Below are 56,515 nucleotides of genomic sequence, written 5' to 3' on the forward strand. Positions count from 1 at the left end.
CGTCGCGCCAGACGACCTCGCCGACCTCCGGGTGCTCGACGACCACCTCGCCGCCGGCGGTGGTGTCGAAGGCTTCGGTGCCGTCGGCGCGGACGAGTCGCGGCGGGCTGGCGTAGGCGGCACGGTCCTCGCCACCGAAGGGCAGCATGGAGGCTATGGAGACGGCGTTGTAGACGTCGGTGATCCGGTCGATGCGCGGCAGGCCGCCGGGGTCGAGCCGGCGCATCAGCGCCTCCACGCTGGGCCGGGTGCGCTGCGGCTTGGCGCCGAAGGCCCGGTAGGCATCCCGCCACGCGGCGAGGTGCGGCAGCTCCTCGGGCTTGCGCCCGTCGAGCCGCTCCCGCGCGGTCGCCTCGGCGGCAGCGAGGACCTGCTCGCTTCGTTCGTCGCTGGGGCCGCCCTGCAGGCCGTCGGCGGTCAGCAGCACCACCCGGTAGTCCGGCCGCAGCGCGAACACCGCGTCATCGACGGTGGCGGCGGCGAGCCACTGCTGGGGGTCGGTCACGAACGGCTCCCGGTGACGTGGGGCTGGAACACGGTGAGGGCGAAACGGGCGGGGCCGGCGGCGTCGGCGGGGGTGGCGTAGCCGTGGGCGACGTCGCCGGCGAAGGCCGCGGAGTCGCCCACGGTCAACCGCTCGGTGCGGTCGCCGACGCGCAGGTCGACAGCGCCCTCCAGGACGAGCAGCAGTTCCCGGGTGCCGGCGCTGTGCGCCTCGCTGGTGTTCGCATCGCCCGGCTGCAGCGTCCAGTCCCACAGCTCGACGACGTCGGGCGGCTGGGTGCCGGCGACCAGGACCGCCTGCCCGCCGTGGTCGCCGTGCCACAGCACCGGGGCCCGCCCGGCCGCGGTCACGGTGAGGGTGTGCGGGCGCTCGACGTCGACCAGGACGGGCAGCCCGACACCGAGGGCGTCGCTGATCCGCAGCAGGGTGGCGATGCTCGGGTTGCCTTCGCCGTGCTCGATGGTGATGACCATGCGGCGGCTGACCCCGGAGCGGTCGGCCAGCTCATCCAGGGTCCAGCCGCGGGCGGTCCGGTGCTGCCGAACCCGCTGTCCGATCACCTCGTTGACTGCGACCACTCCGGCCGTCATCTGTGCCGCCTCCTCTTGCGTCGTCCCCGCCGCACTCATCTACGCTGCCTCCAAGAGTGCAACATAATGCATCAGGAGGTGCGGTGATGGCTGTGCAGGGGCGCCGGTCGAGCGACGCGGGGCTGCGGGTGGAGACCCGGCTGGCGGTCCTCGGCCGCGGGGGCTCCGAGCCCGGGCGGCCGTTGAACGTCCCGATCATCCCAGCGTCGAACTTCCGCGCCGCACCGGACGGGGGCGCCGGCCGGGAGTACTCCCGCGACGACGGCACCCCCGGCTGGGAGGCGCTCGAGGAGCTGGTCGGCGACCTCGAGGGTGGCCCGGCAATCGCCTTCTCCTCCGGGATGGCCGCGATCGCCGCGGTGCTCGAGTCGCTGCCGGTCGGCGCCCGGGTGGTCACGCCCCGGGACAGCTACACCGGACTGCGCGCCCTGCTCGCCGATGGTGCTGCGGCCGGCGGTCGCTGGCAGGTGCGCACCGTCGACATGACCGACGCCGAGGCGCTCGCCGCGGCGGTCGCCGACTCCGACCTGGTGTGGCTGGAGACGCCGAGCAATCCGCTGCTCGACGTCGTCGACATCGCCGAGGTCGCCACGGCCGCGCGAGCGGCCGGTGCCCTCGTCGCGGTGGACAACACCTTCGCCACCCCGCTGCTGCAGAACCCGCTGTCCCTCGGCGCGGACTTCGTGGTGCACAGCGCGACGAAGTCCATCGGCGGGCACTCCGACCTGCTGCTCGGCGTCGTGGTCTGCGGGCGCGAGGACGACCACGAGCGGGTGGCCCGCCGCCGCGAGGTCGCCGGGGCCACCCCCGGCGCACTCGAGGCCTACCTGGCACTGCGCGGCGCCCGCACCCTGGCCGTGCGGCTGCGCCAGGAGCAGGACTCCGCCGGCGAGCTCGCCCGCCGGCTTTCCGCGCATCCCGCGGTCGGCCGGGTGCGCTACCCGGGCCTACCCGGGGACCCGCATCATGATCGTGCCGCCCACCAGATGCGCGGCTTCGGCACCGTGCTCAGCTTCGAGCTGGCCGACGCCGGCGCCGCCGACGCCGTCTGCGCCGCGCTGCGGGTCATCTCGCACGCCACCAGCCTCGGCGGCGTGGAGTCCACCATCGAACGGCGCGCGAAGCTCCCCGGCCAGGAACACGTCCCGGCCGGCCTGCTGCGCCTGAGCGTCGGCTGCGAGCACGTCGAGGACCTGTGGGACGACCTCACCGCCGCCCTCGACGCCACCGCAGCCCCTGCCACCCGTCCGAACGCCGACGCCCGGAACCACCCGTGATCGACACCGAACTCCCCACCACCCCGTCGGTCAGCCTCCTGGCCCGCGGATTGGCCGCCTGCCTGGCCTCGGTCACCGAGGTGCCGGTGGCCGAGGTGCCGCTGCCCGCCGGCGACCTGCAGCAGGCTCTGGGTGCGTGGCGGTCCTGGCTGGCCGGACATGGCTCGGGTCTGGTGCCCATCGCCGATCCCGCCAGCTTCCAGTGGGCCGGGTGGTGGCTGCCGATCGTGCAGGCCGCCGACACGGAGGTCGCCACGGTGGCTTTCGGTACACCGCCGGGCATCGTGCTCAGCCCGCAGGACCCCGCGCTGCTGGGCCGGGCCACCGCTGACCTGCCCATCACCGCGGCCTACGCCGTCGCCTCCCTCGACCCGGTGCTCCGCACAGCGACGGCGACGCCCGGTCTGCACGGCACCGTCGAGGGCCTGGCGGTCGCACCCGCGGCCGAGGCGGAAATGCGCCTGCTCCAGGTCGCCTCCGCCCTGACCGGTCGTGGACTGGACGGTGACCGGTACGCCGCCGGCGCAGGCACCTTCAGCCCCCTCGCCGGCCACCGCCCCGGCTACGACCTGACCCTCATGGCCGCCGAGGTCCTCGACGAGCTCATCGCCGCTGGGCACGCCGTCGACTTCGCCGCCACGCGCCGCAACGTCCTCACCCGCGGCATCGACGTCAACGCCCTCGTCGGCTCCACCTTCCGCATCGGCCACGTGCTGTGCGCGGGCCGACGGCTGTGCGAGCCCTGCGTCCACCTGGACCGGCTCAGCGGGCCCGGCCTGCTCCGGCCACTCATCCACAAGGGCGGACTGCGGGTGGACGTCCTCACCGACGGCGAGATCCGCCTCGGAGCACCGATCCGGCCCGCCTGACCCGACTGGAGCCGCCCGTGCCCAACAGCACCGCCTTCGCCATCGTCGACGCGTTCACCACCGAACGCCCGTTCTCGGGCAACCCGGCCGGTGTGCTGCTGCTCGACGAGTTCCCCGATCCCGGCTGGATGCAAGGCGTGGCGAACGAGCTGGCACAAGCAGAGACCGCGTTCCTCGCCCCCGGCGAGCACGGCGCGTTCCGGCTGCGCTGGTTCACCCCGGTGGCCGAGGTCGCGCTGTGCGGGCACGCCACGCTGGCCAGCGCCCACTGGCTCTGGGAGTCCGGCGCCCTGCAGCAGGAGGCGGTCACCTTCACGACCCGAGGCGGGCAGCTCACCGCCGCGCGTGCCGACGACCGGATCGTGCTCGACTTCCCCGCGGTCCCCGCCACGCAGGTGACGCCGTCCCCAGAGCTCCTGGCCGCCCTCGCAGGCCCGATCCCCGTGTGGGCGGGAGTCACCGACCATCCCGATGCCGGTGAGCGCAACATGCTCGCCGTCCTCGAGTCGGAAGACGCCGTACGCGGCCTCACTCCCGATCTGCAGGCGGTGATGCGCTTGCCGGTCGGCGGCCTGATCGTCACCGCCCGGCGTCGGGCCGGCGGAGTCGTGTCGCGCTACTTCGCCCCCGCCTACGGGATCCCGGAGGACCCGGTGACCGGGTCAGCCCACTGCACGACCGGCCCCTACTGGCGTGCCGCACTCGGGACCACGCTGTCCGCCGAGCAGGCGTCCCCGCGCGGAGGAGAACTGACCGTCACCACCACCGACACCGAACGGGCCGTTCTCACGGGAAGGGCGCGCACAGCAGCCACCGGATCCCTGCACTGACTGTGAGCATGGCGGGGCCAGTCCGCTTCTGACCGGGCTGGTGGCCGGCGACGGCGGGTGTGACCCATGCACTGACTGGCTTCGTGCCTTCTTCGCCTACGCGTCGTCCAAGGCGGGCATGCACGGCCTCGGGCGCACCGTCGCCGCCGCCTACGCCGGCAGGGGGATCCGGGTTAACACGGCGATCCCGCCTTACACGGAGACGGGATTCGTGTCAGCCATCGCCGAGGACCTGGCCGCCCGCGCCGCGATCGTCGGCCGGATCCCCATGCGTCGCGCCGGCACGCCCGCCGACCTGGAGGGCGTCTACGTGTTCCTCGCCGGCGACGAGTCCGCGTTCGTGACCGGCGGCGCGTTCGCCGTCGACAGCGGCATGACGACTTGTAGCGATGCGTCGGCGGACGAGCGTTCCGCTCAATGGCAGAGGCGTGTGTCTGGGTGACGCCGGTCACCGATGCTCGTCGGGTCACCGTCGACCTCAGCCGGGAGTAGCCATGAGCTTCGAGTACCTGATCGATCCGTCCACGGGCCCGCAGTGGAAGGGCCAGCTCCCCGGCAAGCCGGTGCCCTACGTCCTCCGCAAGGGCGAGGGCGAGACCGCCATGCTCTTCCGCGACCTGTTCACCGTGCTCCTGTCGGGCGACGAGACCGAGAACCAGTTCGGGATCATCACCGCCGACTCCCCCGCCGGCGACGTCATCCCGACGCACTCGCACGACGAGACCCACGAGACGTTCTACGTCATCGAGGGCAAGGTGAAGCTCTTCTACGAGGACGCCGAGGGCCACAAGCAGTCCTCCCTGCTCGCCCCCGGGGACTTCGGCTACGTGCCGGCCGGCTTCGCGCACGCATACCAGATCGTCGAGGACGCCCGGATGATGGGCACGCTCTCCGGCGGTTTCGAGCGGTTCTTCCAGCACATGGGCACGCCCACCGACCACGCCACCAAGGACCAGCCGCCCTTCATCCCGGACTTCCCGCGCATGCAGGCGGCGGCGCAGCAGCACAACATGCAGTTCATGCCGGACTACACCTGGCCCGAGGCCTGACGCGACGCCGGTCGCGCCGCCCCGAACCCGCTGACGCCCCACCGGGCGCGGTCCACGGGACCGCGCCCGGTCCCGTGAGGAGAGCCGTGCCCCCGCCCGCCCTGCCGCTCCCACCCGCGGCCCACGAGCTGCCCCTGCCCCCGCCCCGCCCGGGGCCCGGCGGCACCCGCGTCCTCCTCGGCGTCCCCTACGCGGCCCTGCCCGGGGCCCGCCCGCTGGAGCTGGACCTGTACCTGCCGGCCGGCACGACCCGCGCGCCGGTGGTCGTCTTCCTGCACGGTGGCGGCTGGCGGCTGGGCAGCCGGCACACCGCCGGCCCGATGTACCCGAACACCTCGCCGACGCCGTTCGAACGGGTCGCCCTGGCCGGGATCGCCGTCGCCAGCATCGACTACCGGCTCTCCGGCGAAGCCACGTTCCCCGCCCAGGTGCACGACGCGAAGGCCGCCGTCCGCTGGCTGCGCGCCCGGGCCGACGAGCTCGGGGTCGACGGCGGCCGGATCGCTGCCTGGGGCGAGTCGGCCGGCGGGCACCTCGCCGAGCTGCTCGGGCTGGTCACCGACGCGGGCCTCGAGGGAGACGTCGGCGTGACGGGCCCGTCCAGCGAGGTCACGGCCGTGGCCGCCTGGTACGCCCCCAGCGATGTCGCCGCGGTCGCCACGGACACCGGCGCCGACCCGCTGGACGGGGGCACGCGTGAGTCCCAGCTGCTGGGGGCCGCGGCACCGAACGTGCCGCAGCTGGCGGCCGCGGCGAGCCCGGTCAACCACGTCTCCCCCGCCGCGCCGCCGTTCCTGCTGCTGCACGGCAGCGCCGACCGCTTCGTCCCGCCCGTGCAGAGCGAGCGGATGGCCGCCGCCCTGCAGGGCGCGGGCGCCGACGTCGAGCTGCACCTGCTCGACGGCGCCGACCACATGTGGCTGGGCGCGCCGAACGCCGCCGCCCTCGCCCTGGACCTGACCACCGGCTGGCTGCAGGAGCACCTCGCCGCCGGCAACGACGAGGAGGACCGATGAGGATCGTGGGCATCCGCCGCCACGGCGGACCCGTGGAGGTGGCGTCGCTGTCCGGCGACGGCACGCAGGTGACCGTCGTCGCCGGCCTGGAGGAGTTCTGGGCCGACGCCCCCGGCCACCTCTCCCGGGTGGCCGGCGGGGACACGGTGCCGGTCGCCGACGTGCAGCTCGTACCGCCGGTGCTGCCCGGCGCGCGAGTGGTCTGCATCGGGCTGAACTACCTCAAGCACGTCGCCGAGGGCTCCTTCCGCGACCAGGAGATCCCGCCGTACCCGACGCTCTTCGCCCGGTGGACGCAGTCATTGACGGTCGGCGGCGCGGAGGTGCCGGTGCCGGCCGACGAGGACGGCCTGGACTGGGAGGGGGAGGTGATGGCGTACGTGGGCGCCCCCCTGGTCGACGCCACCCCGGACGAGGCGCTGGCCGCCGTCGTCGGCTACTCGACCTTCAACGACCTGACCTCGCGGCGGGCGCAGAAGCTCACCAGCCAGTGGATCCTCGGCAAGAACGGGGACAGCTCCGGCCCGCTCGGCCCGATGGTCCCCGCCGCGGAGGTCGGCGACCTGCGCGACGGGCTGCGGGTCCGCACGCGGGTCAACGGCGAGACCGTCCAGGACGGGCGCACCGACGAGATGGTCTACACCGTCGGGGACACCTTGGCGCACGTCTCCCGCACGTTCACCCTGCGCCCGGGCGACCTGCTGGCCACCGGCACGCCGTCGGGCGTCGGCTACGCCCGCACGCCTCCCTGGCTGCTGCAGCCCGGCGACGTCGTCGAGGTGGAGATCGATCGGCTCGGCGTCCTGCGCAACACGGTCGTCGGCAACGAGGCCCGGAGCGCCCGGTGAGCGGCGAGTTCCGGCAGTACCTCTTCCCCCACGACCACCCGCGGCTGGCCGAGGTCCGGGGCATGGACCCGTACGCCTACCGCGAGCACGCCCGGACGCCCGGCACCTTCACCGGGGGCCTGGTCGAGGGGTGGACGCCGCTCTACCGCACCGAGTTCCGCGGCGTCACCGAGGACGGCACGCTCCGCGAGGGGCTGTACCCCTTCGAGCCCGCCCGCCCGGGCGAGGAGGCACCGGTCGAGGCGATGGTCGCCGCCGCGCACGACCTGCTCGCGGTCCTGGACGACGAGGGCCGGGAGCGGCTCTGCTTCGACGCCGACGCCGTCGAGTGGCAGACCTGGGCCAACCCCGAGTTCATGCAGTTCGACACCGGGCTCCGGCTGGACCTGCAGCCCGACGTCGTGCGCGAGAGGGCGTTGGCCCTCATGCGCGCCTCCCTCTCCCCCGAGGGCTACGAGCTCGCGCACGCGATGATGCTGATCAACGGGTTCCTCGGCGAGGTCGTCGACCTCGAGACGGTCCTCAACGAGTTCAGCTACAACGTCGCCCTCTACGGGACGCCGGACCTGCGGGCGCCGTGGGGCTGGCAGCTGTTCGGCCACCACTGCGCGGTCAACTGCCTGGTGGTCGAGGGCCGCATGGTCGTCTCGCCGGTGTTCCTCGGCGCCGAGCCGGACGAGATCGACGAGGGCCCGCGCGCCGGGTTGGCCGACGTGTTCTCCGACCGGATAGCGCTCGGCACCGAGCTGATGGCGGCGCTGGATCCCGAGCAGCGCCGCGCGGCCACCGTCTACGAGCAGATGGTCGACCCGGCGATGCCACCCGGGCGGGTGCACCCCGGCGACGAACGGCACCTGGCGGGCGCCTTCCAGGACAACCGGGTCATCCCGTTCGAGGGCATCCGCGTCGCCGACCTGCCGGCCGCGGCGCAGGAGACCGCGCTGCGGATCGCCGAGTCGTTCGTGCGGCTGCTGCCCGAGGGCCCCCGTGCCGCTCGCCTGCGCGAGGTCGAGCAGCACCTCGGTGAGACGTGGTTCAGCTGGATCGGGGGCTGGCAGCCCGGTGACGTCTTCTACTACCGGCTCCAGTCGCCGGTGCTGATCGCGGAACTGGACCACCACTGCGGCGTCTTCCTGGACTACGACACCCCGAAGCCGTTCCACATCCACACCGTGCTGCGCACGCCGCACGGCAACGACTACGGCCGTGCGTGGGTCCGGCAGTGGCAGGAGCGGAACCCCCCGGCCTGAGACGCGGACGGGGAGGTTCCGCTCTGCCGGCCAATGGCAACGGACTACATCGGCGTGATCCCTGCCACCGATCCTGGACCCGGCGCGCGAAGGTCTCCGCCCGCAGGACCGCCGCCTCCCCGCCCCCTCGCTCGTCCACCCGCCCACGCGGGTGGTGCCCCCGACAGGAGTCCTCATGACCACCGTGCCCGCCCGCGTCCCGGTGCTGATCGTCGGCGGCGGCCCCAGCGGCCTCGCGGCGGCGATCGAGCTCGGTCGCCGCGGCGTCGAGGTGCTCGTCGTCGAGCCGCGCACCGAGCTGGACCCGCTGCGCCCCCGCGCGAAGACGACCAGCGTCCGGACCATGGAGCACCTGCGCCGCTGGGGCATCGCCGACCGGCTGCGGGCCGCCGCCCCGCTGCCGGTCTCCTACGCGCAGGACGTCGTCTTCGTCACCGGTCTGTTCGGCTCGGAGATCACCCGTTTCCCGAACGCCTTCGGCCTGTGGTGCCGGCCGCAGGAGGTCGCCGCCGAGGCCGGGCAGCAGGCGCCGCAGTCGCTGGTCGAGCAGGTCCTCCGCGAGGCGGCCGCCGAGCTGCCGAGCGTCACCCTCCTGGTGGGCTGGCGGGCGGCCGCGGTCCTCGACGGGCCCGTCGAGGCGCAGGCGGTGCTCGAGGACCCCACCGGCGTGCCGCACCGGGTCACCGCCGATTACCTGCTGGGCTGCGACGGCAGCGGCGGGATCACCCGCGCCGCGATCGGCGCCCGGTACGAGGGCTCCTCCGGCACGCTGCCCAACCTGAGCATCACCTTCCGCAGCCGGGCCCTCGAGGAGCGCGAGCTGTGCGCCCTGGGTGTGCACTACTGGGTCATCGGCGCCGAGCGCGGCGGTCTCATGGGCCGGCTGGACCTCGACGGCACCTGGTGGGCGATCGTGCAGGGCGTCGACACCCGCACCGAGGGCGTCGACCCGGTCGCGCTCGTGCGGACCCTCGTCGGCGCCGACGTGGACGTCGAGGTGCTGGCCACCGACCCGTGGTCGGCGCGGATGCTCCTGGTAGACCGGTACCGCGGCGAGCGGGTCTTCCTCGTCGGCGATGCCGCCCACCTCAACCCGCCGTGGGGCGGGCACGGCTTCAACACCTGCGTCGGCGACGCGGTCAACCTCGGCTGGAAGCTCGCCGCCGTCCTGCAGGGCTGGGCGCCCGCGTCGCTCCTGGACAGCTACGAGGTGGAGCGGCGGCCGGTGGCCCACCGGACGATCGGCGCGGCCGGCGCGCAGGAGTCGTTCCTGGCGCCCTCGTTCGCCGAGGCCGACCTCGACGACCCCGGGACCGCGGGGCAGCTGCTGCGCAGCGACCTCGCCCGCCGGCTGCAGGTGAAGGACGGCGAGTTCCACAGCCTGGGCCTCGTGCTCGGCTACGACTACGCCGGCTCCCCGGTCGTCGTCCCCGACGGCGCCCCCGTGCCGGGACCTGAACTCGGCACCTACAGCCCATCGGCCCACGCCGGGGCCCGGTTGCCGCACACCTGGCTGCCCGACGGCACATCGGTCTACGACCTGCTCGGCGACGGCTTCGCCCTCCTCCGGCTCGCCGGCGGCGGCGCCGCGGCGGACCTGACCGCGGCGGCGGAGCGGCTGCGGATCCCGCTGCGCACCGTCGACCTGACCCACCTGCCGGAGCTACGCCCGCGGTACTCCGCCGACCTGGTGCTCGTGCGGCCCGACCAGCACGTCGCCTGGCGCGGGGACCGGATCACGGACCCCGAGCACCTGCTGCACGTCGTCGTCGGGGACGACGGCCGCACCCCCCTTCCCGTCCCGTCCGCGCTCGAGGAGCTCGCCCGATGACCGGTCCCTTCCCTGATGGCTTCCTCTGGGGCGCCGCCACCGCCGCCCACCAGGTCGAGGGCGGCAACGTCAACAACGACCACTGGGAGCTCGAGCACGCCGAGCACTCCCCCTTCGCCGAGCCGAGCGGCGACGCCTGCGACTCCTGGCACCGGTGGCCCGAGGACCTCGACCTCGTGGCCGGCGCCGGCCTGAACACCTACCGGTTCAGCCTCGAGTGGAGCCGCATCGAGCCGGCCGAGGGCGAGTTCTCCCGGGCGAACCTGGACCACTACCGGCGGATCCTCGACGGCTGCCGCGACCGCGGGCTCACCCCGATCGTCACGCTCGTCCACTTCACGATGCCCCGGTGGCTGCTGCACGACGGCGGCTGGACCGGCGCCCGGACCGGCGACCGCATCGCGCGGTTCACCGAGTACGTGGCCCCGGCCCTGCGCGACGCCAGCTACGTCGCCACGCTCAACGAGCCCAACCTGATGGCGGCCCAGCCGGTGATGGGTGCGATGGCGCGCCGCGGCGAGCCGATCAAGGGCCTCCCCCGACCCGACCAGGGCGTCGCCGAGGCCCTGCTGGAGCTGCACCGCCGCAGCATGGAGGTCCTCCGCGGTGCCGGCTCCCCACCGGCCGGCATGACGCTGGTCGGCCGGGAGCACATCGCCGAGGACGGCGGCGAGGAGCGGATGCAGGAGGACCGCGCGGCCTTCGAGGACCAGTTCTTCGCCGCGGCCGCGGACGACGACTGGCTGGGCCTGCAGATCTACACCTGCGCGCGGTTCGGCCCGGACGGCCTGATCGCCCCCGCTCCGGAGCTGCAGACCCTCGCTCACGGCATGGAGCGCCGGCCGCAGGCGCTGGGGGCCGCCGTGCGGCGGGCCGCCGAGGTGCTGCCGGACACACCGCTGCTGGTCACCGAGAACGGCATCGCCACCGCGGACGACGACGACCGCATCGCCTTCACCGACGAGGCGCTGCGCAGCCTGGCCGCGGCGATCGCCGACGGCGCCGACGTGCGGGGCTACGTGCACTGGAGCCTGCTGGACAACTTCGAGTGGATGCTCGGCTACCGGCCCACCTTCGGCCTGGTCGCCGTCGACCGGGAGACATTCGCCCGCAGCCCCAAGCCGAGCCTCGCCTGGCTGGGCGGCGTCGCCGGCCGCAACGGCCTTCCTGCATCCTGACCTGGTGTTCAACTCGACGCACCGACGGCGCAACCCGCTCACCGGCGAGTGGGTCCTCGTCTCCCCGCACCGGACCGCGCGTCCCTGGCAGGGGCAGGTCGAGGACCCGGCGGTGCCCCGGCTGCCCGCCTACGACCCCGGCTGCTACCTCTGCCCGGGCAACGAGCGGGCCGGCGGGCAGCGCACCCCGCGGTACGACGGCACCTTCGTCTTCGACAACGACTTCGCGGCGCTGACCCCGGACGTGCCGGCCGCGGCCACGGACCGATCCGGCCTGCTGGTCGCCGAGAGCGAGCGCGGCGTCTGCCGGGTGGTCTGCTACTCGCCCCGGCACGACCTCGCGCTCGGGCAGCTGCCGGAGGACCAGATTCGCGGGGTGGTGGACACCTGGGCCGACCAGTACACCCAGCTCGGCGGGCTGGACTGGGTCAGCTGGGTGCAGGTGTTCGAGAACCGCGGCGCGGCCATGGGCGCCAGCAACCCCCACCCGCACGGCCAGATCTGGGCGCAGGAACGGCTGCCCACCGAGGCGGTGCGCGAGCTCGCCACCCAGCAGGCCGCCGCCGAGGCGGGGAGCTGCCTGCTCTGCGAGTACCTGGCCGTCGAGGAGGCCGACGGCGAACGCGTCGTCTTCCGCGACGAGCACGTCACCGTGCTGGTCCCCTTCTGGGCGGTCTGGCCGTTCGAGACCCTCGTGCTGCCGCGCGCCCACTGCGGCGCGGTGCCCGACCTCGATGGCGCCCGGCGGGACGCGCTGGCCGGCGCGCTGGGCCGGCTCGCCCGCTGCTACGACGGGCTCTTCGGGGTGCCCTTCCCGTACACGATGGGCCTGCACCAGCGCCCCACCGACGGGCGCGAGCACCCGGGCTGGCACCTGCACGGGCACTTCTACCCGCCGCTGCTGCGCTCGGCGACGGTGCGCAAGTTCATGGTCGGTTACGAGATGCTCGCGCAGCCGCAGCGCGATCTCACCCCCGAGAGCGCGGCCGCCCGGCTGCGGGAGGTGACCGCGTGACCGGCGTCGCGGCTCGCGAGACCTTCGCCCGGACCGTAGGTGGCGAGCCCGATCTCGTCGTCCGCTCCCCCGGGCGGGTCAACCTGATCGGCGAGCACACCGACTACAACGACGGCTTCGTGCTCCCGGCCGCCCTGGACCGGGGCACGGTCGTCGCGGCCCGCCGGCGGTCCGACGGCCGGCTGCGGACGACCGCCGTGCGCATGGGCGGGAACGACGACCGGGCGGTGGCCGACCTGCGGCCGCAGGAGGGCGCCGGCTGGTCCCGCTACGTGGCCGGGGCCGCGGCCGTGCTCCAGGACGAGGGGCACCAGCTGACGGGCGCGGACCTGGTGATCGACAGCGATCTGCCGATCGGGGCCGGCCTCTCCTCGTCCGCGTCGCTGGAGCTCGGCGTGATGGTCGCGCTGCTGGCGCTGACCGGGGACGCGCTCCCGCCGGAGACGCTGGCCCGCCTCGGCCAGCGGGTGGAGAACGAGGTCATCGGCGTGCGCACCGGCATCATGGACCAGCTCGCGATCGCCGGCGGCGTCGCCGGGCACGCGGTGCTCGTCGACTGCCGCAGCCTCGCCACCGAGGCGGTCCCCGTGCCGTCCGGGACGGCGATCCTCGTTCTCGACAGCGCCGTTCCGCGCACCCTGGCCGGCTCGGCGTACAACGACCGGCGGGCCGAGTGCGAGTCCGCCGTCGCCGCGCTCAGCACCGTCGATCCCGGCCTGCGGGCGCTGCGCGACGTCTCCCCCGACCTGCTCGCCGAGCACGCCCGGCTGCTCGACGGGGTGCAGCTGCGCCGGGCGCGGCACGTCGTCGGGGAGAACGCCCGGGTGCTGGCCGCCGCAGACGCGCTCCGGCGCGGGGACGCGCGCGCCTTCGGGGAGCTGATGGACCGGTCGCACGCCTCGCTGCGCGACGACTACGAGGTGAGCGTGCCGGAGCTGGACGCACTGGTTGGCATCGCCCGCGGCACGGCAGGCGTGCTCGGGGCGCGGCTGACCGGGGCCGGCTTCGGGGGGTGCGCGGTGGCGCTGGTGGAGCGCGACTCCGCTGCAGCGGCGGCCGCGGCGATCACCGCGGCCTACCGTTCGGCCACGGGCCGGCGGGGAGAGGCGACGATCTGCACGCCGTCGGACGGCACCGGGGTGGTGTGACCGCGCGGGCGCTCCGAGGGGGTCCGGGCGGTCGGCCCCGCGTCCGGGAGCCGACCGCCCGAACTGATCAGCCCGAGCCGGAAACCGGGCCGATCCGCCGGTCCGCCGCCGCCCACGCGGCCGCCGCACCGGACGAGGGGAGGTACGTGCGCGTCTCCTGGGTGGCCCGGAGGAGCGCTCGCAACTCGGCGAGCCCTCCCTCGAGCACCCCGGCGGCACGGGCCTGGACCAGGGCGTTGCCCAGGGCCGCGGCCTCGACCGGGCCGGCGACCACCGGCAGGCCGCACGCGTCCGCGGTGAGCTGGCACAGCAACTCGTTGCGGGCGCCCCCGCCGACCAGGTGCACCACCTCGACGTCCCGGCCGGAGAGCTCCGCCGCCCGGCGGACGGTGCGCCGGTAGGCCAGCGCCAGGCTGTCGAGGATGCAGCGCACCGTCTCGGCCTGGCTCTGCGGTGGGGTCTGGCCGGTCTCCCGGCAGACCGCGGCGATGCGCGCCGGCATGTCCCCCGGCGGCAGGAACCGGGAGTCGTCGGGATCGACGACCGCGGTGAAGGCCGGCACCCGGGCCGCCGCGGCGAGCAGGTCGGCCAGGTCCGCGGGCAGGCCGGCGGCCGCCCAGGTGCGCACCGACTCCTGCAGCAGCCACAGCCCCATCACGTTGCGCAGGTAGCGCACCGTGCCGTCGACCCCGAGCTCGTTGGTGAACCCGGCCCGGCGGCTGTCCTCGGTGAGGACCGGAGCGTCCAGCTCGAGGCCGACCAGCGACCACGTGCCGCACGAGACGTAGGCGAACCGGTCGGACTCCGCAGGCACCCCGACCACCGCCGACGCCGTGTCGTGCGACCCGACCGCGGTCACCGGGACCGGTCCGGCCAGACCCGTCTCGGCGAGCACCTCGGCGGTCAGCTCCCCCAACCGCTCCCCCGGCTGCCGCAGCGGTGGCAGCAGCCCCCGGTCCAGACCGAGCCGGTCGACGACGTCCCACGCCCACTCCCGGGTCGTCGCGTCGAGCAACCCGGTGGTGGAGGCGTTGGTGACCTCCGCGCCCACCGCGCCGGTGAGCCAGTACGCCAGCAGGTCGGGGACCAGCAACGCCGTCCGGGCGGCGGCGAACTGCGCGCTCCCCCGGGCCGCGGCAAGCTGGAACACCGTGTTGAACGGCAGGTGCTGCAGGCCGTTGACCCGGTACAGCTCGTCGGGCGGGACGACCGCGTGCACGTCCGGCACCGCGGTGGCGTGCCGGCCGTCGCGGTAGTGCAGCGGGTTGCCCAGCAGCGCGCCGTCGGCGTCCAGCAGCCCGACGTCGACCGCCCAGCTGTCGATGCCGACCCCGTCCAGCCGGCCGGCGTCCCGGCCGGCCGCCCGCAACCCGTCGAGCACGCCGGCGTAGAGCCCGAGCACGTCCCAGTGCAGGGTGCCCGCCGTGCGCACCGGCCGGTTCGGGAAGCGGTGCACCTCGTGCAGGTCGAGCCGATCCGGGCGCACCGTCGCGGCCATCACCCGGCCGCTGGAGGCGCCGAGGTCGACGGACGCGAAGGCGGGCATCAGCGGAGGAAGGCGCCGGCGACGCCGGAGTCGACCGGGACGTGCAGCCCGGTGGTGCGGGTGAGCTCGCCACCGGTGAGCGCGAAGACGGCGTCGGCCACGTGGTCGGGCAGCACCTCGCGCTTGAGCAGCGTGCGCTGGGCGTAGAACTCGCCGAGCTCCTCCTCCTTGACCCCGTAGACGGCCGCGCGCTGCGCACCCCACCCACCGGCGAAGATGCCCGAGCCCCGGACGACCCCGTCGGGGTTGATGCCGTTGACCCGGATCTGGTGCGGCCCGAGCTCCGCCGCCAGCAGCCGCACCTGGTGGGCCTGGTCGGCCTTGGTGGCGCCGTAGGCAAGGTTGTTCGGGCCGGCGAACAGCGAGTTCTTGCTGGAGATGTAGACGACGTCGCCGCCCATCCCCTGCTCGATCATGATGCGCGCCGCCTCGCGGGAGACGAGGAAGCTGCCCTTGGCCATGACGTCGTGCTGGAGGTCCCAGTCGGCCTCGGTGGTCTCCAGCAGCGGCTTCGAGATCGACAGCCCGGCGTTGTTGACCACCAGGTCGACGCCGCCGAACGCGAGGCAGGCCTCGCGGAAGGCGGCGGCCACGGCCTCGGCGTCGCTGACGTCGGCGGCCACGCCGAGCGCGACGTCGGACGAGCCGATCTCCTCCGCGGCGACCTGCGCCCTGGCGAGGTCCAGGTCGGCGACGACGACGCAGGCGCCCTCGCGGGCCAGCCGCTGGGCGATCGCCTTGCCGATGCCGCTGGCCGCGCCGGTGACCAGCGCCACCCGGGACGCCAGCGGCTTGGGCTTCGGCATGCGCTGGAGCTTGGCCTCCTCCAGCGACCAGTACTCGATGCGGAACTTCTCGCTCTCGTCGATCGGCGCGTAGCTGGAGACCGCCTCGGCGCCGCGCATCACGTTGATGGCGTTGACGTAGAACTCACCGGCCACCCGCGCGGTCTGCTTGTTGGCGCCGAAGCTGAACATGCCCACGCCCGGCACCAGCACGATCGCCGGGTCGGCGCCGCGCATGGCCGGGCTGTCCGGGGTGGCGTGCCGGGAGTAGTAGGCCGCGTACTCGGCGCGGTACTCCTCGTGCAGCTCCTTCAGCCGCGCGACGACGTCCTCCACCGGGGCGTCGGCCGGCAGGTCGACGACCATCGGGCGCACCTTGGTGCGCAGGAAGTGGTCCGGGCAGGAGGTGCCCAGCGCGGCGAGGGGGGCGAGCTTCTCGCGGGAGAGGAACTCCAGGACGACGTCGGAGTCGGTGAAGTGGCCGACCTGCGGCTTGTCGGTGGATGCCAGTCCGCGGATCACCGGCGCGAGCGCGGCGGCCTTGGCGCGGCGCTGCTCCTGCGGCAGCGGCTCGAAGCCGGGGACGACGGCGCCGAACGGCTCGGCCTTCCCCTTCTCGGCGAGGAACGCCTCCGCAGTGCGGATGATCTCGAGGCTGTTGGCCTCGCACTCCTCGCTGGTGGCGCCCCACGCGGTGATGCCGTGCCCACCGAGGATGCAGCCGATCGCCTGCGGGTTCTTCTCCTTGATCGCGGCGATGTCCAGGCCGAGCTGGAAACCGGGCCGGCGCCACGGCACCCAGACCACGCGGTCGCCGAAGCACTCGCGGGTGAGCGCCTCGCCGTCGGCCGCCGTCGCCAGGGCGATGCCGGAGTCCGGGTGGAGGTGGTCGACGTGCGCGGCGTCGACGAGGCCGTGCATCGCGGTGTCGATCGACGGTGCGGCGCCACCGCGGCCGTGCAGGCAGAAGTCGAAGGCGTGGACCATCTCGTCCTCGCGGTCGACACCCGGGTAGACGTCGACGAGCGAGCGGAGCCGGTCCAGCCGGAGGACGGCGAGGCCGGCCTCCTTCAGGGTGCCCAGGTCGCCGCCGGAGCCCTTGACCCAGAGCAGCTCGACCGGCTGCCCGGTGACCGGGTCGGTCTCGCTGCCCTTGGCGGAGGTGTTGCCGCCGGCGTAGTTGGTGTTGCGCGGATCGGCGCCCAGCCGGTTGCTGCGCTCGATGAGGTCACTGACCACGGGGTTGCTCACGTTCGGGAGTCCTCTCTTGATGGCGTTTCGTGCCCAGCCGTGGCCCCCTGCAGGGCCCCGCCGCGAGCGGAGCGAGTGGCGGGGGGCAGGGGGTCCTTTCTCAGGCGCCCCAGCCGGCCTGCTGGCCGCCGACGCGCTCGCGCTCGATGCGCTGCTGGTAGCCGCTGCGCGCATAGGCCGCGTAGGGGTCGGGGTCCAGGCCCTGGGACTCCCGCAGCTCGCCCAGCAGCGGGCGGACGTCGGTGCTGAACGCGTCCATGAGCACCGAGTGCGCGTCGAGCACCTCACCGGCCTGCTGCGCGGCCGCCAGGGCCTCGCGGTCGACCAGCAGCGCCTTCGCCGTCGCCTCCTGGACGTTCATCACCGAACGGATCTGCCCGGGGATCTTCTTCTCCAGGTTGTGGCACTGGTCGAGCATGAAGTTGACGCCGGACTCCGGGCGGAGCGCGTCGTTGCCGACGATCTCGTTCATGATCCGGAACAGCTGGAACGGGTCGGCCGAGCCGACGATGAGGTCGTCGTCGGCGTAGTTGCGGGAGTTGAAGTCGAAGGCGCCCAACCGCCCGGCCCGCAGCAGCTGCATGACGATGAACTCGATGTTGGTGCCCGGGGCGTGGTGCCCGGTGTCGAGGACGACCGTGGCCTGCTCCCCCAGCGCCAGGCAGTGCACCAGCGAGGTGCCCCAGTCGGGGATGTCCATCGCGTAGAAGTGCGGCTCGAAGAACTTGTACTCGAGCAGGATGCGGTGCTCCGGGTCGAGCATCGCGTAGATCTGCTGGAGGGAGTCGGCCAGCCGGTCCTGCCGGGAGCGGAGGTCGTCCTGGCCCGGGTAGTTGGTGCCGTCGGGCAGCCAGATCTTGAGGTCGGTGGAGCCGGTCTGGCGCATGACCTCGATGCACTGCGCGTGGTGCTCGACCGCGCGGCGGCGCACCGCCGGGTCGGCGTGGGTGAGCGAGCCGAGCTTGTACTCGTCGTCCTGGAACAGGTTCGAGTTGATCGCGCCGATCGTGACGCCGAGGTCGCGGGCGTGTGCGGCCAGCTTGCCGTAGTCGTCGACGAGGTCCCACGGGATGTGCAGGGATACCCGCGGCGCGGCACCGGTGTGGCGGTGCACCTGGGCGGCGTCCTCGAGCTTCTCGTAGGGGTCGCGGGCGACGCCCGGCTGGCCGAACACCTTGAACCGGGTGCCGGAGTTGCCGAACGCCCAGGACGGGAGCTCGATGGTCTGGTCGGCCAGCGCCGCGAGGGCGCCGGTGCGGAGGTCGGTCACGGGCGTGCTCCGTTCGAGTGCGGGGGTGGTACCTGCTCGAGCGCCGCGATCTGGGCGTCGAGGTCGAAGACGAGATCGAGCTGCTGCTTGGCGCGGCCGTCGCCGCCGGGGAGGTCGAAGAAGGGCGCCATCTCGGCCTCCCACCGGGCGCTCACGTCGGTGGCGTCCATGGCCGCTTGCGCGGCGGCGAGGTCGTCGGCGACGACGGTGCCGACGAGCAGGCCGTCGTCGCGCAGGAAGAGCTGGTAGTCGCGCCACCCGGCGTCCCGCAGCGCGTGCAGCATCTCCGGCCAGACGGCGGCGTGCCGCTCGCGGTACTCGGCCAGCCGGTCGGGCCGGACCTGCAGGGTGAAGCAGATGCGGGGCACGAGGAAGTTCCTCTCAGGTGTTCGGGCGCGGGCCGGGCCTGCCACCGCCGACCGGACGACGGCCGGCGGCGGCAGGCGAGGTGCGATCGGCTCAGAAGTCGAACTCGCCGATGTTCTCGGCGTCGAAGACCGTGGGTTCGCCGAGGACGACGACCCCGCCCTCCTCGACGGTGTACTCGCCCAGCTCGCCGGCCTCGAAGGTCTCGCCCTCCTGGCCGGTGATCTGCCCGGCGGCGAGGGCCGCCCCGGCGTAGGCGGCCAGGTAGCCCAGCTCCTCGGGGTTCCAGAGCGCGAACGCCTGGACGGTGCCGTCCTCCACGTACTCGCGCATCTGGTTCGGCGTGCCGAGACCGGTCAGCGCGACCTCGCCCTTGTACTCGGAGCCGGACAGGTACCGCGCCGCCGCTGCGATGCCGACAGTGGTCGGCGAGATGATGGCGTCGAGGTCGGGGTGGGTCGCCAGCAGACCCTGGGTCTCCTGGAAGGACTTCTGGTCCTCGTCGTCGCCGTAGACGGTGGCCACGATCTCGATGCCGGGGTACTCCTCGGCGGCGTACTCCTTCATCATCTCGATCCACGCGTTCTGGTTCGTGGCGTTGGCCGTCGCCGACAGGAAGGCCACCTGGCCCTCGCCGCCGATCTGCTCGGCCACCAGGTCGATCTGGGTCTGCGCGATGCCCTCGGCCGTCGCCTGGTTGATGAACAGGTCACGGCACTCGGGGTCGGTGTCGGAGTCGAAGGTGACGACGGCGGCGCCGGCCGAGCGTGCCTGGTCGAGCGCGCCGCAGATCGCGTTCGGGTCGTTGGCCGAGGTCAGGATGACGTCGGCGCCCTGCTGGGTGAGCGTGTTGATGTAGCTCACCTGCGAGGAGGCGCTCGCCTCCGACGGACCGGTGACCGTGAGCTCGCCGTCGAACTCTGAGACGGCTGCCTCCGCGCCGTCGGCGGCGGTGTCGAAGTACGGGTTGTTGACCTGCTTGGGCAGGAAGGCGACGGCGAGGTCGGCGGGGATCTCGGCGTCCGGGTTCGCCTCGGCGGCCGCGCCGCCTCCGCCGCCGGTGGTCTCCTCGTCGCCGCGGGTGGTGCCGCCACAGGCGGCCGTCGCGAGGACGAGGGCGGCGACGGCGACACCCGTCACGCCGCCGCGCAGCGGCCGGCGGCCGGTCAGGAAGCTGGTCATTGGTTCCCTCTCTGGAGTGCGCCGGCGTGAGAGCGGCCGGGGTCGGTGGGTCGGACGGGCACCCGTCGGTGGGTGCACGGCGGTGGTGTCACGGGATCCGGCTCCGGGCAGCGGCACGCCGCCGGACCCATCCGATGACCTGGGGGGCGACCACGGCGGCGATGAGCAGCACGCCGGTCACGATGTTGAGGACGTCGGCCGGCACGCTGGCCAGGCGCAGGGCGTTGCGCACGGCACCGAGGAGGAGCGCGCCGGCGAGGACGCCGACCATCCCTCCCCGGCCGCCGAAGATCGACACCCCGCCCAGCAGGATGGCGGCGACGACCTGCAGCTCGAGCCCGGTGGCGTTGTCGGCGCGGGCGCTGCCGTAGCGGAGGGTCCAGTAGACCCCGCCCAGCGCGGCGATCACCCCGGTGACGACGAACAGCCAGAACTTGGTGCGGGCGACGTCGATGCCGCTGAAGCGGGCGGCGTCCTCGCTGTTGCCGATCGCGTACAGCGACCGCCCGATCGGGGTGGCGTGCAGCACGACGCCGAAGACGAGGACCAGGACCGCGAGGGGGACGGCCGCCACGGGGATCCCCGAGTCGCCGATCGTGCTGATCGCCCACGTGGTCCACGCCCGGGGGAAGTCGGCCACCGCCTGGTCACCGAGCACGACGAAGGCCAGCCCCCGGTAGAGGGCGAGGCTGCCGATGGTGACCGCCAGCGACGGCAGGCCCAGCCGGGTCACCAGCGCGCCGTTGACCGCCCCGAGCACGGCGCCCAGGAGCAGGCACAGCGGGACGATGAGCTCCAGCGGGAGGCCGGCGATCCACAGCTGGCCCATCACGGCCCCGGTGAGGCCGACCGTGCTGGCGACCGACAGGTCGATCTCGCCGGTGATGATCACCATCGTCAGCGGGAGCGCGATGAGCACGATGACGATCACGTCGAGCAGCAGGAAGCCGGTGTTGCGCGCGGTGGCGAAGCCATCGACCGAGAGGGAGGCCAGCAGCACGAAGACGACGAGCACCAGGGTGATGACCCCGTCGCCGGTGCCCAGCAGCCGCATCCGGTCCGACAGCGTCCGCGGCGGCGCCTGGTCCTCGGCGGGCGGGGCGACGGTCTCAATGGCCACGGGAACTCCTCCTCCGCAGGCGCCCGGCCAGGCGCAGCGCGAGCACCCGGTCCAGCGCGATGGCGGCGATGATCAGGGCGCCGACGGCGGCGTTGCGCCAGAACGGGTCGATGCCGAGCTGCGGCAGGGCGGTGCCGATGGTGGTGAGGAGCAGGGCGCCGAGCGCCGCGCCGGCCACCGAGCCGCTCCCGCCGAAGATGGCCACGCCGCCGACGACGGCGGCGGCGACGACGGTCAGCTCGTACCCGGTGCCGGCGGTCGCGTCCAGCGTCTGGAAGCGGGCCGCGTACAGCACCCCGGCCAGCCCCGCGAGCGCCCCGTTGACCACGAACGCGGTGAGCACCCGCCCGCCGACCGGGATGCCGGACAACCGCGCGGCGTCCGGGTCCGAGCCGATGCCGTACATCTCCCGGCCGCTGCGGTAGCTCCGCAGGTAGTAGCCCACGACGAGCACCACCAGGACGGCGACGAGGAAGAGCACCGGGATGCCGAGCAGCCGGGCGGTCCCCAGGGACTTGAACCCGCCGGGCAGATCGGCGGCGTTGATCTGCAGCCGGCCGCTGGTGCTGGCCCACAGGGCGTCGATGCCGCGGAAGACGTAGAGGGTGCCCAGGGTGACCACGAGCGAGGGCACCTTCGCGACGGCGACGATCACCCCGTTGACGACGCCCGCGACGGCGCCGACCGCCATGCCGACGAGCACCGCCAGCAGTACCGGCGTGTCCGGCTGCGTCGCCAGCAGCGTCCCGGTCGCGTAGGCCGACAGGCCGAGCGTCGAGCCGACGGAGAGGTCGACGTTCCGGGTGATGATCACCATCGTCTGGCCGGCCGCCAGCACCGTCAGGATGGACGCCGACAGCAGCAGGTCGCGGATGTTCTGCTGGGAGAGGAACCGCGGCTGGACGACCACCGTCACGACGACGAGCAGCAGCAGCGCGGCGAGGATGCCGAACTCGCGGACGGCGAACAGCCGGTGCACCAGCGAGCTGCCGCCGGTGCCGCGGCCGGACGTCTCCTCCGGGGCGGCGGGAGGCCGGGTCACCGCCGTGCTCACGACGCCACCGCCGTGCGGGTCGCCTGACCGGTGGCCGCGAGCATCACGTTGCCCTCGTCGGCCCGGGAGCGCGGGATGTCGTCGACCAGCCGCCCCTCGTGCATGACGAGGACGCGGTCAGCCATGCCCAGCACCTCGGGGAGCTCGCTGGAGACCATGACGACCGCCATCCCCTCCGCGGCGAGCTGCGACATCAGCCGGTGCACCTCCGCCTTGGTGCCGACGTCGATGCCCCGGGTCGGCTCGTCGACGATCAGCACCTTCGGCCCGGTGGAGAGCCACTTGGCCAGCACGACCTTCTGCTGGTTGCCGCCGGACAGGGTGGAGACGGGATCGCTGAGCCTGCCTGCCTTCACCTGCATCCGCCGGGTCCACTCCGCCGCGGCGTCCCGCTCGCGCCGGGCGGACAGCCAGCCCCGCCGGGACAGGGCCCACCGGCGGGTGAGCGTGGTGTTGCGCTCGACGGAGAGCTCCATGACCAGGCCCTGCTGACGGCGGTCCTCGGGCACCAGCGCGACGCCGGCGGCCATGGCCGCTGCGGGGCTGCCGCGGCGGAGCTCCTGGCCGGCGATGCGCACGGTGCCGGCGTCGTAGGGGTCGACGCCGAACACCGCGCGCACGACCTCGCTGCGGCCCGCCCCGACCAGGCCGGCCAGCGCGACGATCTCACCGGCGTGCACGTCGAAGGAGACGTCGCTGAAGACCCCGGCGCGGGTGAGCCCGCGGACCTCGAGCAGCACCTCGCCGGGCTCGACGTCCTGCTTGGGGAAGAGGGTGGCGACCTCGCGGCCCACCATCGCGTGCACGACCCGGTCGACGGTCAGCTCCGAGGTGCGGTCGGTGGAGACCCACTCGCCGTCGCGCATGACGGTGATCCGGTCGCAGAGTTCGAACACCTCGTCGAACCGGTGGGAGATGAACAGCACCGCGGCGCCGGCCTCCCGCAGGGCGCGGGCGACGGCGAACAGCCGCTCGACCTCGACGCCGGACAGCGCGGCGGTCGGCTCGTCCATGACCAGCACCCGCGCGTCGAACGACAGCGCCTTGGCGATCTCCACCATCTGCTGGTCGGCGATCGACAGGCCACGCGCGGGTCGGTCGGGGTCCAGGTCCACGCCGAGGCGGTCGAACAGCTCGCGGCACCGCGCGGCCATCGCCTTGCGGTCGATGCGCCGACCGGCCGTCAGGGGCTGCCGGCCCATGAAGATGTTCTCCGCGACCGACAGGTCGGGGAAGAGCGTGGGCTCCTGGTAGATCACCGCGATGCCCGCGGCCCGTGCGGTCGCCGGGCTGTCCAGGCGCGCCGGTTCGCCGTCCAGGAGCACCCGTCCGCCGTCGGGGGCGTGCACCCCGGCGAGGATCTTCACCAGCGTCGACTTGCCCGCGCCGTTCTCACCGACCAGGGCGTGCGCCTCACCGGCGCGCAGCTCCAGCCGGGCGCCGCGGAGCGCGGCGACCGCCCCGAAGGACTTGCGCACGTCCTCCAGCGCGAGGACGACGTCGCCGGGCGGCGCCGGCTCCCTCGTGTGGTCCACAGTGACCGCCTCCGTGTCCGGTGTCATCGCTGTGAATCGTTTCAGGCGCGATGTGACGGCCACCATAGAAAGGTCCCGAATGTGTGTCAACCGCCACGCTCACGGCCGTGACTCGAGCGTGACGAGGGCGCGCGCTGTGCGGTTGACACGTTTCAGAGGGTGGCCCCATCATGGCCTGCACCGGGTCTCGCCGCGAGGTCCGTCGACGCGCGCCCGAGGAGGAGCACTGACCGCCAGCATCCGGGACGTCGCCGGCCGGGCGGGCGTCTCGGTGGGCACGGTCAGCAACGTCCTGAACCGGCCGGAGGTGGTCGGCGCGGCCACCCGCGAGCGCGTGCTCGCCGCGATCGCGGAGCTCGGCTTCGTCCGGAACGAGTCCGCCCGGCAGCTGCGCGCCGGCTCCAGCCGGACCGTGGGGCTCGTGGTCCTGGACATCGCGAACCCGTTCTTCACCGATGTCGCCCGTGGCGTGGAGGAGGTGGTGGACGCCGCCGGGCTGTCGCTGATCCTCTGCAACACCGACGACCGCCCGGAGCGGGAGACCGCGCACCTGGCCGCCCTCGCCGAGCAGCGGGTGCACGGCGTGCTCATCACGCCCACCGCCGAGCTCAGCCCGGACCTCGCCGCCCTTCGCAGGAGAGGCGTACCCGTCGTGCTGCTCGACCGCCGGGCTCCGGACGGTGACCAGTGCGCGGTCGCCACCGACGACGTCCTCGGTGGTCGGCTCGCCGCCGAGCACCTGCTCGAGCGCGGCCACCGGCGCATCGCCTTCATCGGGGCGGCCTCGGGACTTCCGCAGGTGCACGAGCGGCACGCCGGCGTGGCGAGCGCCGTCCGCGAGGCGTCGGGCGCCGAGCTCACCGTCCTGTCCCCGGAGGAGCTCACGGTGGCCGGCGGACGCGAGGCGGCGGGGCGGATCATCGGCATCCCCGCCACCCGGCGCCCGACCGCCGCGATCTGCGCCAACGACCTGCTCGCGCTGGGGGTGCTGCAGGAGATGGTCCGGCACCGCGTGCGGGTCCCCGACGAACTGGCGATCGTCGGCTACGACGACATCGACTTCGCGGCCGCCGCCGCCGTCCCGCTCACCTCGGTGAGCAAGCCGCGGCACGCCATGGGCCGCCGCGCCGCGCAGCTGCTCCTGGACGAGGCGCGCGAGGGCCACGTCCACGAGCAGCCCGTCTTCGAGCCGGTGCTCGTCGTCCGCGAGTCGAGCATGGTCCGGCGGGATCCGGCGCCCGACCGGGAGGGGATCCGATGAAGGTCGCGCTCTTCGCCACCTGCCTGGTCGACACGATGGTGCCGCGGGTCGCCGAGGCGACGGCGGTGCTGCTGGAGCGGCTCGGCCACGAGGTGGTCGTGCCCTCGGGCCAGAGCTGCTGCGGGCAGATGCACGTCAACACCGGCTACCGGCGCGAGGCGGTGCCCGTCATCGCCAACCACGTACGCGCGTTCGCCGGGGCGGAGGCGATCGTGGCGCCGTCCGGCTCCTGCGTCGCCTCCATCCACCACCAGCAGGCCGCCGTCGCCCGCCGCGCCGGGGAGCACGCGCTCGCCGACGACGCCGCGGCGCTGGCCGAGCGGACCTACGAGCTGTCGCAGTTCCTGGTCGACGTCCTGGGGGTCACCGATGTCGGGGCGTACTACCCGCACCGGGTCACCTACCACCCGACCTGCCACTCGCTGCGGATGCTGAGGGTCGGCGACCGGCCGCTGCGCCTGCTGCGCGCCGTTCGCGGCCTGGAGCTGGTCGAGCTGCCCGCGGCCGACCAGTGCTGCGGGTTCGGCGGCACGTTCGCGGTCAAGAACGCCGAGACCTCGACCGCGATGCTCACCGACAAGATGGCCAACGTGCTCGCCACGCACGCCGAGGTGTGCACCGCGGGCGACGCCTCCTGCCTCCTGCACATCGGCGGCGGGCTCTCCCGCCTCCGGGCCGGCACGCGCACGGTGCACCTGGCCGAGATCCTCGCGTCGACGGAGGACGCCGTGACCCCCGAGCAGTCGACCCGACCGGCGGTGCGCTCGTGACCGCCGTCTTCCTGGGCATCCCGACCGCTCCCCGGGGCGTCGGGCACCTGCGCGGCGAGCGGTCGTTCCCCGACGCCGCGCGCGACTCGCTGCGCGACGGGCAGCTGCGCGCCAACCTCGGCCATGCCACGGCGACGATCCGGGGCAAGCGAGCCGCCGTGGTCGGCGAGGTGCCCGACTGGGCGGAGCTGCGCGAGGCCGGCCGGGCGATCAAGGCGGCCACGATGGCCCGGCTCGACGAGCACCTGGTCGCCCTGGAGGAGCAGGTCACCGCCCGCGGCGGCACGGTGCACTGGGCCCGCGACGCCACCGAGGCCAACCGGATCGTCCTCGACCTGGTGCAGGCCACCGGCACCGACGAGGTGGTCAAGGTCAAGTCGATGGCCACCCAGGAGATCGGGCTCAACGAGGCGCTGGAGGCCGCGGGTATCGCGGCGCACGAGACCGACCTCGCCGAGCTGATCGTGCAACTGGGCGAGGACCGGCCGTCGCACATCCTGGTCCCGGCGATCCACAAGAACCGGGCCGAGATCCGCGAGATCTTCCTGCGCACCATGCCCGGGGTGGACCCCGAGCTCACCGACGACCCCCGTCGGCTGGCCATGGCGGCGCGGGCGCACCTGCGCGAGCGCTTCCTCCGGGCCCGGGTGGCGATCAGCGGGGCGAACTTCGCCGTCGCCGAGACCGGCACCCTCGCCGTCGTCGAGTCCGAGGGCAACGGGCGCATGTGCCTGACGCTCCCGCAGACCCTCATCACCGTGATGGGCATCGAGAAGGTGGTGCCCACCTGGACCGACCTCGAGGTCTTCCTGCAGCTGCTTCCCCGCTCCTCCACGGGCGAACGGATGAACCCCTACACCTCGCTGTGGGCCGGGGTCACGCCCGATGACGGACCGCAGGAGTTCCACCTCGTGCTGGTCGACAACGGGCGGACGGCGGTGCTCGCCGACGAGGTGGGGCGCGAGGCGCTGCACTGCATCCGCTGCTCGGCGTGCCTGAACGTCTGCCCGGTGTACGAGCGCGCCGGTGGCCACGCCTACGGGTCGGTGTACCCCGGGCCGATCGGCGCCGTGCTCTCCCCCCAGCTCACCGGCGTCGAGGACAACGCGTCGCTGCCGTACGCCTCGTCGCTGTGCGGCGCCTGCTACGACGTCTGCCCGGTGGCGATCGACATCCCCTCGATCCTGGTGCACCTGCGCGCCGAGCACGTCGAGGCCCAGACGCGCACGACCCCTGAGGCAGCGGCCTTCCGCCTCCTCTCCCGCGTGATGGCCTCCCCGCGGCTCTGGCGGCTCGCCCAGCGGGCCGCCGGTCTGGGCCGGTTCCTGGCCCGTGGGCGGCCGACCCTCCCGGCCACGCTGCCGCCGCCGCTGTCGGCCTGGACCCGGTCCCGCGACCTCCCCACTCCGCCCGGGAAGACCTTCACTTCTCAGTGGGCCGAGGAGCACCGGCGGTGAGCGCGCGCGAGGAGGTGCTCGGGCGGATCCGCGCGGCGCTGGGCCCGGACCGGCGCGCCCCTGAACCCGTCCGGCGCGACTACCGGCGGCGGGACGACCGCCCCGCCGCCGTGCTGCACGAGGTGCTCACCGACCGGCTGGAGGACTACAAGGCCACGGTGGTGCGCTGCGCGCCGGCCGAGGTGGCCTCCACCGTGGCCCGGTCGATCGGCGACCTGGACCTGCCCCCCGACGCCGTCGTCGTCGCGCCGGGCCTGCCCGCGGACTGGCGGCCCGACGGCGCGGTGCCGGACGACGGCCGGCCCGCGGTCGGGCTGGCGTCCTTCGGCGCGTCGGTCACCGGGGTGGCCGTGGCCGTGGCCGAGACCGGCACGCTGGTGCTGGACGGCTCCCCGAGCTGCGGCCGGCGGGCCCTGTCGCTGCTGCCCGACGTCCTGGTGTGCGTGGTGACGGCGGACCAGGTCGTCGGCGGGGTCCCCGAGGCGCTCGCCCGGCTGGACCCGACGGCCCCGCTCACGATGATCAGCGGCCCGTCGGCGACCAGCGACATCGAGCTGCAGCGCGTCGAGGGCGTGCACGGCCCGCGCACCCTGGTCGTCGTCCTCGCCGGCTGACCGGCTGATCAGCCGGACGGCCACCCTCTCCGGCGGAACGGTGCCTAGCCTCGGTGCGTGCCCTTCACGCTTCCCGACGCCCACCTGCTCGCCCTGGAGGCGCACGAGGGCCAGGTGGACGAGGACGGCCGCGACCACTACCTGGCGCAGCTGCGGCCGCTCGCCGAGGCGCTGCGGCCGTTCGGACCCGAGGCCGAGATGGCCGGCGTGCTCAAGGACGTCGTGGCGGGCACCCGCGACCACCCCGACCCGGCCCGCCGGTACGACCTGGACCGGTTGCGGGCCCTCGGGGTGCCGGGCGTGGTGGTCGAGGCGATCGACGCGGGGACCCCGCGCCCGGGCGAGCCCTACCTGTCCGGGTTCGTCCGCCGGGTGGCCGCCCACCCGCTGGCCCGCCTGGTGAAGCTGGTGGAGAACAAGGCCGACCTCGCCGCCACTGAGCGGCTGGCGGGCACCGACCCCGACCGGGCACGCACCCTCCGCGAGGGCCGCTACCGCCCGGTCCGCCGGATGCTCCTGTCCGCCGAGGCGGCCGACCGGGTGCACGGCCACCGCATCCTGGTCTGACGGGCCGGCGCCGCACCCGCTGTGTCGCCCGTGGTGGTGTCGCCCCGTGCCGACACCACCACGGGTCGACGACCGGCGCGGCCCGCCGGCGGGTCAGCCTCCCGGCGCGAGCGCGGACGACAGCTCCGCGCACAGCTCGGCGAGGGCCTGCGGCGCGCTGCGGCAGAGCCTCGGGAAGGCCAGGTACCCGTGCGGCATCCCGACGTAGGTCGTTGCCCGCACCGGCACCCGCGCGGCCCGCAGCGTCTCCGCGTAGCGCAGCCCGTCGTCGCGGATCGGATCGTGCTCGGCGACCTGCACCAGCGCCGGCGGCAGGCCGCCGTGGTCGGCGGCGAGCAGCGGCGAGACGTACGGGTGCGCACGGTCCCGGTCGCCCAGGTAGTGCGCGCGGTAGGCCTCCATGTCGCGCCGGGTGAGGACGGGGGCATCGGCGTTCTCGGCGATGGAGGCGCTGCCGAACGTCAGGTCGGTCGCCGGGTAGAGCAGCGCCTGGACGGCGATCGCCGGCCCGGACCGGTCGCGGGACATGAGCGCGACGACCGCGGCCAGGTTCCCCCCGGCGCTGTCGCCCATGACCGCCAGCCGGCCCGGATCGGCCCCCAGCTCGCCGGCGCGGGCGGCGACGTCGACCAGCGCCGCGTAGCAGTCCTCGGGCGCGGCGGGCCACGGGTGCGCCGGCGCGAGGCGGTAGTCGATCGACACCACGACGGCGCCCACGGTCGCGGCCACGTTGCTGCACAGCCAGTCGGCCTGGTCGAGCGAGCCGAGCACCCAGCCGCCGCCGTGGAAGTTGACCACGAGCGGCAGCGGCCCGCCGGCGGCGCCGCGGGGGCGGTAGACCCGCATCGCCAGCGGTCCCGCCGCGCCGGCGGTGACGCCGTCCTGCAGGGTCACCCCCGGCGCCACCCCGCCCAGGAGCAGGTCGGTCACGGGGTTGTGCCCGGGCGAGCGCTCCTGGACGCGAGCGAGCCGCTCGGCGTCCAGGGTGGCGACCGACCCCAGCCGCAGCGCCCGCCCGAGCAGCCGCACCCGCAGGTCGAGGCGAGCCACGTCAGCGCCCGAGGATGCCGAGGTCGACCGGCAGCTGGACGCCGGTCACGTGCCGCGCCTCGTCCGAGGCCAGCCAGGCCACCGCATGCGCGATGTCCTCGGGCTGGGAGATCGGGTCGGGCAGCGCGCCCATCAGCATGGGGGCCAGCGTTGTGGCGTACTGCTGCGCGAGTTCGAACATCTCCGCAGGCTGCATGCCGGTGGCCACGCCGTGCGGGTGCACGGTGTTGACCCGGATGTTGTGCTGCCCGAGCTCGTTCGCCATGGTCCGCGCCAGGCCGACGATGCCGTGCTTGCTGGCCGCGTAGTCGGCGAGGAACGGCAGCCCCCGCAGCCCGGCCACCGAGCTGATCACGATGATCGAGCCGCCGGTACCCTGCTCCAGCAGCACCGGCACGGTCGCCTTCATCGTGAAGAACGTGCCGGTGAGGTTGGTGTCGATCGTCTCCTGCCACTTCTCCACCGGGATCTCCCAGGACATCGAGCCCGAGCAGATGCCGGCGTTGGCGACGACGACGTCGAGCCGGCCGAACTCCGCCACTCCGTCGCGGACCACGGACATCTGCCCGTCGAGGTCGCGGACGTCGACCTTGCGGGCCAGGATGCGCCGCCCCTGCGCCTCGACCAGGCGGGCGGTCTCGGCGAGGTCCTCCTCGGTGGGGCCGGCGTAGGACGTGGTCTTCGCCGTCTCGCAGTTGTCGATCGCGATGACGTCGGCGCCCTCGGCCGCGAGCCGGACCGCATGGGCGCGGCCCTGGCCGCGGGCGGCGCCGGTGACGTAGGCGACCTTGCCGGCGAGGCGGCCGGACGTGCTGGTGGTCACGCATCTCTCCTGTGGTGAGGGAACCGGCGCGCGGTCGCGCGCCGGGAAGGTGGGACCGGGCTCAGGCGGGCCGGCGGGCCATGTGCCGGGCGGCGCGCAGTCCGAAGACGGCGGCGGGCCCGATGGTGGAGCCCGGGCCGGGATAGGTCCGCCCCATGACGGAGGCGGAGTTGTTGCCCGCGGAGTACAGGCCCTCGATGACCGAGCCGTCCTCGCGCAGCGCACGGCCGTCGGGGTCGGTGACCACGCCGCCCTTGGTGCCGAGGTCACCGATGACCACGCGGAACGCGGTGAACGGGCCCTTCTCCAGCGGACCGAGGCACGGGTTGGGCCGCACGGTGGGATCGCCGTAGTAGCGGTCGTAGGCGGAGTTGCCCCGCCCGAAGTCGCCGTCGATGCCGGCGCGGGCGAACCCGTTGAACCGCTGGACGGTCGCCTGCAGCCGGCCCGGCTCCATGCCCAGCCGCTCGGCCAGCTGCGGGATGCTCCCGGCCTTGACCATGATCCCGGCTTCGCGCATCGCCTTGTTCAGCCGCGGGTCCAGGGCGAACGTCCGCAGGTACCGGCGGGCGTGCCGGGCATCGGCGACGAGCCAGTACGGGCCGTCCTTGTCGTGCTCGAGCATGTGGTGGCCGAGGTCGACGTAGGACTCCGACTCGTTCGCGAAGCGGTCACCGCGGGCGTCGGTCATCAGCGAGTAGGGCATCGACCGCTCCCCCACGATGAACGCCGGCGTGTGCCCGGCGGGGGCGGCGACCGACGCGCCCCACCAGGCCTCGTCCATGAGCTCCAAGGCCGCCCCCGCGCGCTGCGCGATCTCGATCGGGCCACCGACGTTGCCGGGGTTGCCCGACGGCGAGCCGTCGATGCCGTGGTGCTTCTGCCGCCAGTCGCGGTTGTGCTCGAACCCACCGCCGGCCAGCATCACGCCGCGCACGGCGCGGATGCGCACCTCGCGACCGGTGCGGCGGACCCGCACGCCCACCACGCGCTCGCCGTCGAGGACCAGGTCCTCCAGCGGCGCCTGCAGCCAGAGCGGCACCTTCCCGTCGACCACGACGGCCTTGCAGAAGGCGGTGGCCAGGGCCACCCCGATACCGACCACCCGCCGCCCGCGGGCGACACCACCGAGCGCGCGGAACACGAACCGCGCGCCGCGCACGAACCCGCCCGGGGTGGACCAGGCCCGGCCCAGCAGCCATACGTCGTCGGTCTTCACCGGGAGCGGCACCGCGTTGCGCAGGGTCGACCACCAGTCGCCGATCTGCTTGGAGTCCAGCGGCTCGGCCTCGAGCGAGCGGCCGATCTTGCCGCCGGGGAGCTCGGGGTAGTAGTCGGGGTAGTCCTTCGCCCGGGCGAAGGCGAGGCCGTGCCGTTCCGCCGTCGTCACGAAGTCGGCGACACCGTCGACGAACGCCTCCTTGCGCTCCCGCGTCGCGGCGCGCCCCTCGTCGCCGACCGTCGCCTCCAGGTAGGCGAGCGCCTCCTCCCGGGAGTCACCGGCGCCGGCGCGGCGCATGAGCGGGTTGTCCGGCAGCCACATGCCACCCCCGGACATCGCCGTGCTCCCGCCCCACTTCTCCGTGCCCTCCAGCAGGAGCACGCTGAGCCCCTCGTCCAGGGCGCCCAGCGCGGTGGCGAAGCCGGCGCCACCGGTACCGACCACGACGACGTCGTAGGTCTCGTCGAACTGCTCCACGCTCCCGGCCACGGTGCCCTCCTCGCCCACCGACCGGACAGTGTTGTCCGGATCGCTAGGGTGTGAGCATGGCCACGTCGGGCGGGAGAGTCAACCGGGGTCCGGCAGCGGCTCCGGACAACCGGCGGGCGATCCTGCAGGCGGCCCGCCGGGTCATGGCCGCGGGTGGCTACCGGGTGCCGCTGAGCGCGATCGCCCGCGAGGCGGGCGTGGGGCAGGGCGTGCTCTACCGGCACTTCCCGACGCGGCTGGATCTGGCGTTCGCCGTGTTCGAGGACAACTTCGCCGAACTCGAGGCGATCGCCGCCGATCGGGACGCCGGGTCTCTCGGCCGGCTGTGGAGTCGCCTGGTCGACCAGGCCATCGAGACCACGGCCTTCGTCGAGATGGTCGTCGACGCCCGCCGGAACCTGCCCGAGTACGACGGGGCGGAGCGGCTGCTCGGCCTGGTGGAGGCCACCCTGCGCCCCGCCCGCGACGCCGGGGTCGCCCCCCCGGAGGTCACCGCCGACGACGTGCTGCTCGCCCTCCGGATGACCTTCGGCGTGGTCATGACCGCCGCGACACCGGACGCCGTCCGGCCCGCCGTCGACCGGGCCCTGGCACTGCTGGACCCGCCGTGGGCCCGGCCGCGTGCCGGGGTCAGCCGGTGAAGGCCTCGATCTCGGCGAGCCGGGAGGGGGTCACCGTCTTCAGCCGGGCGACGGCGCGCGCCAGCGGGACCAGCTCGATCTCCGTCCCCCGCAGCGCAACCATCTGACCGGTACGGCCCTCGTGCGCAGCGATGGTGGCATGCAGGCCGAAGCGGGTCGCCAGCACGCGGTCGAACGACGTCGGGGTCCCACCGCGCTGGACGTGCCCCAGCACCGTGGCCCGCACCTCCTTGCCGGTGCGCCGCTCCAGCTCCTCCCCCAGCTGCTGGGTGACGCCGGTGAACCGGCGGTGGCCGAACTCGTCGACGCCGCCGCGACGGAAGGCCATCTGCCCGGGCAGCGGCTCGGCCCCCTCGGCGACGACGCCGATCACGTGGGACGCCCCGCGGGCGAACCGGTCGCAGACCAGCCGCACCACCTCGTCCACGTCGAACGGCTGCTCGGGCACCAGGGTCAGATGGGCGCCGGCGGCCAGGCCGGCGTGCAGCGCGATCCACCCGGCGTGCCGGCCCATCACCTCGACCAGCAGCACGCGCTGGTGCGACTCGGCGGTCGTGTGCAGCCGGTCGATGAGCTCGGTGGCGATGCTGACCGCGGTGTCGAAGCCGAACGTCAGATCGGTGCCGTCGATGTCGTTGTCGATCGTCTTCGGGATGCCCACCACCGGCACGCCGGCCTCCGACAACACGTGGGCCGCGGTGAGGGTGCCCTCCCCGCCGATGGGGACGAGGACGTCGACCCCGTGCTCGTCGAGCGTGCCGATCATCTCCTCGATGCCGGCGTGCAGCTTCTCCGGAGCGACGCGGGCCGAGCCGAGCGTCGTGCCACCGCGGGTGAGCAGGCCGTCGACCGCGGCCACGTCCAGCGGCGTCCAGCGGTTCTCCAGCAGCCCGCGCCAGCCGTCGCGGAAGCCGATCACCTCGCTGCCGTAGTGGGCACCGGCGGTGCGCACCACCGAACGGATGACGGCGTTGAGGCCGGGGCAGTCCCCGCCTCCGGTCAGGATTCCGATGCGCACCGGCTGGCTCCTCGCGCTCGTGGGCCGGGTTGACCCGACCATACGTCATGACGTCTCGACGACCGCCCGCCGACGCGCGGGGTGACTGCGAGCCGTCGGCGCGGCGCGCCTGCCGGTCACCGCCCGGGGCGGAAGGGGTTCCGGCCGGGCCGGAACAGCGTCTCCTGGGTGAAGCTCGCGCCGAGCACACCGCCGGCCGTGGTGATCGATCCGGTGTACCAGCCCCGCCCCCCGGACACGGTGCGCGGCACCATGTCCATGAGCACCCAGTCGTCCAGCGGCGCGTGGCGGTGGAACCAGACGGCGTGGTCCAGGCTCGGGCCGGGGGCGGCCTCGTCGTCGGGCAGCGCCGACAGCCCGGTCCCGATGTCGGAGAGGTAGGTCAGCACGCAGGCGTGCACCAGGTGGTCGGCCGGCAGCGGCACGGTGGCCCGCGCCCAGAAGCGGGTCGGCCAGTGCGCGTCCGGGTAGGGCTGCGGGGGCCGGCGGCTCTCCATGGAGAACACCCGGGGCAGCTCGAAGACCGGCAGTCCGTCCGGCGCCTCGACGGCGGGGGTCGGCTGCACCTGCTGGTCCGGGCCGGGACCGGGCACCGCGAACGAGGCCGACATGCTGAACACGACCTCGCCGCCCTGGAGGGCGACCACCCGCCGGGCCGAGAACGAGCCGCCGTCGCGGTCCCGGTCCACGCGGAAGATCGTCGGGCGGGCGGCGTCACCGCTGCGCAGGAAGTAGCCGTGCAGCGAGTGCGGGAGGCGGTCGGCGGCGACCGTGCGCCCGGCGGCGTACAGCGCCTGCGCGGCCACCTGCCCGCCGTACAGCGGGAAGGGGTCGCTGAACAGCAGGGTGCTGCGGTACAGGTCGCGGTCGATCTCCTCCAGAGCCAGGACGTCGAGGACCGTCGGCCCCGCCGCTCGGCGTGCGTCGTCGGCAGCCACGGTCTCCACGCAGGGCACCCTAACCGGGTGCTCGGATCGGGTTAGGGTCCCCTCTGTACCGTCGCCAGTCGTGATGAGCGAGCCACGGAACGGCGACGGACGACCGCCCCGCAGACGGATCCCCCGGATCGGCGAGGTGGTCCGGACCTCGTGGCTCACCCCGCACATGGTCCGCGTCGTGCTCGGCGGCGAGGGCCTGGCCGGCTTTCCCGACGGCGAGTTCACCGACCGCTACGTCAAGCTGCTCTTCCCGCCCGCGGACGCCTCCTACGCGGTCCCCTACGACGTCGAGCAGGTGCGTGCCGAGCTGCCCGCCGACCAGTGGCCGGTCACCCGCACCTACACGGTGCGCACGTGGGACGCCGCCGCCGGAGAGCTGACCATCGACTTCGTCCACCACGGCGACGAGGGGCTCGCCGGCCCCTGGGCCGCCGCGGCCCGGCCCGGCGACCGGATCCAGTTCATGGGACCGGGCGGCGCCTACGCGCCCCGGCCGGACGCCGACTGGCACCTCCTCGCCGGTGACGAGGCCGCGCTCCCCGCCATCGCCGCGTCCCTCGACCGGCTGCCGGCCGGCGCACGGGCGCTGGTGTTCGTGGAGGTGGCCGGGCCCGAGGAGGAGCAGACCGACCTGGCTCTCTCCCCCACCGTCGACCTGCGCTGGCTGCACCGGGGCGACGCGCTGCCCGGTGTGGCCCTGGTCCAGGCGGTCGAGGCCACCCAGCTCCCGCCGGGGAACGGGCACGTGTTCGTGCACGGCGAGGCGTACGCCGTCCGCGACCTGCGGCGCCACCTGCGGGCCGAGCGCGGGCTCGACCCGGAGTGGACGTCGATCTCCGGCTACTGGCGGCGCGGAGACACCGAGGACGCCTGGCAGTCGGGCAAGCGCCAGTGGAACGCCGCGATCGAGGCCGAGGACGCCGTCGGTCGCTGACCGTCAGCCCCCGAGCGGCGGGGCGAGCTCCGCCGCGCCCGGCGCCTCCGGGCCGCCGACGACAGGGTGCACCACCCCGGCGCTCCCGCCGCCGCGGCGCTCCATCTCCGCGGCGGCCAGCAGCAGGCCGCCCGGCAGGTACTCGATGCCCGTGGCCGCGCCGAGCTCCTCCACGACGGTGAACTCGTGCCCGAGGGCGGTGAGCGGCTCGCCGTACGCGTCGACGAACGCCGGCTCCGCGCTGACCGCGGCCGTGTTGCGCTGGCTGGCGCGCGGGGCGGCGATCGCCTCCGCCAGGTCCATGTTGCGGTCGATGCGGTTCACCAGCGTCTGCAGGACGGTCGTGATGATCGTGCTGCCGCCCGGCGAGCCGAGGGCCAGGACCGGCTCGCCGTCGTGCAGGACGATCGTCGGCGCCATGCTGCTGCGCGGGCGCTTCCCCGGGGCGGGCAGGTTCGGCTCGGGCCGGGTGGGGTCGGCGGCGGCGAACGTGAAGTCGGTCAGCTCGTTGTTCAGCAGGAACCCGCGGCCAGGCACCGTGATCCCGCTGCCCCCGGTCTGCTCGATGGTCAGCGTGTAGCTGGCGATGTTGCCGGCGGCGTCGCCGACCGTGAGGTGGGTCGTGGACGGACCCTCCGCACCCTCCTCCACCGTCGGCCCCTCGCCGGCCGGGCAGGGGGCGTACTCGCCGTCCGGGTCGCCCGCGGGGGTCGGCTTCGCCAGCACCGCATCCGGCGCGATGGCGCAGGCTCGCTCCGTGGCGAACCGGTCCGAGAGGAGCTCGGCCAGCGGCACCTGGTTGTACGCCGGGTCACCGACGTAGGCGTTCCGGTCGGCGAACGCCAGCGCGCTCGCCTCCAGGTAGGCGTGCAGCACCGGCACCTCGGGCAGCGAGGCGAGCGGGAAGGGCTCCAGGATGTTCAGCGCCTCACCGACGGTCGAGCCGCCGCTGGACGGCGGGGCCATGCCGTAGACCTCGAGTCCCCGGTAGCCGACCCGGGTCGGCTCCCGGAGCGGCGCCTCGTACAGCGCCAGGTCCACGGCCTCCAGCAGACCCGGCCGGACCTCCGCGGCCCCCTCCGCCTCGGGCGGGTCCTGCACCGTCGCCACGATCTCCTCGGCCAGCTCCCCCGTGTAGAGCGGGTCCACCCCCTTGCCGGCCAGCAGCCGGTAGGTGTCGGCCAGGTCGGGGTTGCGGAACACCGATCCCACCTCGGGCAGGGCGCCGCCGGGGAGGAAGAGCTCGGCGGTCGGCGCGAACATGCGGAACCTCTCCTCGTTGTCCGCCGTCTGCTGCCGGAACGTCTCGTCGACGACGAAGCCCTCGTCGGCCAGCCGGGTCGCACCGCCGAGCGCGTCGGCCAGCGACCAGGTGCCGAACTCCTCCAGCGCCGTCACCCAGGTGGCCGGGGTGCCCGGCGTGCCCACCGACAGACCGCTCGAGACTGCCTCGGCGAACGGGATCGGGTCGCCCGCCTCGTCGAGGAAGGCGTCCGCGCCCATGGCCAGCGGTGCGGTCTCCCGGCCGTCGATCGTGGTGACCTCTCCGGTTGCGGCGTCGTAGTAGACGAAGAAGCCGCCCCCACCGATGCCCGCCGAGTACGGCTCCGTGACGCCCAGCGCGGCGGCCGTGGCCACCGCCGCATCCGCAGCGTTGCCACCGGCGGCCAGGACGTCCAGCCCCACCCGGGTCGCGTCGGGGTCGACCGTGGCGACCGCGCCCCCGGTGCCCACGGCCAGCGCGCGCTTCTCCGGGGGCGCCCCGCCCGGAGCGTCGTGCGGGGCGGCGCTCGCGGGGCCGCCCGCCACGAGGGCGCCGCCGGCGAGCGCGGTCAGGGCCAGGAGGGTGGTACGCGGACGCGGCATGGAAGCTCCTCGGGCGTCATCGCTGCGCAGGAACCCATGGGACACCCGCGGAGCCCGGCGCGCCAGGCGGTCCGGCGTCCCCGTCCCGGGACGGGGACGTGGCGGCGGCTGTCACACAACCGTCGTGCCTGGTCGGGGCGCCGACGGGTAGCCGAGGACCATGGACTCCCCCACTCAGCTCAGCGCCGCCTCTCGCCACGAACTCCTGCGCCTGGCCCGGGAGCACGGGATCCCCGGCCGCAGCCGGATGGCCAAGGAGCAGTTGGTCGCCGAGCTGCGGCAGCGGGAGCAGCCGGAGCCGCTGCACGAGACCGAGCAGCCCGGCGCGGGCCGGCAGCAGATCAGCTCCCGGGTCGACGCGTTCCGCCGGCTCGCCGAGGCGCGGGCGGCCGGCGAGATGGTGCTGATCCCCCGCATGCTGACCGGCAACGACCGCCGGGTGCACGTGCGGGAGACCGTGCGGGAGGACCACGAGACCCGCATCGCGAACGGGGACCTGGAGGCGCGGGCGAAGTTCGACAAGCTCGCCGGCTCGGTCTTCCACTTCTTCCGCGGCACGAACCTGCTCTTCTACCGGGACCTGGTCGGCGAGGACGCCCGGCTGCCCACGGTGCTCGCGCTCGGTGACGTCCACCCGGGCAACTTCGGCGTGATGCCCAGCTCGGACAACGTGCCGATCTTCGGCGTCAACGACTTCGACGACGCCTACTACGCGCCGTTCACCTGGGACCTCAAGCGGGGCGCCGTCGGCTTCCTGCTGGGCGCGGCCGAGAAGTCCGGCTCCGGCCGGAAGAAGCAGCGGGCCATCGCGAAACGGTTCGTGCGCGGCTACGCGGCCGGCATCGCCTCCTACGCCGCCGACGGCCGGGAGCAGACCGAGCAGCTCCGGCTCGACAACGCGCCGCCCCTGATCCGGCGGCTGATCGCCGGCACGCTGGAGACCAGCCGCGCCGACTGGCTGGCCGGTCTGCTGGACGAGACCCGGAGCGGCTTCCGGACCGGCGAGGAACTGGTGCCGGTCAGCAGCCGCCGGCAGGAGTTCCAGGAGCTCGTCGACCGCTACGTGGCCGAGAACGAGGTGGCGGTGCCCGAGCGGGCCGGCGCGGTGCGGGTCAAGGACGTCGCCGAGCGACGCGGCGCCGGCACCGCCTCGCTGGGCCTGACCCGGTACTACGTGCTCGTCGCCGGGGTGCGCGACGACGGGACCGACGACCTCCTCCTGGAATTCAAGCGCGCCCGCCGCTCGGCCCTGTCCGGGCTGGTGCCGCCGTCGGGATACGAGGTGGACGGCGAGGGCGACCGCATCCGGCACGCCCAGCGGGTGCACCTGGTCAGCGGGGACGTCTTCTACGGCAGCGTCGACATCGACGGCCGGAGCTTCATGGTGCGCGAGCGGGCACCGTTCCGCGACGACATCAGCCTCGGCTCGCTCTCGACCGGCGAGTGGAAGCAGTACGCGGAGATCTGCGGCCGGGTGCTGGCGCACACCCACGCGATGTCCGACGAGACCGGCAACGTCGACTACGACGTGGAGCCCGCCATCCTGGACGCGATCGGCAACCGGGACCTGTTCGTCGACGACATCCTGCGGTTCGCCGAGGAGGCGGCCGCCCGGGTGCGCCGGGACCACGAGCACTTCGTCGCCGACCACGCGTTGGGCGCCTTCCGGAGCGTAGACGTCGTCTACCGCTGACCGCGCTCCGGTGCGCGCTCGACGGAGGCCCCCGCGTGGTCCTGCGCGACGTCGCCGGGAAAGCCCTCCGCGTCGGCCGGCCGGGGCCGGGCGCCCTTCCGGAACGAGGCCTGCACGCGCTGGAAGCCCTTGTACCGCTCGCTGCGCGCGTAACCGGTGTAGGCCCGGACGTCGGCCGCGGTGAGCTCCACGTCGTCGGTGAACGGGGTCAGCAGGGAGCGGGGGTAGAGCCGCCGGTGCCGGACGACGTTGATCTCCGCGGCCAGCACGACGACGAGCGCCTGCAGGTAGATCCAGACGACCAGCCCGAGGATGACGCCGAAGACGCCGTAGACGTCGGTGGAGCGCGTCACGTACGTGCCGAAGTAGTAGGTGCCGAGAACGTGCAGCAGCTCCCAGAGGACCGCGGCGACGACGGCACCGACGGCGACGGTCCGCCAGGCCAAGCGGCGGGCGGTGAGCACCTGGTAGACCACCAGGAAGATCCCGACGTTGATCGCCAGGCCCGCCAGCGTGCCGGAGAAGGTCGACACGAAGGCGGTCAGCGCGGTCGACGCCACCGCGGCCAGGCCGAGCGCCACGACGAGCAGCAGGCTGCGCAGCCGGGACAGCAGGGGGTTCGGCTGGGCGAAGCGCGGCACGGCGTAGATGCGGTTGAGGGCCGCCTGGGCCGCCTGCATGACGCCGAGCCCCCCGTAGAGACTGCCGAGGATGCCGATGACCAGCGCCACGCCGCTCCCCCGGAAGGTGCCGATGTTCTCCACCAGCGCGGGGCCCAGCAGCGGGAAGTCCGACAGCGCGGACTCGAGGATCCGCTGCTGGAGCGCGGGGTCGTCCTGCAGGAGGAAGCCCAGCACGGAGGTGAGCACCAGCAGCAGCGGGAACAGGGAGACGACGCCGTAGTAGGTGATCAGCGCGGCGAGGTGCGGGCCGCGGTCGTCGGCGAACTTGTAGGCCACCGCGAGCGGGAAGCCCACCACGCGATGCCGGACCTGGAACGCGTCGAACCGCGCGACGACCGACATCGGTGCACCCCTCCCTCGCCGGCGGCTACCCACGACCCGCCTGCGCACTCGCGACCGCGGCGGATCCCCCGTAGGAAGAGGGCATGTCCGAGTCCTTCCCCACGCTCGCCGAGCTCGCCGCGGAGGAGGAGCGCCTGCAGCTCACCTCCTTCACCAACGAGGACGCGTGGGTGCTCGGCTGCGCACTGGTGGCCGCCGCGAGGCGCGATGCCGCCCCCGTCGCCGTCGAGATCACCCGCAACGGCCACCGGCTCTTCTCGGTCGCACTGCCCGGGGCGACCCCCGACAACGCCCACTGGATCGAGCGGAAGTCCCGGGTGGTGCACCGGTTCGGGCACAGCTCGCTCTACGTCCGGCAGGCCAGCATCGAGCGCGGCACCACCTTCGAGGCGGAGTTCGGGCTCGACCCGCAGCACTACGCCGCGCACGGCGGCGCCTTCCCGCTGCTGGTGCGGGACGTCGGCCCGGTGGGTGTCGTCGCCGTCTCCGGGCTCCCCCAGCTGGACGACCACCGGATGGTCACCGCCGTCCTCGCCGAGCACCCGGGGCGCTGACCCCGGTACCGGTCGCGCCCGGCCGGCGTGACGGACACCACCGACCGAAGTGGTCGGTACACCTACCGATCCGGTCGGTCGCGCGTAACCTGCATTTCGTGGCGCGACCGTTCCGGCAGCAGGTGGACGAGGGCATCCTCGACCACGCCGCCGCCCTCTTCGCGCGGCGCGGCTTCGCCAAGACGTCGGTCCAGGACGTCGCGGACGCCGTCGGGTTGTCCAAGGCCGGGCTGCTGCACCACTTCCCCAGCAAGGAAGCGCTCCACGCGGCCGTGCTGGCCCAGGCCGGCGCGCTCGGCCAGCGGGTGCTCGACCAGGTGGTCGACCTGCCGCCGGGCCCGGCACGCGACCGGCTGGCGCTGGACGTGCTCGTCGACATCGCGCTGGCCCACCCCGGGTTGGTCGCGCTGCTCCTCGCCCCGCTGACCCAGGGGGGCACCGAGGACGCCGGGCCCGAGGTCGAGACCGCCGTCGCGGCGGCTCTGGAGGCCTTCGGCGTCACCCCCGGCGCGCTCGGGTCCGAACGGGCCATCCGGGTCGTCGGCGCGCTCACCGCGCTGGCCGTGCTCACCCTGACGGCCCGGCAGCACGACGGCACCACCGCGTGGCGGCCCCTCGTCGTCGCCACCTGCTTCGACGCGCTCGGCCACCACGGGGCCGGCGCCGCTCCTCCCGCTACCGACCAGGTGGAGGCCTGATCCCCATGGCTGTCTTGTTGTCCCGGCTCGGCGCGTTCGCGCACCGCCGCCGTCTCCCGGTGATCCTGGTCTGGCTGGTGGTCCTCGTCGCCGGCGGCGCGGGCGCCGCGACCCTCGCCGGCGAGACGACGAGCTCCTTCTCCATCCCCGGGCAGGAGTCGACCAACGCCCTCGAGCGGATCGGCGAGGAGTTCGGCGCCGGCGGTGAGGGCGCGACCGCCCGCGTGGTCGTGCAGGCGCCGGAGGGCGAGACCCTCACGACGCCCGAGAACGCGCCGGTCGTCGGGGAGCTCGTCGCCGAGCTCGCCGAGCTGCCCGGCGTGGTCGACGCCACGAACCCGCTGGACCCGGCGGCGCCGGCGGTCAACCAGCAGCAGAACACCGCCTACAGCACCGTCACCTACGACGCGGCGCCGGGCGAGGTCACCCCCGGGCAGCAGGAGGCGCTGCTCGAGGCGGTCGACGGCGCGCGGGAGGGCGGCTTCACCGTCGAGGTCTCCGGGGAGGCCACCCAGGAGGCGCCGCACGTCGGCGGCCCCGCCGAGGCCATCGGCGTCGTCGTCGCGCTGGTCGTCCTCGCCGTCACCTACGGCTCGCTCGTCCTCGCCGGCCTCAACCTGCTGACCGCCCTCGTGGGCGTCGGCATCGGGGTCCTGGGCATCACCATCGCCACCGGCTTCACCGACCTCTCCTCGACCACCCCGACCCTCGCCGCCATGCTGGGGCTGGCCGTCGGCATCGACTACGCGCTCTTCATCGTCAGCCGCCACCGGCAGGAGCTGCGGGCCGGCGCCGACGTGGGCACCGCGATCGCGACCGCCGTCGGCACCGCCGGCTCCGCGGTGGTGACCGCGGGGCTCACCGTCGTCATCGCGCTGACCGGCCTGGCCGTCGTCGGCATCCCGTTCCTCACGCAGATGGGCGTGGCGGCGGCGCTGACCATCGTCGTCGCCGTCCTGATCGCGCTGACCCTGGTACCGGCCGCGCTGAGCTACCTGGGGTACCGCGCCCTGCCGCGCGCGCAGCGGTCGGCCGCGCAGGAGGGCGCGGGGGGCCTCGCGACCTCGCACCGGCGGGGGCTGCTCGCCGGGTGGGCGGACACCGTGACCCGCCACCGCATCCCCTCGCTGCTGCTCGCGGTCGTCCTGCTGGGCGCGATCGCCGTGCCGTTCTTCTCGATGCAGACCACGCTGGTGCAGACACCCCCGGCCGACAGCACCCAGGCGCGCGCCCAGCAGCTGCTCGCCGACGGTTTCGGCGAGGGCTTCAACGGGCCGATCACCGTGCTGTTCGAGGGCGCCGGGGCCGCGGAGTCCGCCGCGCAGGTCAGCGGCACGATCTCCACGCTCGACGACGTCGCGCTGGTGACGCCGCCGGTGCCGAACGCCGACGGCAGCGCCGCCCTGCTGACCGTCATCCCCGAGTCCGGCCCCACCGACCCGGCGACCGAGCAGCTCGTGGCCGACCTGCGCGCCGAGTTCGCCGACCTCGACGGCGTGCAGGCGTCGGTCACCGGGCAGACGGCGGTCAGCGTGGACGTCGCCCAGAGCCTCGACGAGGCCCTGCCGGTCTACCTCGCCCTCGTGGTGGGCCTGGCACTGGTGCTCCTCGTGCTGGTGTTCCGCTCGCTGCTGGTGCCGCTGGTCGGCGTGCTCGGCTTCGTGCTGACCATCGGCGCCTCGCTCGGCGCCACCGTGGCGGTGTTCCAGTGGGGCTGGCTCGCCGCCGCGGTCAACCTCGACACCACCGGGCCGCTGATCAGCCTCACGCCGATCCTGGTGATCGGCATCCTGTTCGGGCTGGCGATGGACTACCAGATCTTCCTGGTGTCCCGGATGCACGAGGCGCACGCCCACGGCGTGGCACCCCTGCAGGCGATCCGCACCGGGTTCCGCCAGGCCGCGCCAGTCGTCGTCGCCGCCGCACTGATCATGTTCTCGGTCTTCGCCGGGTTCGTGCCGGCGGGCGAGGCGACCATCAAGTCGATCGCCTTCGCCCTGGCCGCGGGCATCCTGTTCGACGCCTTCGTCGTCCGCATGGTGCTCGTCCCCGCGGCGCTGGCGCTGCTGGGCGAGCGGGCCTGGTGGCTGCCGCGGTGGCTGCGCTGGCTGCCGGTGCTCGACGTCGAGGGGTCAGCGCTGGAGAAGTCGGCGCCTCCGCAGGACCGGGAGTCGGTCGGCGCAGCCCCGCGCTGAGCCCATCGCTCCGGTCCTCGAACGGCCCGCCTGCACCGCAGGCGGGCCGTTCCCCGTCCGGGCCCTCCGTCGCGGCGGCGACCGCCGGCGCCGCCTCCTCGCCACGCCACTGGTCGACCCCCGGGCATGGATCGGTGACCGTGGGTGTTGGGTGTGGATGACGGTGCGCCTCCGTGAGGCACACGACCCAGACTTTTCACACACGAAGGACCACGTTTGCCTGACACCCACGCCCAGCCCGCCACCGTGCGCCGCCGGGAACGCTCCGCCGGCCGCCAGGCCGCGGCGCGCGAGACCGACCGAGCGGCCGCCCGCGAGGAGAAGCGCGCCCAGCAGAGCTGGGTCGAGGGAGCCGCGCCCGAGCTGCCGGCCCGCGCGACCCGCCCCGAGAACGTCGTCTTCCACCTCGGCCCGACCAACTCGGGCAAGACCTACGAGTCCCTGCAGGCGCTGGCCGCCACCGGCTCCGGCGTCTACGCCGCCCCGCTGCGCCAGCTCGCCCACGAGGCCTACGCCAAGCTCTCGGCCCAGCTGCCCGAGGGCACCGTGGGCCTGTCGACGGGCGAGGAGGAGATCGACCCGTTCGCGCCCATCGTCTGCTGCACGGTGGAGAAGGCGCCCGACCGCGGCGAGATGCTGGTGCTCGACGAGGCCCACTGGGTCACCGACCCCGACCGCGGCCACCACTGGGCGCGGCTCCTGCTCACCGGCGAGTACCGCGAGATGCACCTGATCTCCGCTGCCGAGGCCTACCTGGTGCTCAAGCCGCTGGTCTCCGACGCCGAGCACGTCGAGGTCGTCAACCACAAGCGGCTCTCCCGGCTGGACGTGCTCCGCGCGCCGGTGCGACCGGCGAACGTGCGCCCGCAGACCCTCGTCGTCGCGTTCTCCCGCAAGGCCGTCTACGCCGTCGCCGCGGAGCTCGACCAGCACCGGCCCGGCAAGGTGGGCGTCCTCTACGGCGCGCTCCCGCCGGCCACCCGGCGGGAGGTCATCGAGCGGTTCACCAGCGGCGAGCTCGACGTGCTCGTCACCACCGACGTCATCGGCCACGGCATCAACGTGCCGGCCACGACCGTGCTGTTCGCCGAGACGACCAAGTTCGACGGCCAGGAGATGCGGCCGCTGCGCACCTGGGAGGCCGCCCAGATCGCCGGGCGGGCCGGGCGCTACGGCCTGACCGGCCACGGCGCCGTCGGCATCCTCATCGGGGTGAGCGGGCTCAAGCCGATCGCCTCGCTGGTCGGCGCCGGAGCCGCCGTGGCCCGCGGCGACGAGATGAGCGACCTGCCCAAGCGCGCGCCCCGGCTGCGGCCCGAGCTCGAGGACCTCGGCGCCTTCGAGGCGGTCGACCTCCCGGAGGCACTGACCCGGTGGATGGCCTGGGCGCGGGCGGCGACCCGCGACGAGGCGATGACCGCCGACGACGTCACCAGCCTCGTCCTGCGGGTACACGCCCTGCTGCCGCTCCTGCGCGGTCCGCTGGGCGCGGCCGGCGACCTGACCACCGTCTGGCGGCTGGTCAACCTCGCCATCGACTACAACCCGCCGCGCCGCACCCGCTGGCTGGTGCTCGCCAAGGCGGCGCTGCAGCACGCCGTGGGGCTGCCTGTCCCGCCCGAGACCGTGCTGCCGGACGTCCCCCGCGGCGGCACCGTCGAGGAGTACGAGCAGGCCGCCGCGGCTGCCCGGGACGCCCAGACCCTGCTCCGCCAGTTCCCCGGCGTCGCCGGCCTGGACAGCGAGGACGCCGCGTGGGTCGAGGAGGAGTGCGCCGAGATGATCACCGAGCTGCTCCCCGACGCCATCGCGCTGGGCCGGTCCGGGAAGTGCGTGGAGTGCGGCAGCGCGATCGCGCCGTGGTTCACCACCTGCCGGCCCTGCAGCGCCCCCGCGGGTCGCGGCGGCGGCGAGCGGGACCGCCGGCCGAGCACGGGCGGCCGCCGGACCGCCGGTCGCGCGGCCGGCCGCACGCTCGGCGGGCGACAGGGCGGTCCCCGGGGCAGGTCTCGCCGGAGCTGATCAGCCGGGCCGCCCGCCCCCCTCCCCCGCCGGCTGCTCCGCCCCGGTGCCCTCGGGGAACCACAGCACCCGCTGCGGGAAGGGGATGGAGATCCCGGCCGCGTCCAGCGCCGCCTTCAGCGAGATGGCGACGGCGCTGCGCACCCGCCAGCGGCTCGCGATGTCGGCCGGGTGCCAGTAGCGCACGGCGACGTTGATCGAGGAGTCCGCGAACTCCTCCACCCAGACCTCGGGCGGCGGGCTGGCCTGCACCTCGTCGGTGTCGCGGCACGCCCGCAGCAGCACCTGCCGGGCCCGCTCCAGGTCGGCGTCGTAGGGCAGCCCCACGGTGAGCGAGGTGCGGCTCACCGGCGTCTGGGTGTAGTTGATGATCGGGTTCTTCAGCACCTCGGCGTTGGGCAGGTAAACGACCAGCCCGTCGTAGGTGCGCAGGACCGTCGTGCGCAGGTTGACGTCGTCGACCACGCCCTCGTGGTCACCGCTGCCGATCTGGTCGCCCACGCGGAAGGGGTGCCGGACCTGGAGGAGCACCCCGGCGATGAAGTTCTGCAGGATGTCCTGGGCGGCGAAGGCGATCGCGATACCGCCCACGCCCAGCGCCCCCAGCAGCGGTCCGATCTGCACGCCGATGAGGCCCAGCGCGTAGACGGCCCCCGCCGCGGCGATCAGGACGCTCGCGAACCGGCCGACGACGCGGCCGATGTGACGATCGCCCTCGCGGTCGATCGCGCGGACCAGCACCCGGCGGACGACGGCGGCCAGGGCGATGCCGAGGACCAGCGCCAGCAGGGCCGCGGTGGCCTCCTGCCACGTGATCGCGTCCGTGACGAGCTCGTCCTCGGCCGCCAGGAGTGGGATCAGGGCATGCTGTCCGGCCACCCCCGGAGGCTAGGCAGCGCCCGCGTATCCCGCTGCGCGACACGGGTCGGCGACGGCGACAGGACACAACTGGCCAAACGGACGAGACGGTTTCGTACGGATTCTGCCAGTGCCGACGCGACGCCTCCTCCGTAACGTCACAGGTAGCAAGCAGGCCGTACCGGTCCGTCACCGCGCCTGCCACCGGCCACCGTTCGAGGAGCTTCCCCCGTGTCTTCCTTCTCCCGCCCCGTCCTCACCCTGGTCCCCGGCTCGGCCACCGAACACCTCGCGCCGATCGACGACGCCCCGGCCTGGCCGGCCCTGCCGGCGGCCGACGACGCGTGGCGGCTCGATGCGCTCTGCGCCGAGACCGACCCGGAGGCGTTCTTCCCCGAGAAGGGCGGGTCGACCCGGGACGCCAAGCGCGTCTGCACCGGCTGCCCGGTGCGGGCCGAGTGCCTGGAGTTCGCGCTCGCCAACGACGAGCGGTTCGGCATCTGGGGCGGCCTCTCCGAGCGGGAGCGCCGCCGGGTGCGCCTGCAGCGCCGCGACACCATCAGCGCCTGATCGTCCCCGGCCGCCCGCCGGTGATCCTCGTACCCTCGGAGGGGTGACCTCCGCGCCGGTACGCACCGTTGCCCTGGACGACCGCTTCGCACGGGACTTCCCGGAACTGGCGGTCCCCTGGCGGGCCGAGGAGGCTCCCGACCCGCGGCTGCTGGTGCTCAACGAGCCGCTCGCCGCGGAGCTGGGTCTGGACGCCGCATCGCTGCGCAGCGCCGAGGGCGTGCGCCTGCTGGTCGGCAACCTGGTCCCCGACGGCGCCACACCGGTGGCGCAGGGCTACGCCGGGCACCAGTTCGGCGGGTTCACCCCCCGCCTGGGCGACGGACGCGCACTCCTGCTCGGTGAGCTCACCGGCCCCGACGGAGCGCTGCGCGACCTGCACCTGAAGGGCTCCGGCCGCACGCCGTTCGCCCGCGGCGGCGACGGCCTGGCCGCGGTGAGCCCGATGCTGCGCGAGTACGTGGTCAGCGAGGCGATGCACGCCCTCGGCATCCCGACGACGCGCGCCCTGGCCGTGGTGGCGACGGGCCGCCCGGTGCGCCGCGAGACCCTGCTGCCCGGCGCCGTGCTCGCCCGCGTCGCGAGCAGCCACCTGCGGGTGGGCAGCTTCCAGTACGCCACCGTCCTGGGCGACGTCGAGCTGCTGCGCCGCCTCGCCGACCACGCCATCGACCGTCACCACCCCGACGCAGCCGGCGCCGAGCACCCGCACCTCGCCCTGTTCGACGCGGTGGTCGCCGCCCAGGCCGAGCTGGTCGCCCAGTGGATGCTGGTCGGCTTCGTGCACGGCGTGATGAACACCGACAACACGACCATCTCGGGCGAGACCATCGACTACGGCCCGTGCGCCTTCCTCGACGCCTACGACCCGGCCACCGTCTACAGCTCCATCGACCACAGCGGGCGCTACGCCTACGGCAACCAGCCCGCGGCCGCCCAGTGGAACCTGGCCCGGCTGGCCGAGGCGCTGCTGCCGCTGCTGTCCGACGACCAGGACCGGGCCGTCGCCCTCGCCGTCGAGTCGCTGGGCCGCTTCGCCCCGCTGTACCAGACCGCCTGGACCGCCGGGATGCGCGCCAAGCTGGGCCTGCCCGACGACGTCGAGGACACCGTCGTGCGGCCGTTGGCCGAGGAGCTGCTGGCCTTGCTCGCCCGGGACCACGTCGACCTCACGGCGTTCTTCCGCGGGCTGGGGTCGGCGGCGCGGGGGGACGTCGAGCGCGTCCGGCTGCTGTTCCTCGACCTCGCCGGCATCGACGACTGGCTGGGGCGCTGGCGGGCGCTCGCCCCCGACGCCGCGGCCATGGACGGCGTCAACCCGGCGTACATCCCGCGCAACCACCTCGTCGAGGAGGCCCTGGACGCGGCGACCGACGGCGACCTGGCGCCGCTGGAGCGGCTCCTGTCCGTGGTGACCGCCCCCTTCGACGAGCGGCCGGGGCTGGAGCGCTACGCGGAGCCCGCCCCGCAGGACTTCGGCGCCTACCGCACCTTCTGCGGGACCTGAGCATGGGACCGGAACCGCCGGCCCCGTCGCGACGGGTTCACCCCGGCCGCGCCGGGTAGTCGCGATCCGTGCCACGAGAGATGGACCCCCGGGACCCGGACACCCTGTACGCCGAGGGGCCGGTGGCCCCCGAGCCTCCCGACGACGACGTCCCCGACACCTCTCCCCTGCCCGACTCCGGCGGCACCGGTCCCGGGCCGGACGACCTCGACCGGCTGCTCTGACGGCCGGCCGACCGGCCGGTGCCGGTGCCGGTCAGTCAGATCCGGGCGGCGGGCGCCACCTCGTCGCCGGCCGGCTCCGTCGCCGTGGCGGGGGCGTCGTCGTCCTCGTCCTCCGGGGCGGCGGTCTGCTCACCGGCGTCCCCGTCGTCCTCCGGCGGGGTGGTGGACCCGGTGTCCCCGTCGTCCTCCGGCGGGGTGCTGGGCTCGGTGTCCCCGTCGTCCTCCGGCGGGGTGCTGGGCTCGGCGTCCCCGTCGTCCTCCGGCGGGGTGCTGGGCTCGGCGTCCCCGTCGTCCTCCGGCGGGGTGCTGGGCTCGGTGTCCCCGTTGTCCTCCGGCGGGGTGATCGGCTCGGTCGTGCCCCCGTCACCGTCGGGCGGGCTGCTCGGCCCGGCGATGACCTCCCCGTCCTGCGGCGGGGTGCTCGGGCCGGCGGCATCCCCGGCGGGGGGCGTCGTGGGCGTGCCCGTCGCCGGATCCGCGCTCTCCTCCGCCGGGCCGCGGGTTGACGCGCCGCTCGGCACCGGCTCCTCGGCGACCGGCACCTCCGGGGCAGGTGCCACGGGCTGGGGGCGTCCCACCGGGATGGCACCCCCACCGGTCGACGGCGCCACCTCCGGAACCGTCACACCCGGCCGGACAGCGACACCGAGACGCACCTCGTCGCCGGGGAGCAGCATGCCGGCGGCCGGCTCGAGGCGGGTCACCGTGCCCGGGGCCTGCTCCGCGGTCACGTCCTCCTCCTGCCGCACCGTCAGCCCGAGCGCGCCGAGTTCAGCGGCCACCTCGGCGGCCGGGCGGCCGAGGTACTCCGCCGGCGCCAGCACGACGCCCGCGGCTGCCGAGGGGGTCGAGACGGCGCCGGCGGACCGGCCGGCGCCCGCGTCCCCACCGGGATCCGGGATGATCCACAGGGCACCGCCCCCGAGCAGGAGGAACGCCGCCAGCGGCGTCGCGACGGCCAGGGCCGGACGGCGGCCGGCCCTCCCGGGCGCCGCCCGGGTGCCCCGGGACGGGGGGCGCGCCGCCCGCACCGGGCGCGTGACCAGCGGCCGGCGACCCGGTGCGGTCCCCGCCGGTCGGTGGATCGCCTCCTCGATGGCCGACAGGAAGGCGCCGCCGTCCCGCGGCCGCTGCGCCGGGTCCTTGACCAGGGCGGCGTCGATCAGGGCGCGCACGCCGGGCGGCAGCTCGGCGGGAAGGGGCTCGGGGTGCTCCTGCACCTGCTTGAGCGCGACCGTGACCGGGTTGTCGCCGTCGAAGGCGGCCTGGCCGGCCAGCGACTCGTAGCCGACCAGACCGAGGGCGTAGACGTCGCTCGCCGGGCTGACGTGCTCGCCCCGGGCCTGTTCGGGCGACATGTACTGGGCGGTGCCGACCACCTGCCCGGTGCCCGTGATCGGCGCGCTCCCCGCCGACCACGAGATCCCGAAATCGGTCAGCTTCACCGTGCCGTCCCGGCCGAGCAGGATGTTGGCCGGCTTGACGTCACGGTGGACCACGCCGGCCCGATGGGCCTCGGCCAGCCCGGCCGCCGCCTGCCGCAGCAGCGAGAGCGCGGCGGCGGTGTCCAGCGATCCCACCTCGGCCAGCCGGGCCGACAGCGGAGGCCCCTCCACGAGCTCCATCACCAGGTAGGCCAGCCGCTCGCCGGTGTCCTCGGCGGTCGTCTCCCCGTAGTCGAGGACCGCGGCGATGTTGGGGTGGCTCAACGCCGCCGCGTGCCGGGCCTCGGAGCGGAAGCGCGCCACGAACTCCGGGTCGTCGGCGTACTCGCTGCGCAGCACCTTGACCGCCACGGACCGGTGGAGCTGCAGGTCGCGCGCCCGCCAGACCTCACCCATCCCGCCGACGGCGATGAGCTGCTGCAGCTGGTAGCGGCCGTCCAGGCACCGTCGGCTGGTTCCGGCCGTGGTCACTCCCGAGTCCCCTCGTGTCGGTGCCGAGAGGGCGCCTCCGCGCTCCCCCGTACTCGTACGTCCTGCAGGTGTGCCCGCCCGGAGGGGGTCTGAACCCCGGCGGAGCCGACGAGGTGGAACCCGGCCGGCCCCACGCGCCGCCGCGGTGCCGGCCGCGGATCCGCCTGCGGGCTCTCGTACCGTGCGTGCCGGCCGGTCGCAGCGGCCCGCCGCACCGATCGACAGGAGCACCCATGAACACCGGCGTCGTCCTCATCACCGGCGCGAGTTCCGGCCTGGGCGAGGAGATGGCCCGGCAGTTCGCCGCCCGCGGCCACGACCTGGCGCTCTGCGCCCGGCGCACCGATCGGCTGGACGCCCTCGCAGCGGAGATCCGCTCGGCCACCGGCCGGCGGGTGGAGACCGCGGCGCTCGACGTCACCGACGCCCAGGCCGTGCCCACGGTCTTCACCGCGTTCGCCGCGGCGTTCGGCTCGATCGACCGGGTGGTCGTGAACGCCGGCCTCGGCAAGGGCGCGCCCCCGGGCACCGGCCGGGCCGAGGCCAACCGCGAGACGGCGATGACGAACTTCGTCGGCGCGCTGGCGCAGACCGAGGCGGCGCTGGAGATCTTCCGCCGCCAGGGCCGCGGGCACCTCGTGCTGATCTCCTCGATGTCGGCGCTGCGCGGCATGCGCCGGTCGATGACCACCTACGCCGCCACCAAGGCCGGGGTCGCGTCCCTCGCCGAGGGGCTGCGGGCCGAGCGGATCCCCGGCCTGGACGTGTCGGTGATCTACCCCGGCTACATCCGGTCGGAGATGAACCAGCACGTGCAGCAGCGAACCCGGTTCATGGTGGACACCCCGACGGGCGTCCGCGCCATGGTGGCCGCCATCGAGGCCCGGCGGGCCACGGCCTACGTCCCCGCGTGGCCGTGGGTGCCCATCGGGCTGGCCATGCGGGTGCTGCCGCTGTCCGTGGTCCGCCGGCTCACCTAGGCACGGCCGCGGGGCGGTGGGGTCAGTTGTAGTTCACGTGCACGTGGTCGAAGTGGTTGGCCGTCGCGCTGCCCCGGTTCTCCATCGCCTGCCACGAGCCGCCCGGGGACGAGAGCATCCGCTGCTGCCAGATCAGGTAGTCCACGCCCAGCTCGGCCCAGTGGGCGCGGTGGTAGGCGACGATCGCGTCCCCGAGGGCGGCGTCGGACATCACCATGTAGTCCAGCGCCAGGCCCGAGGGGTGCCCGCCCGGGTCGGCGGCGCTGGCCCGGGTGCCGCCGAGGGTGATCCCCGCGGCGCCGGGCACGTTGCTGACCACCGCGTCGGCCGCGGCCTGGGTCTGCGGCTTCACGCTGCCCGCGGTGTTGGAGATGCGGGCGACCGCCGTGGCCGCCACCGAGGCGGCGGTGGTGGCGGCGGCCCGGGCCTCCTGTGTGGGCGTCGCCGCGGCGGGGGCCGCGGCCGCCCGCTCGGCGGCTGCGGCCTCCTCCGCTGCCTTCTCCTCGGCAGCCTTCGCCTCGGCCTCGGCGCGGGCGGTGGCCTCCGCCTCGGCCTTCTGCCGGTCGAGCTCGGCCTGGTCGGCCGCGGCCTGGGCCTGCTGGGCCGCGACCTGCTCGGCCTCGCGGCTGCTGCGGCTGGCCGCCAGGTCCTGCAGCGGGGCGAGGTCCTCGGCGACGTCGACCGGGCCGGAGCGGGAGGTGAGCCCGAGCTCCTGGGCGACGCTCACCGACTGCGAGGTGCCGGCCTCGGCCTGGGCGCCCGGGTCCACGCCGACGAGGGTGTTGACCAGGAGGGCACCGGCGGCGGCGACCCCGAGGTAGAACGCCGGACGGCGGAGGCCCGAGGGCGGGCGACGGCGGAGGGCGAGCGGGCCACGACGGCCCGAGGTGGTGGTGCGGGGATCCATGGGTTCGGGGTGCTCCGTTGGTGCGGCGGGGTCGGCCGGGCGAGGCGGACCGCGAGGGATGCGGGCTGCGGACCGGCGCCGGGTCGCGGGGCCACCGGGCACCGGCGGCTCGGCCGGCGGTCATCGCTGGTGGGGGCGACCGGCGGGACGCCGGGTGCGCGTGCGGTCAGGTCCGGGGACGCACCGGGGGGCGGCGGTGCCGGCGGGCGCGGGATGGTGCGGCGGTGCAGGGGCGCGCCATGCGGCGGCTCTCCGTTTCTTCCGTCGTGCCGCCTACCGGGTTAGCTGACGGATTCGGACGGGAAGCAGCCCTACCCGCACCGGGACGTGCCCGGTGCGCGATTCACCCCAGAACTTCGGTGGGTCCCCGGCTCGCCCGCAGCTCGAAGGCGGCGGGCGACTCGGCGGCGCCCGGCAGACCCTCCCCGGATGGGGAGAGAACGATCGACCGGGCTCCGCCACGGTAACCGTCGTTATGCAGTCGTGACAATGCGGGAGCGGTCACTTCCGCAGATCGTGACGCGTGTCGCGCCACCGTGCCGGCCCCGTCGGTGGTGTACGGCAGTCCGTTCAGCCGGCGTCGGCCCAGGACCGGACGACGGCGACGTCCAGCGGGAAGTCCACCGGGAAGGCGCCGAACAGCAGCCGCCCGGCCGTGGTGGCCGCGGCGCGCACCGCCTCGACCACGTCGCCGGCCAGGTGCTCGGGGGTGTGCACGACCACCTCGTCGTGGAGGAAGAACGCCAGGTGCGCCCGGGTCCCCAGCGGCCCGTCGCCGCCCAGCCGCCAGAGCCGGTTGCGGAGGTCGGCCAGCCAGCACAGCGCCCACTCCGCTCCGGTGCCCTGGACGACGAAGTTGCGGGTGAACCGGCCCCAGGCGCGGCGGGCGCGGTCACGGTCCTCCCGGGAACCGGCCTGCTCCGCGGCCTCGCCGAGCCCGTCCGCCCGCTGCGCCCAGGCCGCGCTGGGCGACGGCGACCCCCGGCCCAGCAGCGTGTGCACCACCTCGCCGCGTTCGCCGGCCCGGGCGGACTCCTCGACCAGGCCGATGGCGCGCGGGTAGCGGCGGGCGAGCCGGGGCATCATGCGGCCGCTCTCCCCGCGGGTGCCGCCGTACATGGCCCCGAGGATGCCCAGCTTGGCCTCCGCCCGGGTCGCCACCGCGCCACCGGCGACCATGCCCGCGTAGAGGTCCGAGGCCCGCGCCGCCTCGGCCATCGCGGTGTCCGCGCTCATCCCGGCGAGCACCCGGGGCTCCAGCTGGGCCACGTCGGCGACGACGAATCGCCAGCCGTCGTCCGCGACCGCCGCGGGGCGGATCAGCGTGGGCACCGAGAGTGCACCCCCGCCGTTGGACGCCCACCGACCCGTGACCACCCCACCCGGCAGGAAGGCCGAGCGGAACCGCCCTCCCTGCACCCAGGCCTCCAGCCAGCTCCAGCCGTTGGCCGTGAGCAGCCGCATCAGCTTCTTGTACTCGAGCAGCGGGGGGGACGCACGGGTGCTCGAGCTGCTCGAGGGTCCACGAGCGGGTGTCGGCCACCGGGAGGCCGGCCTGCTGGAGTGCCCGCAGCAGCTCGGCCGGCGAATCGGGGTTGAGCGACGGGGTCCCCAGCGCCGCGCGGATCTCGCCCAGCAGCCGCTCGAGCACCGCGGGGCGCCCACCGGTTCCCGGGCGCGGGCCGAGCAGGTCGGTGAGCAGGCGCTCGTGCACGTCCGCCCGCCACGGCAGGCCGGTGTGCGTCATCTCGGCGGCCACCAGGGCGCCGGCGGACTCCGCCGCGAGCAGCAGCGCGAGCCGGTCGCCGTGCGGTGAGGCGGCCAGGGCCGCCTGCTGGCGCCGCTGCTCGGCCAGGGGGTCGAGCCGGTCCGCCGGGTCGGCCAGCGGGAAGAGGGCGGACTCCGCCGGCTGGCCGGGCTGCAGCACGTCCCACCCAGGGGTGTCGTCCCCGGCGAGCAGCTCCTGGGCCGCGAACGGGGACCGCCGCAGGATCGCGTGGCCGAGCCGCAGGTCGGTGCAGCGCTCGACGCGGACTCCCGCCGCCAGCAGCGCGGGGTACCAGCGGGTGGTGTCGTCCCACACCCAGCGGACGGGTGCGGCAGCGGCCTCCCGCTGTGCCACGACGGCGGGCAGCCCCCCGGCCGCGACGCGGGTGACCGACCCCGTCGACCCGTCGTCGACGAGCTCCGTCATCTCCACCGCGGACTCGCGGCGCCGGAGCAGGATCCGCTGCACGCCCGCAGTGTCGCCGACGGAGCCGACCGATCCGCCGGACGGCCCCGACGCATGTCCCCGGTGCGGGATCGCGCGAGGACGGCGGCCGGCGCGACGCGACGCGACGCGACGATGGAGCAGGGGGTGCTCGTCGCGACAGGCCGCCATCACGACGGACCCACGACGTCGAGCAAGGTCAGCGCCCGGCGTCCACCCCCGCCGCCTGCAGGTAGCGGCCGAGGGCGGCGCTGTTGTCCTGCAAACAGGCGATCCGCGCGTCGATCTCGCGTCGAGTGGCCACGAGGGTCGGGGCACCGCGCTGGTTCTGACCGCCGGCTTCGCTGCCGCCCGCCCGTCGCTCGCGGCGACCAGCCGGCTGTGGCAGCGGCTGCTCGAGCAGGACCCCGTCGGCGCCGGCTGGTTCGTCGAGGCCCTGTTCCCCGGGGATGCCGCGCTCCACGCCCTCGGCCGGGACGCCACCGCCCAGCTGGCCCGGGACGTCACCGAGCACCTACCGGCCGGCGCACGCGCGCAGGTCGAGCTGGTCGGTCGCGTCGACGTCACCGCCGACCTGCCCCGGTTGGCCGCACGCCGTCTTCCGGTCACGCTCGTCGTCCCCACGCGCGACCGGCTGGTCGACCCCGCACATTCCGCAGACCTCCAGGCCGCCCTGCCGCACGCGGTCCGACACGAGCTGACCACGGGTCACGACGTCGCCGGCGAGGCCCCGATCGCCTGGCTGCAGATCCTTCGAGCCGCGGGCACGACGCCCTGATCCCCCGCGGCGCCCTCGAACCGACCACCGCCCCCGCCGACCCGCCCGTCCGGGAGGCGCCTAGCCGAGCAGCCGGCGCAGACAGCGGACGGGCGTGGCCAGGACGGCCCGGGCGACGTGCACGCCCAGCCGCAGCAGGTCGGCGTAGTCGGGCGGACGGACGGTGGCACCCGCCCCTGGCCGGCCGGGAGACGGCCGGTCGTCCGTCACCACCCGGGCCGCGGCGACCGGCGGGGCCGGCGCCGGCGTCTCGGTGAGGAGCAGGTCGACCGCCGACCGGCGTCGTGGGGCCCGGAGCGAGTCGAACGACGGGATGGCCGGCGCCACCGGACCGTCCTCCTCGGACGGCTCGTCATCGGTCGGCTGCCCACCGGCCGGCCCGCCCACCGCCGCGCCGGCGCCCGGCAGCTGGGCCGGCGGCTCGGGGACGACGGCGCGGATCGACGCGACCAGGCCCGGTCCGAGGCCGGCGACCTCGCTGAGCTCCCGCCGGGTGAGCGCGGCGAGCGCCTCGACGTCGGTGATCCCCGCCCGGGTCAGCGCGCTGACCGCGCGCGTCGGCAGACCCAGGTCACGGATCGTCCCGGCGGGCTGTCCCGGTGAGCTGGTCGGCATGTCGGCCAACCCTAGCGATGCCGGCCCGCGGTCGCGCCGGCGGCGGCAGCCCGGTCAGACCTCGGTCACCTCGTAGGTGTGCCCCGCCGCGCGCAGCCGCTCCACGAGGACCTCCCCCAGCGCCGTCGCCGGCGTCAGCGAACCGGCCCGGTCGGGCAGCCGCTCCCCGTCGAGGGCGAGCGCCAGCGCGGCCTCCCCCAGCATGACGGCGGTGGCGGCGTACCCCGGGTCGCCGCTGCCCGCGGCGGTGGCGCGGTAGCGGCGGCCGCTCTCGGTCGTGGCGTCGACCACCATCCGGAACCAGCCCTTCCGCCGCACGGCCTCGCTCGGGCCGGTGCCCGGCGCGGGGAGCACCCGGTCCAGCACCGCACGGGTGGGCGCCAGGCTCATGGCGGACACGGTGGCGACCAGCCCGGCGGAGACACCGGCCGCGGCGACGGCGCCGAGCGGCCCGCGCCCCACCCCCATGACCTCGCCGTAGCGCATGTCGCGCCCGTACGCCCAGCCCTGCAGCGCGTTGCTCCGCCGCACGATGCGGGTGTTGAACGGCGCCATGACGAAGGCGGCCGTCCAGCGCCCGTCGTCGGTACGGCGTG

General features: G+C 74.7%; 54 protein-coding genes and 1 riboswitch (2 of these 55 only partly in view). Of the genes, 29 read left to right on the forward strand and 25 right to left on the reverse strand.

Annotation, left to right across the window (positions count from 1 at the left end; translation table 11 throughout):
- Both ACI79Q_RS01065 and ACI79Q_RS01070 read right to left on the reverse strand, forming a co-directional pair.
- Positions 1-505 carry the 5' portion of a B3/B4 domain-containing protein gene (locus tag ACI79Q_RS01065; protein ID WP_456613958.1) on the reverse strand. It extends 227 nt beyond the left edge of the window, so only the first 505 of its 732 coding nucleotides appear in the window; the start codon lies at positions 503-505; the stop codon falls past the left edge of the window.
- Positions 502-1,095, reverse strand: coding sequence for a helix-turn-helix domain-containing protein (locus ACI79Q_RS01070; protein ID WP_456613959.1), 594 nt, complete (start codon positions 1,093-1,095; stop codon positions 502-504). The genes ACI79Q_RS01065 and ACI79Q_RS01070 overlap by 4 nt, the downstream gene beginning before the upstream one ends.
- 86 nt (positions 1,096-1,181) lie before the next feature.
- On the opposite strand from ACI79Q_RS01070, the gene ACI79Q_RS01075 reads away from it, so the two are divergent.
- From ACI79Q_RS01075 to galK, 12 genes are all read left to right on the forward strand, one after another.
- Entirely contained in the window at positions 1,182-2,372 is a 1,191-nt protein-coding gene (locus tag ACI79Q_RS01075) for a trans-sulfuration enzyme family protein (protein ID WP_456588250.1), read from the forward strand.
- Complete coding sequence (locus tag ACI79Q_RS01080) at positions 2,369-3,241, forward strand: MOSC domain-containing protein (protein ID WP_456588251.1); 873 nt, start codon at positions 2,369-2,371, stop codon at positions 3,239-3,241. Before ACI79Q_RS01075 ends, ACI79Q_RS01080 begins: the two co-directional genes overlap by 4 nt.
- Before the next feature lie 17 nt (positions 3,242-3,258).
- Entirely contained in the window at positions 3,259-4,071 is an 813-nt protein-coding gene (locus ACI79Q_RS01085; RefSeq protein WP_456613960.1) for a PhzF family phenazine biosynthesis protein, read from the forward strand.
- 40 nt (positions 4,072-4,111) lie between these two features.
- Positions 4,112-4,513, forward strand: a complete 402-nt coding sequence (locus tag ACI79Q_RS01090) for an SDR family NAD(P)-dependent oxidoreductase (protein WP_456613961.1) — start codon at positions 4,112-4,114, stop codon at positions 4,511-4,513.
- A gap of 52 nt (positions 4,514-4,565) precedes the next feature.
- On the forward strand, positions 4,566-5,120 hold the full coding sequence (locus ACI79Q_RS01095; RefSeq protein WP_456613962.1) for a quercetin 2,3-dioxygenase: 555 nt from the start codon (positions 4,566-4,568) through the stop codon (positions 5,118-5,120).
- Between the two features lie 86 nt (positions 5,121-5,206).
- Positions 5,207-6,136 (forward strand): alpha/beta hydrolase fold domain-containing protein, encoded by a 930-nt coding sequence (locus ACI79Q_RS01100; protein ID WP_456588255.1) that lies wholly within the window; start codon positions 5,207-5,209, stop codon positions 6,134-6,136.
- Complete coding sequence (locus ACI79Q_RS01105) at positions 6,133-6,984, forward strand: fumarylacetoacetate hydrolase family protein (protein WP_456600205.1); 852 nt, start codon at positions 6,133-6,135, stop codon at positions 6,982-6,984. Before ACI79Q_RS01100 ends, ACI79Q_RS01105 begins: the two co-directional genes overlap by 4 nt.
- Positions 6,981-8,234, forward strand: a complete 1,254-nt coding sequence (locus ACI79Q_RS01110) for a DUF3500 domain-containing protein (protein ID WP_456600204.1) — start codon at positions 6,981-6,983, stop codon at positions 8,232-8,234. Before ACI79Q_RS01105 ends, ACI79Q_RS01110 begins: the two co-directional genes overlap by 4 nt.
- 175 nt (positions 8,235-8,409) lie before the next feature.
- Complete coding sequence (locus ACI79Q_RS01115; protein WP_456600203.1) at positions 8,410-10,065, forward strand: FAD-dependent monooxygenase; 1,656 nt, start codon at positions 8,410-8,412, stop codon at positions 10,063-10,065.
- The gene (locus tag ACI79Q_RS01120) at positions 10,062-11,243 is read left to right on the forward strand and encodes a glycoside hydrolase family 1 protein (RefSeq protein ID WP_456613963.1); all 1,182 of its coding nucleotides are present in this window, start codon (positions 10,062-10,064) and stop codon (positions 11,241-11,243) included. The genes ACI79Q_RS01115 and ACI79Q_RS01120 overlap by 4 nt, the downstream gene beginning before the upstream one ends.
- A 4-nt stretch (positions 11,244-11,247) precedes the next feature.
- Positions 11,248-12,258, forward strand: coding sequence for a UDP-glucose--hexose-1-phosphate uridylyltransferase (locus ACI79Q_RS01125; protein ID WP_456588260.1), 1,011 nt, complete (start codon positions 11,248-11,250; stop codon positions 12,256-12,258).
- On the forward strand, positions 12,255-13,406 hold the full coding sequence (gene galK, locus ACI79Q_RS01130; RefSeq protein ID WP_456613964.1) for a galactokinase: 1,152 nt from the start codon (positions 12,255-12,257) through the stop codon (positions 13,404-13,406). The genes ACI79Q_RS01125 and galK overlap by 4 nt, the downstream gene beginning before the upstream one ends.
- A gap of 67 nt (positions 13,407-13,473) precedes the next feature.
- On the opposite strand, the gene ACI79Q_RS01135 is transcribed toward galK, so the two are convergent.
- From ACI79Q_RS01135 to ACI79Q_RS01170, 8 genes are all read right to left on the reverse strand, one after another.
- Positions 13,474-14,952, reverse strand: a complete 1,479-nt coding sequence (locus tag ACI79Q_RS01135) for a rhamnulokinase (protein WP_456588262.1) — start codon at positions 14,950-14,952, stop codon at positions 13,474-13,476.
- On the reverse strand, positions 14,952-16,988 hold the full coding sequence (locus ACI79Q_RS01140; protein WP_456613965.1) for a bifunctional aldolase/short-chain dehydrogenase: 2,037 nt from the start codon (positions 16,986-16,988) through the stop codon (positions 14,952-14,954). The genes ACI79Q_RS01135 and ACI79Q_RS01140 overlap by 1 nt, the downstream gene beginning before the upstream one ends.
- 100 nt (positions 16,989-17,088) lie before the next feature.
- On the reverse strand, positions 17,089-18,258 hold the full coding sequence (gene rhaI, locus ACI79Q_RS01145) for an L-rhamnose isomerase (protein ID WP_456588264.1): 1,170 nt from the start codon (positions 18,256-18,258) through the stop codon (positions 17,089-17,091).
- Positions 18,255-18,626: an L-rhamnose mutarotase gene (locus ACI79Q_RS01150; RefSeq protein WP_456613966.1), complete on the reverse strand. Its 372-nt coding sequence runs from the start codon at positions 18,624-18,626 to the stop codon at positions 18,255-18,257. Before ACI79Q_RS01150 ends, rhaI begins: the two co-directional genes overlap by 4 nt.
- Before the next feature lie 91 nt (positions 18,627-18,717).
- A complete protein-coding gene (gene rhaS / locus ACI79Q_RS01155; protein WP_456595513.1) occupies positions 18,718-19,806 on the reverse strand; it encodes a rhamnose ABC transporter substrate-binding protein in 1,089 nt (362 codons plus the stop codon).
- A gap of 88 nt (positions 19,807-19,894) precedes the next feature.
- A complete protein-coding gene (locus ACI79Q_RS01160; protein WP_456613967.1) occupies positions 19,895-20,926 on the reverse strand; it encodes an ABC transporter permease in 1,032 nt (343 codons plus the stop codon).
- Positions 20,916-21,980 (reverse strand): ABC transporter permease, encoded by a 1,065-nt coding sequence (locus ACI79Q_RS01165; protein ID WP_456613968.1) that lies wholly within the window; start codon positions 21,978-21,980, stop codon positions 20,916-20,918. Before ACI79Q_RS01165 ends, ACI79Q_RS01160 begins: the two co-directional genes overlap by 11 nt.
- Positions 21,977-23,515, reverse strand: coding sequence for a sugar ABC transporter ATP-binding protein (locus ACI79Q_RS01170; RefSeq protein WP_456613969.1), 1,539 nt, complete (start codon positions 23,513-23,515; stop codon positions 21,977-21,979). Before ACI79Q_RS01170 ends, ACI79Q_RS01165 begins: the two co-directional genes overlap by 4 nt.
- Before the next feature lie 238 nt (positions 23,516-23,753).
- Between ACI79Q_RS01170 and ACI79Q_RS01175 the strand changes: the two genes are divergently transcribed.
- From ACI79Q_RS01175 to ACI79Q_RS01195, 5 genes are read left to right on the forward strand one after another with little or no spacing between them, the layout of a single operon-like run.
- Positions 23,754-24,776, forward strand: coding sequence for a LacI family DNA-binding transcriptional regulator (locus ACI79Q_RS01175; protein WP_456614021.1), 1,023 nt, complete (start codon positions 23,754-23,756; stop codon positions 24,774-24,776).
- Positions 24,773-25,546, forward strand: a complete 774-nt coding sequence (locus tag ACI79Q_RS01180; RefSeq protein WP_456613970.1) for a (Fe-S)-binding protein — start codon at positions 24,773-24,775, stop codon at positions 25,544-25,546. Before ACI79Q_RS01175 ends, ACI79Q_RS01180 begins: the two co-directional genes overlap by 4 nt.
- On the forward strand, positions 25,543-27,003 hold the full coding sequence (locus ACI79Q_RS01185; RefSeq protein ID WP_456613971.1) for a LutB/LldF family L-lactate oxidation iron-sulfur protein: 1,461 nt from the start codon (positions 25,543-25,545) through the stop codon (positions 27,001-27,003). Before ACI79Q_RS01180 ends, ACI79Q_RS01185 begins: the two co-directional genes overlap by 4 nt.
- The gene (locus ACI79Q_RS01190) at positions 27,000-27,617 is read left to right on the forward strand and encodes a LutC/YkgG family protein (RefSeq protein WP_456613972.1); all 618 of its coding nucleotides are present in this window, start codon (positions 27,000-27,002) and stop codon (positions 27,615-27,617) included. The genes ACI79Q_RS01185 and ACI79Q_RS01190 overlap by 4 nt, the downstream gene beginning before the upstream one ends.
- A 57-nt stretch (positions 27,618-27,674) precedes the next feature.
- Positions 27,675-28,184 (forward strand): phosphohydrolase, encoded by a 510-nt coding sequence (locus ACI79Q_RS01195; RefSeq protein ID WP_456595505.1) that lies wholly within the window; start codon positions 27,675-27,677, stop codon positions 28,182-28,184.
- 93 nt (positions 28,185-28,277) lie between these two features.
- Here the strand turns inward: ACI79Q_RS01195 and ACI79Q_RS01200 are convergent, their stop codons facing one another.
- The 3 genes from ACI79Q_RS01200 to ACI79Q_RS01210 all read right to left on the reverse strand — a co-directional run bounded on the left by ACI79Q_RS01200 (position 28,278) and on the right by ACI79Q_RS01210 (position 31,768).
- Positions 28,278-29,234 (reverse strand): alpha/beta hydrolase fold domain-containing protein, encoded by a 957-nt coding sequence (locus tag ACI79Q_RS01200; RefSeq protein ID WP_456588274.1) that lies wholly within the window; start codon positions 29,232-29,234, stop codon positions 28,278-28,280.
- Between the two features lies 1 nt (position 29,235).
- Positions 29,236-30,057 (reverse strand): mycofactocin-coupled SDR family oxidoreductase, encoded by an 822-nt coding sequence (locus ACI79Q_RS01205; RefSeq protein WP_456612080.1) that lies wholly within the window; start codon positions 30,055-30,057, stop codon positions 29,236-29,238.
- Between the two features lie 61 nt (positions 30,058-30,118).
- The gene (locus ACI79Q_RS01210) at positions 30,119-31,768 is read right to left on the reverse strand and encodes an FAD-binding protein (protein ID WP_456613973.1); all 1,650 of its coding nucleotides are present in this window, start codon (positions 31,766-31,768) and stop codon (positions 30,119-30,121) included.
- Between the two features lie 56 nt (positions 31,769-31,824).
- On the opposite strand from ACI79Q_RS01210, the gene ACI79Q_RS01215 reads away from it, so the two are divergent.
- Positions 31,825-32,409, forward strand: coding sequence for a TetR/AcrR family transcriptional regulator (locus tag ACI79Q_RS01215; RefSeq protein WP_456612078.1), 585 nt, complete (start codon positions 31,825-31,827; stop codon positions 32,407-32,409).
- On the opposite strand, the gene ACI79Q_RS01220 is transcribed toward ACI79Q_RS01215, so the two are convergent.
- Together ACI79Q_RS01220 and ACI79Q_RS01225 are read right to left on the reverse strand one after the other, a co-directional pair.
- A complete protein-coding gene (locus ACI79Q_RS01220) occupies positions 32,399-33,427 on the reverse strand; it encodes an ATP-dependent 6-phosphofructokinase (RefSeq protein WP_456595500.1) in 1,029 nt (342 codons plus the stop codon). The two genes, ACI79Q_RS01215 and ACI79Q_RS01220, sit on opposite strands and share 11 nt — an antisense overlap.
- A 116-nt stretch (positions 33,428-33,543) precedes the next feature.
- The gene (locus tag ACI79Q_RS01225; protein ID WP_456588279.1) at positions 33,544-34,374 is read right to left on the reverse strand and encodes an acyl-CoA thioesterase; all 831 of its coding nucleotides are present in this window, start codon (positions 34,372-34,374) and stop codon (positions 33,544-33,546) included.
- Positions 34,375-34,438: 64 nt separating this feature from the next.
- Between ACI79Q_RS01225 and ACI79Q_RS01230 the strand changes: the two genes are divergently transcribed.
- A complete protein-coding gene (locus ACI79Q_RS01230; protein ID WP_456613974.1) occupies positions 34,439-35,299 on the forward strand; it encodes a siderophore-interacting protein in 861 nt (286 codons plus the stop codon).
- Between the two features lie 3 nt (positions 35,300-35,302).
- On the opposite strand, the gene ggt is transcribed toward ACI79Q_RS01230, so the two are convergent.
- Entirely contained in the window at positions 35,303-37,165 is a 1,863-nt protein-coding gene (ggt, locus tag ACI79Q_RS01235) for a gamma-glutamyltransferase (protein WP_456613975.1), read from the reverse strand.
- Between the two features lie 160 nt (positions 37,166-37,325).
- Between ggt and ACI79Q_RS01240 the strand changes: the two genes are divergently transcribed.
- On the forward strand, positions 37,326-38,858 hold the full coding sequence (locus ACI79Q_RS01240) for a DUF2252 family protein (protein ID WP_456613976.1): 1,533 nt from the start codon (positions 37,326-37,328) through the stop codon (positions 38,856-38,858).
- Here ACI79Q_RS01240 and ACI79Q_RS01245 read toward each other — a convergent pair.
- Complete coding sequence (locus tag ACI79Q_RS01245; RefSeq protein WP_456613977.1) at positions 38,849-39,883, reverse strand: YihY/virulence factor BrkB family protein; 1,035 nt, start codon at positions 39,881-39,883, stop codon at positions 38,849-38,851. The genes ACI79Q_RS01240 and ACI79Q_RS01245 overlap by 10 nt on opposite strands.
- 83 nt (positions 39,884-39,966) lie before the next feature.
- Between ACI79Q_RS01245 and ACI79Q_RS01250 the strand changes: the two genes are divergently transcribed.
- The 4 genes from ACI79Q_RS01250 (at position 39,967) to ACI79Q_RS01265 (ending at position 45,352) form a co-directional block, all read left to right on the forward strand.
- The gene (locus ACI79Q_RS01250) at positions 39,967-40,437 is read left to right on the forward strand and encodes a heme-degrading domain-containing protein (protein WP_456588284.1); all 471 of its coding nucleotides are present in this window, start codon (positions 39,967-39,969) and stop codon (positions 40,435-40,437) included.
- A 98-nt stretch (positions 40,438-40,535) separates the two neighbouring features.
- The gene (locus ACI79Q_RS01255) at positions 40,536-41,135 is read left to right on the forward strand and encodes a TetR/AcrR family transcriptional regulator (RefSeq protein WP_456588285.1); all 600 of its coding nucleotides are present in this window, start codon (positions 40,536-40,538) and stop codon (positions 41,133-41,135) included.
- Positions 41,136-41,140: 5 nt separating this feature from the next.
- Positions 41,141-43,330: an MMPL family transporter gene (locus ACI79Q_RS01260; RefSeq protein WP_456613978.1), complete on the forward strand. Its 2,190-nt coding sequence runs from the start codon at positions 41,141-41,143 to the stop codon at positions 43,328-43,330.
- Positions 43,331-43,546: 216 nt separating this feature from the next.
- Positions 43,547-45,352: a helicase-related protein gene (locus ACI79Q_RS01265; protein ID WP_456595493.1), complete on the forward strand. Its 1,806-nt coding sequence runs from the start codon at positions 43,547-43,549 to the stop codon at positions 45,350-45,352.
- Here the strand turns inward: ACI79Q_RS01265 and ACI79Q_RS01270 are convergent, their stop codons facing one another.
- Positions 45,353-46,231, reverse strand: a complete 879-nt coding sequence (locus ACI79Q_RS01270) for a mechanosensitive ion channel family protein (RefSeq protein WP_456600184.1) — start codon at positions 46,229-46,231, stop codon at positions 45,353-45,355. It abuts the gene before it with no gap.
- A gap of 210 nt (positions 46,232-46,441) precedes the next feature.
- Here ACI79Q_RS01270 and ACI79Q_RS01275 point away from each other — a divergent pair, with 210 nt between their 5' ends.
- From ACI79Q_RS01275 to ACI79Q_RS01285, 3 genes are all read left to right on the forward strand, one after another.
- A complete protein-coding gene (locus tag ACI79Q_RS01275; RefSeq protein ID WP_456595491.1) occupies positions 46,442-46,780 on the forward strand; it encodes a WhiB family transcriptional regulator in 339 nt (112 codons plus the stop codon).
- A gap of 43 nt (positions 46,781-46,823) precedes the next feature.
- A complete protein-coding gene (locus ACI79Q_RS01280; RefSeq protein WP_456613979.1) occupies positions 46,824-48,287 on the forward strand; it encodes a protein adenylyltransferase SelO in 1,464 nt (487 codons plus the stop codon).
- Between the two features lie 68 nt (positions 48,288-48,355).
- Complete coding sequence (locus tag ACI79Q_RS01285) at positions 48,356-48,511, forward strand: hypothetical protein (protein ID WP_456588291.1); 156 nt, start codon at positions 48,356-48,358, stop codon at positions 48,509-48,511.
- 35 nt (positions 48,512-48,546) lie between these two features.
- On the opposite strand, the gene ACI79Q_RS01290 is transcribed toward ACI79Q_RS01285, so the two are convergent.
- The gene (locus ACI79Q_RS01290; protein ID WP_456613980.1) at positions 48,547-50,427 is read right to left on the reverse strand and encodes a protein kinase domain-containing protein; all 1,881 of its coding nucleotides are present in this window, start codon (positions 50,425-50,427) and stop codon (positions 48,547-48,549) included.
- A 233-nt stretch (positions 50,428-50,660) separates the two neighbouring features.
- On the opposite strand from ACI79Q_RS01290, the gene ACI79Q_RS01295 reads away from it, so the two are divergent.
- The gene (locus ACI79Q_RS01295) at positions 50,661-51,407 is read left to right on the forward strand and encodes an SDR family oxidoreductase (RefSeq protein WP_456613981.1); all 747 of its coding nucleotides are present in this window, start codon (positions 50,661-50,663) and stop codon (positions 51,405-51,407) included.
- A 22-nt stretch (positions 51,408-51,429) separates the two neighbouring features.
- Here ACI79Q_RS01295 and ACI79Q_RS01300 read toward each other — a convergent pair whose 3' ends face one another.
- Positions 51,430-52,314 carry a hypothetical protein gene (locus ACI79Q_RS01300; protein WP_456588294.1) on the reverse strand — a complete coding sequence of 295 codons (885 nt, stop codon included), beginning with the start codon at positions 52,312-52,314 and terminating at the stop codon, positions 51,430-51,432.
- 254 nt (positions 52,315-52,568) lie between these two features.
- A riboswitch (cyclic di-AMP (ydaO/yuaA leader) is annotated at positions 52,569-52,716 on the reverse strand.
- Between the two features lie 168 nt (positions 52,717-52,884).
- A complete protein-coding gene (locus ACI79Q_RS01305; RefSeq protein WP_456613982.1) occupies positions 52,885-53,778 on the reverse strand; it encodes a bifunctional 3'-5' exonuclease/DNA polymerase in 894 nt (297 codons plus the stop codon).
- Here ACI79Q_RS01305 and ACI79Q_RS01310 point away from each other — a divergent pair.
- Complete coding sequence (locus tag ACI79Q_RS01310; protein WP_456613983.1) at positions 53,765-54,130, forward strand: hypothetical protein; 366 nt, start codon at positions 53,765-53,767, stop codon at positions 54,128-54,130. The two genes, ACI79Q_RS01305 and ACI79Q_RS01310, sit on opposite strands and share 14 nt — an antisense overlap.
- Before the next feature lie 595 nt (positions 54,131-54,725).
- Here ACI79Q_RS01310 and ACI79Q_RS01315 read toward each other — a convergent pair.
- The 4 genes from ACI79Q_RS01315 to ACI79Q_RS01330 all read right to left on the reverse strand — a co-directional run.
- Entirely contained in the window at positions 54,726-55,040 is a 315-nt protein-coding gene (locus ACI79Q_RS01315) for a hypothetical protein (RefSeq protein ID WP_456613984.1), read from the reverse strand.
- Positions 55,041-55,220: a hypothetical protein gene (locus ACI79Q_RS01320; protein WP_456612070.1), complete on the reverse strand. Its 180-nt coding sequence runs from the start codon at positions 55,218-55,220 to the stop codon at positions 55,041-55,043.
- A 144-nt stretch (positions 55,221-55,364) separates the two neighbouring features.
- On the reverse strand, positions 55,365-55,919 hold the full coding sequence (locus ACI79Q_RS01325; RefSeq protein WP_456613985.1) for a DNA-directed RNA polymerase subunit alpha C-terminal domain-containing protein: 555 nt from the start codon (positions 55,917-55,919) through the stop codon (positions 55,365-55,367).
- A gap of 54 nt (positions 55,920-55,973) precedes the next feature.
- Positions 55,974-56,515, reverse strand: partial view of a saccharopine dehydrogenase family protein gene (locus ACI79Q_RS01330; RefSeq protein WP_456613986.1) — the final stretch only. The gene runs 688 nt beyond the window's last position; the window shows 542 of its 1,230 coding nt (coding positions 689-1,230); its start codon lies off the right edge, out of view — the gene reads right to left on this strand; its stop codon occupies positions 55,974-55,976.

It is taken from the genome of Blastococcus sp. SYSU DS0828 (assembly GCF_054050975.1).

What these genes read in the sequence shown, in the direction of transcription:
- ACI79Q_RS01070 (WP_456613959.1), bottom strand. Translation starts at nt 1,095, where the DNA reads ATGACGGCCGGAGTGGTCGCAGTCAACGAGGTGATCGGACAGCGGGTT.
- ACI79Q_RS01075 (WP_456588250.1), top strand. Translation starts at nt 1,182, where the DNA reads ATGGCTGTGCAGGGGCGCCGGTCGAGCGACGCGGGGCTGCGGGTGGAG.
- ACI79Q_RS01095 (WP_456613962.1), top strand. Translation starts at nt 4,566, where the DNA reads ATGAGCTTCGAGTACCTGATCGATCCGTCCACGGGCCCGCAGTGGAAG.
- ACI79Q_RS01105 (WP_456600205.1), top strand. Translation starts at nt 6,133, where the DNA reads ATGAGGATCGTGGGCATCCGCCGCCACGGCGGACCCGTGGAGGTGGCG.
- ACI79Q_RS01115 (WP_456600203.1), top strand. Translation starts at nt 8,410, where the DNA reads ATGACCACCGTGCCCGCCCGCGTCCCGGTGCTGATCGTCGGCGGCGGC.
- ACI79Q_RS01120 (WP_456613963.1), top strand. Translation starts at nt 10,062, where the DNA reads ATGACCGGTCCCTTCCCTGATGGCTTCCTCTGGGGCGCCGCCACCGCC.
- ACI79Q_RS01135 (WP_456588262.1), bottom strand. Translation starts at nt 14,952, where the DNA reads ATGCCCGCCTTCGCGTCCGTCGACCTCGGCGCCTCCAGCGGCCGGGTG.
- rhaS (WP_456595513.1), bottom strand. Translation starts at nt 19,806, where the DNA reads ATGACCAGCTTCCTGACCGGCCGCCGGCCGCTGCGCGGCGGCGTGACG.
- ACI79Q_RS01180 (WP_456613970.1), top strand. Translation starts at nt 24,773, where the DNA reads ATGAAGGTCGCGCTCTTCGCCACCTGCCTGGTCGACACGATGGTGCCG.
- ACI79Q_RS01215 (WP_456612078.1), top strand. Translation starts at nt 31,825, where the DNA reads ATGGCCACGTCGGGCGGGAGAGTCAACCGGGGTCCGGCAGCGGCTCCG.
- ACI79Q_RS01230 (WP_456613974.1), top strand. Translation starts at nt 34,439, where the DNA reads ATGAGCGAGCCACGGAACGGCGACGGACGACCGCCCCGCAGACGGATC.
- ggt (WP_456613975.1), bottom strand. Translation starts at nt 37,165, where the DNA reads ATGCCGCGTCCGCGTACCACCCTCCTGGCCCTGACCGCGCTCGCCGGC.
- ACI79Q_RS01240 (WP_456613976.1), top strand. Translation starts at nt 37,326, where the DNA reads ATGGACTCCCCCACTCAGCTCAGCGCCGCCTCTCGCCACGAACTCCTG.
- ACI79Q_RS01245 (WP_456613977.1), bottom strand. Translation starts at nt 39,883, where the DNA reads ATGTCGGTCGTCGCGCGGTTCGACGCGTTCCAGGTCCGGCATCGCGTG.
- ACI79Q_RS01250 (WP_456588284.1), top strand. Translation starts at nt 39,967, where the DNA reads ATGTCCGAGTCCTTCCCCACGCTCGCCGAGCTCGCCGCGGAGGAGGAG.
- ACI79Q_RS01260 (WP_456613978.1), top strand. Translation starts at nt 41,141, where the DNA reads ATGGCTGTCTTGTTGTCCCGGCTCGGCGCGTTCGCGCACCGCCGCCGT.
- ACI79Q_RS01295 (WP_456613981.1), top strand. Translation starts at nt 50,661, where the DNA reads ATGAACACCGGCGTCGTCCTCATCACCGGCGCGAGTTCCGGCCTGGGC.
- ACI79Q_RS01300 (WP_456588294.1), bottom strand. Translation starts at nt 52,314, where the DNA reads ATGGATCCCCGCACCACCACCTCGGGCCGTCGTGGCCCGCTCGCCCTC.
- ACI79Q_RS01305 (WP_456613982.1), bottom strand. Translation starts at nt 53,778, where the DNA reads ATGCGGCTGCTCACGGCCAACGGCTGGAGCTGGCTGGAGGCCTGGGTG.
- ACI79Q_RS01325 (WP_456613985.1), bottom strand. Translation starts at nt 55,919, where the DNA reads ATGCCGACCAGCTCACCGGGACAGCCCGCCGGGACGATCCGTGACCTG.